We start from the raw sequence: 57,671 nt of genomic DNA, 5'->3' as shown, positions 1-57,671 counted from the left end.
AAAACGATAGAGCCTAAAATAAATGCATGATAAAAACCCATCATGACAACCACCTTCTCAGTAAATAATCTCTCGACCACTTTTGCTTTTCTACAACTAAGAACATATACCTTGTAAGGGTATGCATTTCCTACATTCTACATGAATGATGTCCGGTAAAAATCTGCAACAACGAAAAAAGCATGAACGGTGAAATCATCCGTCCATACTTCCAAATGGTTGTAAACCACTCACCCAAATGCAACATCCAATAGCATCATGACTGCAAATCCAATCATTAAGCACATGGATGCCAAGTCTTTATTGCCATTTTCCTGTGATCCCGGTATAACCTCTTCCACCACGACAAATATCATAGCGCCCGCAGCAAAGCTTAGGGCGAATGGGAGAAGGGGCTGCATCGTTGTGACAGCAATTACGCCGATTACAGCTGAAATCGGTTCAACCGCTCCTGAGAACTGTCCATAGAAGAAGCTTTTCCTGCGGGACATTCCGTCCCTGCGAAGTGGCATTGAAACAGCTGTCCCCTCAGGAAAGTTCTGTATCCCTATTCCGATAGCCAATGCGATCGCGGCTGCCATTGTTGCAGATGGCATACCTGCAGCCACTGCACCGAAAGCGACACCGATCGCAAGCCCTTCAGGTATGTTATGCAATGTTATCGCAAAGACAAGAAGGGTGCTCCGCCTCTTGCCCGCGGGATTGATGCCCTCCGCGTCTTTCATTGACGAGCTCGGATGCAAGTGAGGAATGATTTTATCCGCCGCCCAAAGAAAAATACCTCCTAATAAAAAGCCGACAACTGCTGGAAACCAGGATGGAAATGAACTATTCTGCTCAGCCATTTCAATGGAAGGTGCAAGAAGCGACCAAAAACTTGCGGCAATCATGACCCCACCCGCAAAACCGAGCATGCCATCCATTAACTTCTGGTTAACTTTCTTCGTTGTAAAGACCAAAGCCGCCCCGGCAGCAGTCATCCCCCAAGTGAACAATGTAGCGATCAGGGCTTGTGCAATCGGGTTCAGCCCTATAAAAGTATCGATCATAACGATTCTCCTCATGTGTAGTAATTCTATAGATTATGGCTATTATATGCGCCTAGTTTCCTTTGCGCAACATTTGAAGTATCTACAAATTGAAAATAATATTCTTCACAAAACGTTGCATGTTATGATTACCTAATGTGCGAATATATTATGCTACAATTACATAACGATGCTAAGGAGTGACGCATATTGGATAAAAAAGAACGACAACTACTTGATGCCTATTACAATCAGTTTGCAGAAAGAAAGTTTGATGAAAAAGATCTATTAAGCTTTCTACTATTTGTGAGGGAAGATGTGGAAGACAATAAAGTGCTGAAGGAACTTGGAGATTTTATTGTACATAGGAAGAATTACCAAGGATATGTTAAAGTATTTTTCGATGATTGCCAAGAAATTATTAATAATCTCGGCAAAGGGAAAAAGAAGAAAATCGAGAACCTATTTTCCTTTAAAGAAATTCGTAACGGCTTCAATGCATTCTTTATCGAACAAGGCTTGGAAAAACTGCCACCCGAAGTCATCAATGATTTCATATTATGTCTTATCTCATTGTTGCAAAACGTTACATTGGTATCGGGAATTTCAAATAAAGAAGTCGGCCACTTAAGCTTCGCAGCATCCAGCAAAGAATTATTTCTGATGGGCAATATGAAAGTCTTACATAAAGGGCGTTTCATACCGGTGACATTCCCAGTCCTATCAGTTAGAAATATGTATGAAACAATCAAACCACAAGATGCGAATGATACTCCATATTTATTTGATAATGAGATTATCGAGGTGATCAACAGCAATGGCGAAATAATGATTACGTTTCCTACATTAGTTTAAGGTGCCTTTTAAGGTGCCTGTGCAAGACACTATTCAGACAATGCACTACATTTGTATAAAGAAAAAGGGAAGCCTTCCATATCAATCTTTGGTCGGCTTCCCACTGTATTTTTATTACTTTTATTGAATTGTCATAATTGCACCTTGCACAGGCACCGAAATTATTTCAACTCAATCACACGGTCGCAAAGTCTTTGTATGAGCATCTCTTCATGGCTGACAATAATGATGCCCATCCCTCTCGCTTTGGCGACTTCCAAAACTGCATGCCATATTTGGGCTTGGGTGATTGCGTCGAGCATTGTTGTCATTTCATCTGCAATTAAAAAACGAGTATTAGTGTTCAAAGCTCTCACTACACAAAATCGTTGCAGTTCCCCGCCTGACAACTCATTCGGCCAACGAGTCAGCCATTCCTTCTCAATTCCTAATAAGCTTAGCAGTTCGGAATCAGGCTTTCCGCCTTCACTCAATACTTTTTCCATTTTCCAGCGTGGATTGACCGCTTTTTCCGGATGTTGTAGAACTAATTGTACAGGATGGAACCCTTTTGAAGATACCGGAATACCATCGATCGTGACACTTCCCTCCAACGGCTTTTCAAAACCCGCTAAAATCCGGCAAAGTGTTGTTTTCCCACGACCACTCGGCGCCGTGAGCCCTACGATTTCCCCTTGTTCAACCGTTACATTGACGCCTCTGAATAGATAAGGGCCATTGCCATAGCGAAAACTGATATTTCTAGCTTCAAGTTGCATGGATACACCTCACCATCCCGTCCCGAAGAGTACGCATTTCAGGTTGTCCTCTATCACATTCTGGCGTAGCGAGAGGACAACGGGGCGCAAACAAACAACCGGGCGGCAAATCACCCGGATGGGGCTGCGCACCGGGAATCGGGATAAAGTCATTTTGAGGCAGCGCTCTCCATAACGCTTTGCTATAAGGATGCCGCAATGCTTCGCCATCACCTGCGAAATTCTCTACAGGAGCGATTTCGACAGTCGTCCCTGCATAAAACACAGCAATTTTGTCGGCAATGGATAACGCGGATACAATATCATGTGTGATCAGCATGACTGCGCACCCACTATCCGCAAGTTCCCTGAAGCTCTCCATGGCCTCTTTAATCACAACCGGATCGAGCCCCGGTGTTGGTTCATCAGCAATGATCACCTTCGCCCCACTGACAATAGCGGTAGATAAAAGCGTCCTTCTCGCCATGCCTCCAGATAGCTGAAAAGGATACATCTTTTCAACGTTTTCGTGTAAATGCAGCCGTTCAAAAACCTTTCTCTGCGCTGTCACTGGATTTTCGACTCTTGCAGAAGTCCGGACTTGATTTCCTACGCGCATAAGCGGATCCAAATAATTGACCGATTGCGGAATCAGCGCAATTTCTGAGCCCCGTAATGATGCTTGCTTTGCAGGTGTCAGTACTTCTCCATCATAGCGCAATGTTCCGCTGACATTCGCATTGCTTGGCAAAATTCCGAGAATCGCATGCGCTAATAAGCTCTTCCCGGAACCACTCGCACCCACCACTGCAAGTATTTCACCTTTTTCAAGAGTAATCGTCAAATTGGAAATAACATTCAATTGCTGTTGTTTTAATCCACTTGTATATTGATTGAAAGAGATCAATAAATCTTTCACTTCAAGTACCGACATTCGTTACCTCCTTCCCAAACGACTAGGATGACATATTTTTGCTTACTTCTCATTGGCTCTAACAGGGTCGATGAGCAAACGAAGATTTCCCCCGACCGTCTCAAACATCCGCACGATCATCAACAGGCAAAGGCCCGGGAAGAATGCAAGCCACCACATGCCCGAAGATAGATACTTCATCGATTCCGATAGAATAATGCCAATAGCTGGCTCGTGAGGCGATAACCCCAACCCTAAAAATGTGACGGCAGCTTCATGAAGGATCACATGAGGGAACATGAGCATGAAACCAATTAACAGCTGTGGAATCAAATGCGGAAAAATATGATGTGTTGCAATCCACCAACGGGATTTCCCCATCTGCCGCGAAATTTGAACATATTCGGCGGAGCGGATTTGCATGACCTCCGCTCTGATTACCCGTGCAAGGCTTGGCCAGTGGGTTACTGCCAGTCCTATGACAATCCCTTTAAACCCTCCGCCTAACGTAAATGCGATCAAAATCAATGTGACAAGATGCGGCACACTAAGAAATAGATCGATGAGCCATGAGATGAGACGGTCTGCCATTTTCCCCATGGTGGCGGCAGCCATACCGAGGATAAGGGCTATCGACGTACTGCCTATCGCTCCGATCAACCCTACCCCCATACTTAAGGAAAGCCCCATAATCGTTCTGTTAAACATATCCCTTCCTAACCAATCCGTACCGAAAAGATGTTGGAGAGAGGGTGCTAGATTTCGCTCAGTAAGATTCGTAGCGATTTGATCTTGGTCAAGCAATGCACCGCCCACTACAACGCAAAGTAGAATGATCGCTGCAACGACAATCGTCAAAAGCGTCTTTTGTCTTCGGTTCATATAAAATCGCTTCAACTTTTGATCTGTTTTGAGGTTTGGAATCATATCGTTCGACTCTCCCTCGTCCGAGGATCTACAACGTAGTAGATGATATCGGCAATTAAATTTCCTGCAAAAACAAAAATCGTGCTAAAAAGGACCAGTCCCAATAAAAGAGGGACGTCCCCCCTTAACCCCGCCTCCACTGTCGCTTGTCCAAGACCCGGATATGAAAATACTTGCTCGGCAAGCACTGCTCCGCCAAACAATTCGCTAAAGGCGGCAAATTGCAAAGTAATGGCAGGCAATGCAATATTCCGTAATCCATGTCTCCAAAACAGCAGAAAGCCTTTTTCTCCTCTTGCCCGGGCGAACATTACATAGTCACTCGCTAGGACATCGATCAGTTTCTCTCGCGTATGCAATGCGACATTCGCGACGCCAAGCACACTTAATGTGAGAGCTGGAAGGATAAGGTGCTGTAAGCGATCTGCAATTGTCACGTCTTCGGCAAGGACGCCAGCCGGCACTCCCAACCCGATCGGGAACCAGCCAAGCCAAACTGCAAAAACGATCAGCATAAGAAGCCCCATCCAAAACGTCGGTGTCGATGCCAATGTGTAGCAATATAATTTGATGATCCGATCGATCCACGTGTCTTTTTTCATTGCTGACACTACGCCCATAACAAAACCAATGACGCCTGACAAAACCCATGCGGTCAGCATGAGCACTACTGAATTTACAAAACGTTCCCCGATGATTTCAGATACCGGACGACGGAAAATCATCGAGGTACCTAAATCGCCTTTCAGCAAAGCCGATCCCCAATTCAAAAACTGCACTATGACGGGTTGATCAAGCCCCCAATATTCAGCGATTCTTTCACGCTGTTCAGGGCCAACCTTCAACATATCAGCGCCGATATACGCTTGAACTGGGTCAATCGGGGAATTTTTGATAAGTAAAAATGAAATTAAACAAATCGCAAACAGTAATGTAAGCATGCGTATACATTTCATCAGTATGAATGAACCAATCTTTACCCCTGCATTTTTACGCACATTACTTGCTCCATTTCCAATCGACGATATTATCTGTAGCTGGCCAGCCATGTCCGTGTACATGGATTCTCTGCTCTCCGATATCAAGCCCGTCTTTCACTAAGTACAAATGGTCGATGTTCACTAACCACGTCCAAGCGGCGTCGCCTTTGCCACTTAAGCCTGTCGTCCCATCCCATTGTGCTTTTTTCCAATACTCGATCGCTTCTTCTTCACTGCCCGCACGAAGAGCTTTCTCGAAGTACGCGTCTACTTTGTCGTTTTTATAGTAGCCGGTATTATTGTACTCCACGCCGGCATTATCGCTGCTGTAGATATTGTAAAGCTCGTGCGGATCATGGCTTCCCCAGCCCATGAGCACAGCCTCTGAATGCATCTTCTTGCCGATGACATCCCAACTTCCGCCTTCCACTTTTATATTAATGCCAAGCGGCTTCATCATATCGGCAACTGCAATGGCTAAAGACTGTCGAACCTCGTCATTTGCCAAGTAGTAAAGGCTGAACTCAGCTTTCAAAGAGCCTTTTTCAAGAATTCCGTCTCCATCTGCATCTTTCCATCCGGCTTCTTCCAATAATTTTCGTGCACCATCCATATCGCCATCTTCAATGACCGTCTCGGGGTTCCACCAAGGAAGTCCGTCAACAGACGTATAGGCTGGTGTTCCGTGCCCTTCCAACACACCGTCAATCAACGCTTGTCGATCGACTGCAATATCGATTGCATGGCGAATGGCCGGATCAGCCGTTACATCATTTCCGATCGGTAAACCATCATCTGTCACATTGCCCGACTTTACGAACGGAAATACAATTCCCCGGTTGTCGACAGTTTTAATCGCTTCCATTTTCATGCCTGGCACTTTCTTATTACTAAACGCTGCCGGGATATAGGCAAGGTCGACTGTGCCTGCTTGGGCAGCGGCAAATGCAGCATCCTCATTTAAGAAAACAAAAGTGATTTTATTGAAAAACGGCTTTTTATCATAGTATTCCGGATTCGACTTCACAATCATCTGTTGTCCCTTATCCCACTGCACAAGCTGATATGGACCGGAACCAACAGGGTTTTCAGCATAATCTCCACTATAGGCATGCTCCGGTACAATTCCGGTTGCGACCAAGTTATTTACAAACGTTGATTGGACTTCTTTCAATGTGAATATCACTGTCGTCTCATTGACCGCTTCAACTTTATCCAACACGTTCAAATCCACAACCGACCCACTGCCAGCTGCTGTTTCAAACGTGAATTTCACGTCTTTCGCTGTTAACGGCTCGCCATCTGAGAACTTGACGTCATCACGTATTGAAACCGTCCAAACTTTGCCGTCTTCACTTACTTCATAACCTGTTGCAAGGTCGTTGACAATATTGAGTTCATCGTCTCTTTTTAACAATGTGCTTTGGAAAAGCGGTGAGCCATAACGTCCCCAGCCCGTCGTCGGATCAAATCCGGTTGCCGGTTCAGCCCCAAATGCCAAGACGAGCTCATCCATTGGTCTCTCTACTTTGTTTTTATCACTGCTTTTGGATGATGAACATCCTGCTAACATCATCGATATAGCTAAAGAAGCTATTACGATAAGTCCTAACAACTTTCTTGTCATATAATGCACTCCTTATCTAGTCTCAAATTTGTTCCACCGGCGCTACTGTGAAACTCCCATAGGATACGCCTTTCAAGCTTGTCAGTTTATTGCTTAGCTCCCGAATGTCTTTCGCCTTCCCTTTTACGACAATGAGTTCAAGGCAACTGTCATGATTCAAATGGAAGTGTGTTGTTGCAAGAATGACATCGTGCACACTATGTTGGATTCTTGTCATTTCTTCCAATAAATTGCGTTGATGATGGTCATAAAATAAAAGAATGCTTCCTGCGATAATCTGTTCTCCATCTTCCCATGTTTGCTGAATAATTGCCTCGCGTACAAGATCCCTGATCGCCTCGGAACGATTTTCATATCCCCTTTGCTGGACTAAGGAATCAAACTTTCGAAGCAAGCCACCTTCCATAGAAATTCCAAATCTTTTCAGCGTTGAATCCGACATTAATTAACCACCCCTTTTCCAAAATAGGTAGCACGTTTTCGCACATTCGTAACACGAATGCGCGCAATGAATGACAAATAACAGCGGTTTTCTACTTGTCTATTTTGCATACTTCAAGTAATCAAGACTTGTCGTATGCTACAAAGGTGTTGATTCTACATATAATGACTTTTTGTGCCAACTAAAGAAGCGATAGAGAAGTTGGTCTACATTTGGTTGTTAGAGAGTTGGAGGGGTCTGCGTGGAGTAGTAACAACCATTGAGAGCGGCTATAAAGGGGATTACATCAACTTGTACATACCCCTATTCGATTATAAGGTTATTCGTACGAGTAATCAATACAGACACTCGACCTCAAAGCTGCCCCCTAAAGATGCCCATTCAGGTGCCTGCGCGGGAAACTATTCGGACAATACACTATAATTGCATAAAACGGAAATAGGAATCCTACGGAATCAAAATTCTATTCGTTTCCCGTTGTATTTTTATCACTTTTATCGAATTGTCATAATTGCGCCTTGCACAGGCACCGAAACAATTTTATCGTCCTGACGTAGGGTCACGTTCATTTTTTACGTTGCGATGGTTAAAGCAGTTGAAAGTGACCTTACGTCATCTTTTATACTGGTAGTAGATCCATTATTACGAGTGTAAAGGGAGAATCCTATTTTGAAAAAAGAAGATATCATTATTTATGCATGCGTTATTATCGGAGCAGGAGTAGGTTTACTTTTTGATAATGCTTTTCCTGGGGTACTAATTGGTTTGGGCATCGGATACGTACTTAAAACCATGTTTGTTGCGAATACGAAGGAATAAGAAAGAGGGGGTTCGATTGTTTCACATTAACGAATTTAAAAAGCTGAGCGGTGTATCGGTTAGAACCTTACGATACTATGACAAAATCGGGCTGTTGAAACCTGTGTCGAAAACGGAAGGAGGTCATAGAGTATACTCGAATACTGAATTGAAGAAACTTCAGCAAATACAATTTTTAAAAACGATAGGGTTTACATTAAATGAGATTCTAACTATGTTAGAGTCCGAAGAATGGGATTGGTCTAATAGTTTACTGAAACAACTTACTTACGTTGCTGGTGAGAAGGACCGTCTATCAAAAATAGAATCTAGTGTAAGGGAACTCATAAACGGAATAGCAATTGAAGGAGAAGAATTCAGGATTAAAAAGATCATGGATTTATATAATAGGGATTCTAAAGAGATCATACATTTCAATCTAAATGAATTAGATATTAAAAATACGGAAGTCCTAGAAAAACTTCCGAATATGGCTAGTAGCGATCCAGACTCATTAGAGTGGATTGCTTTAGTAGGTCAATTAAAAAAGTATATGCACCTTGGTTATTCTCACTCACGCATACAAAATATCATTGAAAGAATGGATGTAAAAAAAGGTGAAGATTTCAAGGACGAAGATGCATTTTTAGATAAACTTTGGGATATTAGAATGTCAGCTGAGGAGTCAAAAAATTATAGCCTCTATCCAATTGATCAGGATGTGCTTACCTTTATGGAAGAGGCTTATCTATATTACCTCGATCATCAATCATAATTGTTCATCTGGAGGAAATGATGGGTATAGATCTATTAATTTATTTGGGCGGCTTAGCTCTATTAGATACTTTAAGCCCTACGATAATTGGTGTTTCTTTGTTTCTGCTATTAACAAATACTACAAAAAAAACATCAAAATTATTTGCATATTTATGTACAGTTGTCCTATTGTATTTTTCATTAGGAATACTCATGATGGCAGGCTTACATTATATTACTGAATCATTCTCTACTCTATTTCAAAATAAAATGGTCAGCTGGGTTGTCTTCATAATAGGGGCAATCTTATTCACCGCTAGCTTTTTTATCCCTACAAATAAAAAAAGCAATATTCCAAAGCCTAAAACTCAAAGTATCTTCTCGATAATTGTTATTGGTGTGACTACTTTTTTCATCGAGGCAGGCATGGCTTTACCGTATTTTGCAGCCATTGGTTTATTAATTTCAAATGATATACCTTTTTATCAATCGGTTCCTATCATAGCCACGTACAATATGATTATGATTTTACCAGCTTTGCTTCTCTTCTTAGGGTACAAATTGTTTGGAAGGTGGATAAACCCTTCCTTAGTTAACCTGCGAAACAGACTAGCAAACAGCTCCAATTCAGCATTATCTTGGATCATATGTATTGTTGGGTTGATATTAATTTTTTACACCTTAGATTATTTATAAGTAGAAAGGCAGTATGCAACGTAAATATAGGAAACAAGTTATCCATAACGCATAGAAAGGGATAAAGCATTCAATCAAGCGGTGGATACTTCATCCCTTTTTCGATTGGCGTCACTGGTTCATCGTTAAATTCGTCACTTTGAGAAACGACTAATTTAATCGAGCGTTTCATAAATTTGTTGTGGCGATAATCATAGCGAAGGCCCGGATCTTCCTTATAATGAACCATCACAGTGTAACTCTTTCGCCGATCATCCCATTTCATCTCTTTGCGTTCGATGTTACTGACAGAAATCCCTTGCTCTGCAATATACTTCTCAAATGCTTTTTCAGCAAAATGCTTCTGTATATGTACACGATTAATTCCAAAAGCACTAAACAACAGGAGTGTGATGATTGTGAGTAGTATTGTAAACCTCATGCTATCCAATAGCCCCCTTCGTCTTTTCTTACGACAGAGGTCACTAAAAGTTTCATTACCTATTAGAAATTCTTTTTCATAAAAACTTGCGAGACTGGTGTATTTTCAAAACCGCTTGCAAACAAAGATAAAACGACACGACCATTCCCTTTTAGGAAGTTATAAGTTGTACGATTGATCGGTTGATCGTATTCCAATGCAAAGGCAAGGAGTGTGTGGAGAGCATCTTCATTCCCATTTTCCTTCACTTGAAACAGCGTAATGCTGTCCGTCTCGTTGCCAAACACACATTTTTTCCGAACCAGACAAGCAGCCTGCACTTCCCCATTCTTTGTAATCAGCACAGCTTCCCCACCTAGTTTTGGCGTGTTACTAGCATCCGTTTGCCAAGGGACGATACTTGGAAATAATTTCGAGCCAATCGATTGTGCAGCTGGAATTCTTATGATTTCATATCCGTCAAGGTCCGGCAATTGACTGTTTAAAACCCCGTTTGCACGTAAAAACAGCAAATCGTCCTCTACTTTGTAACCACACTTTTCATATAGGGAGATAGCCGCCTTATTTTCGGAAAGCGCCTCTAATGTCGCTACAGAAACATTATGTTCCATAATGCGTTTTTCCGCTTCTTCCATCAAAGGAACCCCTAGCTTCCTCCCCCTGTATTCTGGAATAATACCTGTTCCGCCATTCCATGAAATCATTTGACCGTCCACTTCTCTTATCCCTTGGAGCACAAAGCCGATTGGGACTACACCATCATAGGCAACGATTGATAATGACGGAGATAATCCATCATTGCCAAAACGGCCTATAAATGCATCAAAAGATAAATTCATCGGCATCAAATAGCCTTCAAACCCGCGATTAAACAAAAGATGCGCTTCTTCAAAGCTTAACGAAGACATCAATTTATACGAAATGTTCATGGCTTGCCCTCACTTTTTAAATGAATTACGAATCATAATTAAAACGAAGTTAAGCAAACAGGTTTCGTGTTAGGCATAAACCAGTGATCCAACTGTTTTGTTCACTTCCACTTTTCCAAATTGGACTAGATTCTCCAAGCTGACACAGCCCGTCCACTAGGAACATAAATCTGAAACCAAAATGCTCAAATTAACCCAATTTCAGAATATTGGTCAGCGAATAAATGCCATTTCCTTTTTTGAAAGTGCATCCTCTAACCATTGAGGGTGCATTGTTAACAAATCTTCCGGTAAATTGTCCTGACTAAAAAATTTAATCTCTAGCGATTCATCTGAATTACATGTAAGTTCCCCACCTATAATTTCCGCAAGAAAACAAGTCGTTATAAAATGCACTACCTTGCCATTTGGATAATTGAAAACTTGTGAATCTGGATCGGAATAAACACCAATCAGCTTCTCAATTCTTATATCTAAATTAGTCTCTTCTTTTACTTCTCTAATGACTGCTTCAGACACTGTTTCACCAATTTCCACATGTCCTGAAGGGATTCCCCACAAACCTACATCTGCTCTTTTTTGCAATAGAACTTGATTCTCTTCATTTAAAATAATTACAGCAACTCCAGCTTTTAAATCATCAATTTTTTTCAAATCAAAAACTCCTTTCTTCATAAAAATCGCCAAATTAGTTTCTGTTTGCTTCATCAATTTCGTAGTTTAAAGAACTCTCCCACCAAACATCTTCATTACCTGATAAGTAATTTTTAATTAAATTTCTGAATAGGAAAGGTTGTAAAGCGCTATCATCCAAGTCTTCTCCTTTACACCAGAAAAAGTCGAGATGGGATTCAATCGATTTCGGATTCGTATTGTTAGCTAATTCATTACTTGTCACTTCAAAAACTTGGTTTATCTCACAATGCAAAACTCCATCCTTCTCCCATTTATGCTCTACGACACCTAGAAATCTTCCCACCGTGCAATTTATGCCTAACTCTTCTCCCACTTCTCGCTTCAATGCATCTTTCGCACTTTCTCCAAATTCAATATGACCGCCTGGTAAAAAGGAGTTTGTATACCCCTTTGCTTTTGCTAGTAATACTTTCTTATCTGCTATAAAAACTCCTCTCGCCAAATGATGGAATGGTTGTTGCAAAATAGTTCCCCCTATAGACACCCATAATGAAATGGTGCAGATTCTTTTTCCATAGTGTTACAAATCCCTTTCATTACCATCGACTTTCAATCTTATCAGTTAAAATATTCCCCTAATAGTTTGGTAAAGCAAGTATACCATTTTCAACTCTGTACGCATGAAGAAAAAGAGCAACTTCCCATTGTCTTGGGAGTTACTCTTCTCTTTTCAAATGCAAGAACTCACTAACCATCTGTACATATTCATTTTTCGGATATCTCTTATATAGATCACTCGCCAATCGAATCGGGTCGCCAAAAAAGTATCGCTCATATTGGGTCGATCTTGTTCCAAATGCGCTCATTGTTAGATCCCAAGCTAAACGAAATATTTTTACCCGTTCCTCCGCGGTCTTCGTTGCTCCTTTAAGATAATGATCCAAGTCATTTCGAATACTAGAATGAAATGCATTTTCGGTTGGTAATGCTATCATTCCACTTGCTCCGATCAGCTGGATGATTTCAGTGAATCTAGGGTAGATTTTAGGAAAGATGTTCCCTGCTACTTGTAGCGAAAATATTTCTGGCCGCATATATCCCCATTCATCTACTTCCGCGTTATTCTCCGATTTCTCCAATAAAGCTTTCATCGTTTCGAGTCCTATGATGATTTCTGATATCTTTCCCTGTATATGTTGGTATCCGCCAATATTAATCGTTTCGACCAAAAGCTCAGCAATCCCTAATACGAACTCCGTTTTCACAATTTGTCTCGTCACTACTTGGTGTTTAGCAAAGGGATGGAACGAACTATGAATAGGGAATTCTTCGGCTACCTCCGCATTATTGTAATAAAACACTCTATTCCAAGGCACTACGACATTGTCAAAGACAATAATCGAATCCATCTCTTCGAACCGAGAGCTTAATGGATGATTAAAAGAAGATTCACTTCCCATAAATGTATCCCTACAAATGAATTTTATTCCTTTTGTATTGGAAGGAATGGAAAAAGCAAAAGCTTCATCTTCATTCAATACAAACTTACCAACACTAAATACTAACACTTCATCAGTTAAGCCCCCTTGCGTTGCAAGAAGACGGGCACCTTTAATGACCATTCCTTCTTCATTTGTCGCAACAACCTTTGCTGCGATCGGCTCATCGCTATTTTCAATGTAAATTTGGGAACGGTTCACTTGCGGAGAAATAAAAGTATGTGTAAACGACAAATCATTTTCCCTGGCAAATTCATAAAATGCTTGTAGATTATGCGGGAAACAGTTCTCTTTATTTGTTAAAAAGTTAACTGAAGAAGCAAAACTCATCAAAACCGTATTCAAATAATCAGGGCTTCTTCCCATGATCCCCCCTGAATACCTCGCCCAATGTTGCATCATCTTTCTTCTTCGTACCAAGTCCTCTTTCGTTTTCGGTTGTAAATAGGAAAGACCAATCGGCTCTCCCGATGAGGGTGAAATAAAAGTCATTTCATCTTTTATTTTCGGATCATGCTGCAAATCATAAAGAGCCGCTTTTGACTGAATAATCCCTTGAAAGGCTGGATGTTCAGAAATCAGCCCTTCAATTATTTCACCGTCATACCAGATTTCATTATGTAGCTGATTTAATCGGTTAATATAATCTTTTCCATTACTAGCGCCCATAGTTCACTCTCCAATTTCATCCCTATGTAGTCACTCACCTACATTCAATTTATGTGAAAAGAGCAAGTGAATAGTACTTCCTTGCCTAGAATTAGAATTGACGCATGCCAAGTTTAGCAAGGAACTTTGCTTTCTCATTTTCCTATGTCTATAGTTAGATAGGAACTTCGTAAACTGCTCACTTATCTGCTGAAAGGAAACAACTTTCATGTTTACTCGAGAAAAATTAGAAAATAACCAAGTTTGGCTATATGTCATTGTCTTAGCGATAGCAGCCGGGTTCGGTTTACTAACCTCTGATTTCGCAGGACGATTAGATGGGTCAATTTCTATTATAATCGCCATTTTAATGTACAGTATGTTTTCACAAATTCCATTTGTAGCGTTTAAAGAAGCATTTGGAAACCGCCGCTTCATATTCGCTATATTGACTGTTAACTATATTGCAGTCCCGATTGTCGTATGGTTTCTGTCCAACCTGCTGCCGGACCACCCGCCGGTGCTGCTAGGGGTATATTTGGTATTACTGACGCCTTGTATTGACTATGTCATCGTTTTTACAGCGCTTGGCCGTGGCAATGAAAAGATTATCCTTTTTTCAACACCGCTTCTATTCATTTCACAAATGCTTCTTTTGCCTCTCTATTTATGGTTGTTTATGGGAGAAAAAGCAGCGGACATCGTGGAACCCGGGCCTTTCCTGGAAGCATTTATCGGCCTCATTGTCATACCGCTCATCATCGCAATTGGTATACAGCTAGTTGCAAGAAAAGCACCGATTGGCAATAGAATCATTGACTTATCAGCATGGCTGCCTGTTCCATTCATGGCGTTGACACTTTTTGTTGTCGTTGCCTCTCAAATCGGCAAATTATCTGCCTATTCGGGTCAAATCATTAAAGTCATTCCAATCTATATTGCATTTATGATCATCATGCCTCTTATTTCTCGTTTTATCGCTAAGTGGTTTGCTCTCGATACCGGAGCGAGTCGTTCCCTTGTCTTTAGTGGATCGACGCGTAACTCGCTTGTCGTTCTTCCACTTGCATTAGCTTTGCCGGATACCATAAGTACATTGGTAGCCGCGGTGATCGTAACGCAGACTATCATTGAGCTGGCTTTTGAATTAGTTTACATCCGGTTAGTTCCAAATCTACTCGTTCGGGAAAAAAGTTGAAAGTCGACAATACTTAAGACGAAGTAGTAAAAGAGTAAGAACCCTCTCTTGAAAAAGGATAAATAATGGCAGCTTTCAGTATCACACCGAAAGCTGCCATTTACTATATCTTACTTTTCTTTTAGTCAAATTGAATCCATCCAGGTATTTGCAACAAATTTTAACAATCTCACTAATTATTCACCTTTTTCATTTGATGCATTGTTCTGCGAGCAATTGATAGGATCGATGCTTATCTTTTGGAGAATAAGTAATGGTAACAATCATAATTTCATCTACTACTGTACGGGATTGAATCTCCATAAGTTTACTTTTCACCTCATGTGGATTCCCGATAATCATTTTATTTTTCATTCTTTCAATTGACTCTTGATGATATTGGTTTAGTTGAAATTCTTTTGCTTCCTCGACAGAAGGCACACCTCGGTTCCCTTCCCCATTCTCTTTTTGCAGTTCCCATACAATAACGCTTAAAGCAATGTCTTCTGCTTCTTGTGTAGTTTCTGCGCAAATTACTGATAAGGTTAAGATGACATAAGGTTTTTGGCCATTTTTTCTAGGTTGAAATGAATGACGGTAGTGTTGAATGATTTCTTCACCGTTATCATCACTCATAAATTGTCCGAAACAATAAGCTAAACCATTTTCCGCTGCAAAACTTGCACTTTTTCTACTAGTCCCTAACATCCAAAGTTCAGGACTCACTTGCGGCAACGGAGAAGCCTGTAATATGGCATCCTTATTATCTACGTATTTAATTAATTCGTTTACTAAACCCGGCATTTTATAAACATGTTGCAAATAGTTGTCGGATAATGCATTTGAAGCTTCTGCTGGGCCACCCGGTGCCCTTCCAATCCCCACATCAATCCGATTAGGAAAAAGAGTGGCTAACAAGTTATAGGTTTCAGCAACTTTATACGGCTTATAATAGGGCAATAAAACAGCTCCAGAGCCAATTCGAATATTTTTTGTATTGGCCCCTATATAACCTAACATCACCTCGGGTGCAGAGCATGCAAGCCCTGGCAGTGCATGATGTTCAGCAATCCAATAACGCGAATATCCTAATGACTCCCCTAAACGTGCTAAGTTCATAGATTCTTGTAGTGCCTCTTGTGCATTTTGATTTGTTGAAATAGGAGATTGATCTAACATGCTTAATTTCATAAAATGAAACTCTCCTTTTCTATTTGTCCACTTCTTTTAACGTCAGTTTATATTCACCCACTTGTCCTTTTTTGTATAAATTGGTAATGGATGTTGAATATTGTTGGATTGTTCCCCGGAATTCAATCTGTTTCTCCGGCACCTTCACATCAAATGCTCCTTTGTAAAGAAGTGTTGTTATATCATGATATTCCTCACTTGTAACATTAAAAGTTACTGAAATCCAAATTCCGTTTTTGTTCTCTTTCTCTTCAAAATGTGTGATGTTGATTTTCGTATCATTTAATTGAATTTCCCGAACCACTTTACCACCCTCCCTTCATGATTCCATTTGGCTTCACCTTATCTTATCCTTCTATAATACGTAATATCCGTTCTTCATCTTTTCTATTATGATTTGATCAGTTACATTAGATTGGAAAATGAAGGACTACTCCTCGACCAATACTTGTATATCTCTTCTACAGGCCGACGACTAAATCTGTTATTTACATATACATGGTTCACGCCGGCAATGGTACTTGCAGTAATTGGTTGTACACCCCGCAATACTTTTTAAATCAGTCATTTTTCCACATGGAATAATTATAAAATAGCTTTTGTTCCGTTTCTTGTTCGGATAAAAAGCTAATAAATAAAAAGCATCCGGGAATGCCACTAATCCCCAGATGCCTCTTATTGTTACGTTTCTACCCTCTTCCTCCGTGCAAGTCCGTAATAAGATAGTAGTGCAATGATAGATGTACCGAAAATGATGATCCCCATCGGAATTGCTGTTTCCTCTCCTGCGATGCCGACGAGCGGCGCAGATATCGAACCTAACACAAATGGCAATAATCCAAGCAGTGCAGAGGCACTTCCTGCAATATGCCCTTGTGATTCCATTGCCAATGAAAACGAGGATGTAGAAATGATGCCAATCGACGCAACGAAAAAGAAGATGGGCACAACGATTGTGAGAAGTGGTCCGTGCAAAAGTACCGCAATAAGTAATAACACGCCTGAAGTGACGGAGATGAATAATCCGGTCTGTAAAAATCTCTGTTCAGACACAATACCTGTTAAGCGTCCGACAACTTGCGACCCGATGATGAGCCCTATTCCATTCATGCCAAATAACACACTAAACAGTTGCGGAGAAACGCCGTAAATCGTTTGATACACAAATGGGGTTCCCGCAACATAAGCGAATATACCAGCCATGATGAACCCTTGTGCAAGTGCGTACCCCATAAAACTACGATCTTTCAGTAAGGATTGGAAGTTTTTTAATGTCTGGGTGAGATTGTTGGGCATTCGCATATCGTGCGATAATGATTCTTCCATCCTCAATACCACAATAACTACCAACAAAAATCCAATAATACTTAATGTGATAAATATGCCTTTCCAATCCGAAAACGCGAGAATTCCTCCTCCTAGAAGAGGTGCGATGATCGGAGCCAAGTTATTGATCAGCATAAGGAGTGCGAAAAACTTCGTTAACTCCCTTCCCGTGTACACATCCCGGACGACTGCTCTGGAGATGACAATTCCCGCAGATGCCGCAAATCCTTGCAAGAAACGAGCGGCAATGAACAATCCAATATTGGGCGCAAAAGCACAAAGGATGGATGCTGCCAAGTAGATGATCAGTGCAGCGACCAACGGCTTCTTCCGTCCATGAACATCACTCATCGGACCGAGCACTAACTGTCCTAATCCGATTCCGACTAACGTCGCCGTCAGACTCACTTGTACCAAGGAAGGAGTTGTTCCAAAAGCAGTGACAATCGTCGGAAATGACGGTAAATACATATCAATGGTTAAAGGGCCCATTGCTGCCAGCGTTCCTAAAAGCAGTGCCAGCTTTAATCGCTTAGTTCCTGTTAATGATTGCATAAATATATTCACCTTTCTAAGCTTAAAGGCGGCAAATTCGTTACCTACCTATGTAAACATAAGTTTCTACTTTATCACCAAAACATCTAAAACGAAAGAATAAAGCTTCTTCAATAATGGTAATACACATATGTTACCGGGGCGGGAAAGCGGTTGATGAAAAGCAAAAAAGAGCAACTCCCCAGTAAAACTTGGGAAGTTGCTCTTTTCATTTCTTCAAATATTAATGCGGCAAAAATGCCAATTGATAAAAGAACAGAACTGCGAATACATACACAAGAGGATGGACCACACGCCATTTCCCTGTAACGACTTTCAAGATCGGATACGAAATGAAACCTAGCGCAATCCCTGTTGCAATGCTTGACGTGAGCGGCATGCTTAAGATGATAAGGAAAGCAGGAAATGCTTCGTCAATTTCATCCCATTTGATCTTGGCTATGGCACCCATCATTAAACTTCCGACAATGATCAAGGCCGGTGCTGTAATGGAAGATAAGCCCGAAACCGCACTAACGAGCGGTCCGAAAAACGCAGCTACGATAAATAAAATAGCGACCGTTACCGTAGTAAGCCCAGTTCTTCCTCCTGCGGCGACACCTGCTGATGATTCGATATAAGCGCTTGTCGGAGTTGTTCCGAACATAGAGCCTGCAGTAGCTGCAACAGAGTCCGCGAGTAGAGCTTGGCGGGCACGAGGCATTTTATTATCCTTCATTAACCCAGCCTGCTGCGCCACACCAATCATCGTTCCTGTCGTATCAAAAATCGTCACCATGAGAAATGAAAAGACGACCGGGAACAGCATATGTTGCCATACATCTGTGAAAGCAGTGAACGGATTGGAAATGATGATGCCATCCGGAAGCGACGGCATTTGAACGAAACCTTGGTCAAAGGAAAGATGCCCTGTGAAAAAGGCAACAACCGCTGTAACAATCATGCCGAGGAACAATGCCCCGTGCACTCTCAACGCCATCAGAATAAGCGTAACAGTGAGTCCAAGTAAGGCAAAAAGTACAGTAGGTGAATGAAGATCACCAAGTGCGACAAGATTCGATGGATGAGAGACAATCATCCCGGCTTGTCTCATTCCAATAAAAGCGATAAACAAGCCTATCCCCGCAGTGATTCCATGCTTCAAGTTGTCAGGTATTGCCTCGATCAACACTTTCCTGAATGAAGTCAAAGACAAAATAACAAAAATGAGTCCAGCAACGAAAACAGCCGAGAATGCCGTTTCATACGTAATGCCATTTGTCCCTACGACAGAATAGGCGAAATACGCATTCATGCCCATCCCTGGAGCAATCGCAATCGGATAATTAGCCGCGAGCGCCATCCACAACGTCCCGATAACTGTTGCAATAATCGTAGCGGTAAACACCTGATCGAATGGCACACCCGCATCTTTCAAAATGATCGGGTTGACAATTACTATATAGACCATCGTAAAAAAGGTCGTGAACCCTGCAAGGACTTCCGTTTTTACAGTCGTATTGTTTTCTTGTAATTTAAACAAAGAGAAACTCCTCCAAAGGCGAACATTATTTAATCCATTTCATATAATATTCGTTTATAAAGTAATTAGCAAGTGTTAACTACAATAATTAGTGAAGTTTCTTCAGCAAGAGTCCCTTTTACCTTAATTCTTTTTTAAATACATAGCTCACTTTATCATAGCCATCTTTTCCTCGTAAAACCGATGCGCATCGACTCGTTGTAATCCCGATGATAAGGCGACACGTTCATAGCCATTTTCATCAGCCCACTCATGAACGAAAGAAAGAAGCTTTTCACCATATCCATTTGAACGCTTGCTATTGTCAGTGACTAAATCACACACCCAGACAAAACGCCCATAATACAAAGTTATCATTGGTTTAAAACCAGTAACCGCAACAATTTCCCCTTGATCATACAAGGCGAATAATCGATACATGTCCTTTTCTTTGGCCTCCATCACCAGCTCAAGATACGTTTTTTCATCAAGATGAGTACGTAGTTGATGCATTACTGAAAAGGCTTCAAGAATTTCTTCTTGGGAATGAAGTTCTTTACTAGTTACTGTGTTCATTACAATCTCCTTCCTCAATTTCTTCTTTACTATTCCTTTAAACATAAGCTGAACAACACATTACCCCTGCTCCCCTTAAATCATGCTCATATAATGTAATGAAAGGAGGTTAGCTAAATGGATCGATTAATTCTATTGATGTTGGCTAGTATTTTGGCTGGTTTTGCTTTAATAAAGGTTCCCTTATCAGGTACCTTTTTAGCAGGTTTAGAGCCAATCACTGACATAATAGGTATTTTGGCTGTTTTACTTTTCTCCCTGTTCCTTATATTTAAAGGTTTAATGGGACTATTAGGGAAATAGTAAAAGAAGCGTAGACTCAGATATTAGTAGTCTGAGTCTTTTTTTGTCGCTTACTTTCACTCTTTTTCAGCACGTCTGCATTAAGCTTAGCCTTGTCTAGTGGGAGTTTTCATTCACTACTTCCAAAGAAAACTGTTTGGTATGGGGAACAATATAGAAATATAAATAGATCGCTAGTGATAGAGCTACCGCTGAAAAAATAACTGCTACCAGTTGTAAAGAAAACCACTCAGCAAAAACACCTAATACAAACGTCAAAATGATTTGCGCCACGCTTTGCAGAAGGTCAAGTGAACTTCCAAAGCGTCCCATCAGTACAGGAGGGATCGTTGTTTGGTACATCGTTGCGTATCCCGTATTGCTAAATGCCATAAAAAATCCAAGCGCTATAAAGCTTATGATTGCCAACCATAGGACAGTAGAGGAATAAAAGAGTAAATAGCTTAGCATTGTCAAAGAAAACCCCGCACCGATATACGTTTGTAGCGAGAGTTTTTTTACCATTGCTGTCGCACATAATCCGCCAAAAATCGCTCCGAGCCCAGCTACACTTACAACGATTCCATACGTCGTGTCCGTTGTATGGAAGACATCCTTTAAAAAGGTCATCTCCTGGGAATCAAGTGCAAAGGCAAACATTAATGCAGTTAAATACACCGCAAAAAAAATAAGTAATTTCGGCTTTCCCCGTATATAAGCCCAAACTTGTGAGAAATCATCACGGATGACGTTGAATGTCAAACGACTACTTTTTTCCGTTACTTCATTCTTGATGTTCGGTAATGAGGCAATCGCCCACGCGCAGACGAAGAATGTGAAAGCATTTGCCCACATGGCAACACTTGTATTACTTATCGCAATAATTCCACCAGCAAGTGCCGGCCCAATCATAAAAGAACCATAACTCAGTGTACTGTTCAACGCATTAAATCGTAATTTATCCTCATCCTTCACGAGCTTTGTAATGACATAAATGCTGCTTGGACCAAAGAAACTACTTGCAATATTTGCAAGGAAGATGAAACTATAGATGAGCCAAATCGATGATGAAAACGGCATGATGCAAACAATGATTCCTCTAATAATATCGCTATACACCATCAAACGTTTTTTATCATAGCGATCAATAATAGAGCCTGCGAAAAAATTACTACATATGCGAGCAATCGGACCAGCAATATATATCCCAGCCACCGCTGCAGGTGAATGTGTTAAATGCCAAACGGCCAAGTTCAAGGCGATTAGATAAATCCAATTTCCTAAATTTGAAAAGCCTAATCCTCCCAATAACAAACCATATTGTTTAAAAAACTGCATCCTGCCCCCCCCTTTAGCTGCTCATACGCTGAAGTACCTTCTCACTCGCGAAAAATGCATATTTGAAGCAAATGCTAGCTTGCTTATATGCATGAAAATCCTCATAAAACGCGGCCCATAATGGTGCATAATACAATGTTAATGAATAATATTCTTGTTGTTCAAAATAGGAAAAGACCATTTCTTCTATCTCTTTCAATTTAGTAAGCTCAAGGTTGCGCCCACTTGCATATTTTAGTAAATCCCATTGATACTGATGATGGAGCACAGTGAAACGTTCCCTTGGGTAGTTACAAAAAAGCGTATTTAACACTTCTTCGTTCCCTTGTTGATAACTAGCCCTCATCCAATTTATAACTGTATGTAAATCTTCTTCAAAATGATTTGCTTCCTCATAAAATGACACAGCTTCCGAGAATAAACCCTGACATTCATAGCAGTAGGCAATGTTATTATAAAGCGAACTCCACTGAAGCGGTGTCTGTATTGTGAAAACATTTCTCAATAAATCTTGTCCTGCTTCAAATTCCACTAATGCCTCTTGGTATCTATGTAAATCATTCAAAATAACTCCCCTCATCGAATAAAGCTTCAATTGGAACAAAGGTATATATTGATGGGAGAATGCTTGTGTCGCAATATTGATGTAATATAATGCTTGTTGGAATGAATAGTAGCGATGGTGGGCAAAAGCTACATGATAATAATAATTCGCTTGCTCAAAACGATTAGCAGTATTCATATAGTTGCTAACCCGCAACTGTTCTTCTCGTAAGATAATTTCCCGAAACTCTAAGAAGGATAAATGAACATTCGTTGAAACCCCGATATACATTTGGGTTGCCCTATCTTGATGCCAATTGATAAACGGTTCGATTTTTAGTAGTAGCTCTCTAGCGCCAATTAGCTTATCAATCGAAAATAAATACCGACTATAAACCAGTCCAGCTAGCAAATCGATTTCTTGTTGAAAAGACTCCGTTTGAAGAGTCGTTAACCTCGTTAATTCGTTTTGTGTAAGAATTTCATTTGAAAGCAGTTTTGCGTATATCCTTTCAAGAAGATCATGTTTCATTCCCACATCAGCTTTTTCTTGAGCCAAATCAATGCCTAAACGCGATAACAGCATTCCATAAACAGTTTCTTCAGCGATAACAACGCCATTTTCAATTCGACTCAAATAAGAAGGCGTACAAATCCCCACTGCTACATCATCTTGCTTTAACCCTTGCTGCTGACGATGAAATTTAATAAGCCGTCCCCAATTCTTCATTTTATAATCAGTCACAGCTTTCACCTCCAATTTCATTTTATCAAACTCTTTGAATTATTTATTGTGTATATCGTGACATCCGCTAGTATTCATCTATTTATTTTTATAGAACTTACACAAATGGAACTCCATTTCATCATTAGCCTGAACAATAGGAATTTCTGATATTGTATAGTAGATGAGAAGTTCCTATAGTCCTGTAGTAACGGACAGAAGTAAATCTAAAATTGAAAGTTGGTTTGTCATGAAAAATCATTGGAAATTAATCATAGGAATGGTATTGATAGTTGTTGTATTAGCAGCTTGCAGCAACTCATCTGACGAGTCACAAAATGGCGATTCCTATTCAACAGAAGATACTTCAAACACCGACAATTACATTGACAGAACCAGTAATGATGAAAATGAGACTATGAAGGAAGAGTATCTACAGAAACTTGCTGATATTAATGAAGAAGTCGAAGAAATACGGAGAACGTATTCCAATGATTCCTCAACTTATGCGATGAAAAAAGTTGAAGGCGATCGATATGATCTGTGGGATGGTTTATTAAATGAAGTGTATGGAGTCCTACAAGAACAACTTTCTTCAGATGAAATGAAGCAATTGAGAGATGAACAACGAAACTGGGTAACCTATAGGGATGATACTGCCAAGGAAGCTTCCCTACAATACCAAGGCGGTACACAGGAGCATTTGGAATATGTGGTTTTACTAGCAGATCTCACAGAAGAGAGATGCTATGAATTGGTTGAGGATTATATGAAATAATGATTCGATGCCCGTGGGCAATAAACAGGAAACACCATAAAAAAACAGAGTTAACTCCATACATTTTGGGAGTCAACTCTGTTTTGTTTACGTTAGTCTACTATATTTTCTACGGGTTTTGAATTAACTGGTTGCCGAAAATGAATGCAGGATTATGAACAGTGCGATCGGTAACCCTGCAATCCGTTAAATTTGATCTTGTTCGAGCCGTTTAATTAACTCCTCGAGCCAATAAATTGTATGCTCTACCCGATTTGAAATATAGGAGCTTAAAAACTCTATAAACTTCTCATTTTCATTGTCGATTTGAACCCGTTCTTCAAATCCATCGATTTTCCTCTGGTGGCCTTTAATTTTTTGTAATTTCTTTTTCATTATCTCAATAACATCATCACGATTTACATACTTAAGATTAGCTAAACCAACTACCATTTCTTTAACATCATCCGCATTTTCAAAAAGCTTATAGATTAATTTTGGCAGCGCTTCACGACCTTTGTCCGTAATTTCAAATATTTGCTTATCAGGTCGGTGCTCTTCCTTAATAATTTCAACTACCTCGACCAACCCTTTTTTCGCCAATGATTCGAAATGATAGTACAGTTTACTTTCTGTAAGTCCGCCTAGTTGATCGAACGGGATTGGCTCTGAAAGTTGTTTTTTTAACTTATAAGGATAACTATTATCCTCCATCAGTTTGCTCAAGATGAAAATTTGAATGGACATTCTGTATGCTCCTTCAAAATGACTTTTCTCTTCATTTTAGCAAAACTAAACTGTAACTTCAGCCTCATTTTCAACACTTTCTATCTTTCCCCTTGCCACCATCTCCTCAGTCGCAAATGGGACATGCAGAAATTTCACAATTAAAATGTTAACCGACATGGAAATTACACCAATAAGAACCAATGACCAAATGAAGGGACTTGGACTTATACTGCCATATAAGCCGGCGAAATATGCTTGCACCGAGTAATACATTGGCGATATATAACTAATCCATTCATATGGTAAATACATCATTTCACGTGTAACCGTTGCGCCATTTGCAATTGTTTGGATCAATAAAATTGGTAAGTTTAAAATCATACCACTATCACCAATTAAAAAGATGAAAATCGCTGTAAAGTTGAAGGACACCATATAATTTAAAATTTGCTGCCCAAGTATGCTGAAGAATAGGTTACCGCTTGGCTCATTTACTAAAAAGGTAACCCCTGTTCCCGCTAAAGATGATACGACAGCAATCAAGAGGGCGGTCAATTGTACGTATATGAATAAACGTTTTTTACTTGCTTTTCCAAGGTTGTTTTTAAATGCACCTACTAGTTGTAGTGCTCCAATCATCGCCCCGATGTAAACAGACATCGTTAGAAACATAGGAAGCATATTATGGTGCATGCCGTCAGGTATTTCATTGATTTTCACTACGTTTCCGGCATACGCTGTTTCAATTTTGTTTGACAGTTCAGCAGCTTGCTCCTCTGGCACATTAAAGTTCATTAATATATTTTGTGCAGTTTGTTGTGAAAACTGTGTGCTTATCTGGTTATTAATTTCCGCAACAACAGAATCCATTGTTGAAGAAACGACCGTTGCTCCTGCTTCATTAATTGTAAAGTCGATATTTGCCGCTGTGTCACCCATTTGTAAATTCTCGGAGAAAGTTTTAGGTATGTGGACAACTAACGCTACATCATTTTTTTCTAATTCTTTTATCGCTTCCTTATTCGACAAGCCTGTTTCAATATTTTTAAAAGGTAAACTCTTTTGCAATTGGTTTGCAATCTCTGCTCCATAATCGCCAGCGTCGTCATTGACAATTGCGATCGGCAATTTGTCTATGCTGCCTGGAATTGCTGAATAGCCAGGCAAGAAAATACTTAACATTACAATCGCATAGAAAATCCCCATGAAGATGGCTCCAATTGCGCCTTTCGTTTTTAAGAACTGCGTAAATTTCATTTGCTTTATCCTTTCTCAAATCAAAATTTGACTAGCAACACACTTCAATTTCACCACTCTAATTATAGTACTCAAAACAAAGTACTTTTATATTCTATTTTATTCTTTTTACAAAGTCAATCAGAAGGTTATTTAATCAAAAAAATAGACCTGTTTAGGCCCCTTCGTTCAGAGCAAAATTCCCAATGGAACGGTTAAAGTTCCAATAAAACGCAGAGAGTTTTTAGTTGTGCCTGCCCAGGCTACTAAATAAACAGGTTCATTTTTCTTCAAAGTAATCTTTGTAAATAAATGAATAACGAAGTTTATTTTCGGCTGATCTACGGGAGTTCAAGAACTGTTGTTTCCCACTACAAAGTTCAGAAATATCCTAGTAAATCAAAAAAGTTCACTGCTTGTAAACAGTGAACTTTCATTACTTGATTTATTCATTAAGATAGTCGAAAAGCTTACTAATTAGATCTTCGCCAATATCTACCGCATAAAGAGTACAAAGCGTTTCATTCAATACTTTAACTATACTCAACGCATTCTTATAAGCAGTTTTTAACTCATTTTCATTTAATTTAGAGGTTAATGATGCATAGTCCTTATACGACTCTGCACTTATATCACCTTCTAAATTTTTTGTACTGTTTAACCAACGTTCAACCGATTGCTCCTTTACCCTTATCAATTGTAATATATACTTTTGTACATGGGATAAAGTTTCCAAAGACCGAGCTAATTCTCCTCTTCTCATAACATTAACGCCCATCAACCAAGCATTCACGAAGTTATTAAAAGCGAAATTAACATTTTCATCAGTCATTCGGTTTGGTCCAGCTCCGCCTAATTCATAAAGTAAAGGCTTTAATTGCTCTGTAGAATCGTAAATATACATAGACTCTGGATCGGGAAAAACCCCAGTAGGCTTAAAACTTTTTATAATTTCCATTTTAGATACTGGAAGGAATGAAATTCTCCACGGATCATATTTGAAAAAATCACTACCTCAGTTCCATACTCATTGTAAAAGATCAAATCAATCGGATAAATTTCAGAAACCCAATGTCTCGAACTAAAATTCTCTATTTTATCATCTTGAATGAATATATAGAACTCAACATCAGAATATTGATCTCCTTCACCTTTCGTGAAAGATCCATACATCATACACGCTGAAACCAACTCATCTTTAATACATTTATCTTTAACACTTTGAATAATTTTGTTTTGGATTAGCATTTCCCAATCTCCTTATCGACTAATTTCTTTTTTAGATAAGGGATTTTTCAACGACCGGACAGCATGAGCAACACATAAACAATACTCCTTCCATTTCTAAATTATTTTATTTATTATCTCGAATTTCTTTCTGGATTTTACGAAGTGCTTTTTTCGATCCTCGCTCTATATCATGATTTAGTTTTCTAGTATTATAATCAATGAATAAAGTGTCTAAGTCATAACCCTCTGGATATAACTCTTCAGCTTTTAACTCTAGTGCCAAGCGTTTTTCGTTTACTTCAATAAATTGTTTTTGATAATACACAGTAACGTTATGATAGTTGTCCTTTTCTTTATACACTATTCCAAAGTCATCGTGGTCAAGCAGTTTTACACGGTCTCCTTTTTGATAGTCGATATTTTTATTGACTTTTTCAACCACTGTTTTTGGTCTTAGGATTTTGCTCTCATTTAACCGTTCCAAGCGATACTCTTTATTTTCCATATACTCTTCTGCTCTTTTTAAAACATTTTCCGGTACATTCATTTTTCTAGAGATCCATAGAGCATTACTGTCCCCAGACTGCCCGATGAGAAGTTTAAATAACGGTTCTAAAGTTTCATGATTAAATTGCATGGCAGCGTTCATAAAGTCACTATGCATTTCGGAAAAACGTTTTATTTCTCCATAATGCGTTGTTGCAACGGTAATACATCCTTTAAGATAAAACTCTTCTAAGAGGGAGATTGCTAATGCTGCTCCTTCATTTGGTTCTGTCCCACTGCCGATCTCGTCAAATAGTAACAGGGTATTGTTGTTTACTGATCGAAGTATCTCCGATAAGTTCTTCATGTGAGAAGAGAACGTGCTAAGTGCATTTTCTAAACTCTGATTGTCACCAATATCTACAAACACGCGCTCAAATACTGCAATTTCAGTTTCTTTCGAAGCAGTAATATGAAACCCAGACATAGTTGCCAAAGTAACAAGGCCAATAGTCTTCAGCACAATCGTTTTTCCCCCGGCATTAGGTCCGGTTATGATTAAGCTACGATAAGTGCTCCCAATCTGAAACTGAAGTGGTATAACATGACCCGATAGTAATGGATGCTTGCAATTTATTAATTTTATATTCCCATAATCATTTACGTTTGGCTCAATTCCATCCACATGTTTGCTATATTTAGCTTTAGCAAAAATCATATCGTACTGGGATATAAGCTCAATATTAATAGTAATGGCTTGAAGATTTTCAGTCACTAGACCTGTTAAAGTAGCTAGTATTTGATATTCCAACATTGCCTCTTCGGATCTTAATGTTGCGAGTTCAACACTTAGTTTTTGCACTATACTAGGTTCCATAAAGACTGTCGAACCTTTAGATGATATTTCAATGATTGTTCCCTGTACTTGATTTTTGTATGAGGATTTTATTGGTATTGTATAGCGATCATTCTTGATACTAATTATGAATTCCTGAATATAATTTCTATTCGCACTACTGTTCAGAAATTTATTTAATCGTTCTTTTATTTTTTGTTCAGATGTTTGAATATGATGACGAACACGTTTGAGTTCTTTACTGGCGTCCGAGTCAATCTGATTATTTTTTATAGAAAAGTTAATTTCCTCTTCTACCTCCATGAATTCTGTCATGGAATTGGCATAGGACGATAATGTCGGAGCAAAAAATTCTTTACCGGACATGAAAACTTTTATTTTTCGGCAACCTCTCAAAAAATCGGAAATACTTAAAAGCTCTGATGGGGCTAAAATTACGCCTTTTTCCAATTTGTCAATTGTATGTTCAATGTTGGAAACACCCATGAAAGGTACGTTTCCTCCTGCATCCAGAATGGCACGTGCTTCAGATGTTTCGGTTAATCGATGTTTGACTACTTTTAAGTTAGAACTGGGAATTAATTTATCAAATAGTTGTTTGCCTAGTCCGCTCACGCAATAAGATTTTACAATCTCTTTTAGTTCGTTGTACTGTAATTTTTCAAAAGTACTTTTATTCATGTTTTCATTCTCCTCCATGTGATTAGTAGATCAGCAATGAAGAAACCTAACGGCGATTTCAATGAGTTGGATATAAATATAAAAAAGCTGCGGCATCCACCGCAGCTTACGTTTACAATGCAAAAGTAAAATACATAAATAAAACCATCAATAACGATAGTTTTAATCATGAAGTGATGCACTTAATTGTAAAGTATGGTAGGTGTCTTCATAAGTGGAAATAAGTCCACAACAAAATAAGGGGGTGAAAATAACTGAAATCCCCTGTTGTTAAAACTTCCTTATTTCCTATAATGTTTTCTTATTTAGAAACTACCGCACTCACAAAATTCACCACTTATAATTTATTTGATATGCTCATTGAAATCGACTTTACAGGTCTATTATACGTAGTGATTAGGGATATGTAAAGAATGTCAAATATCCCGTAAACGTTTTACACAAACGGGCACACACATCTTTTTCATTAACGGTACAACTTTATTCAAAAAGTATTCCGCAAATACTCATTCTGCGCAAATAAAAAGAATCCATTTTGACAAAAGATTGATCAAAATGGATTCTTACCCAGCACATTAAAATTTATTTTTTATTAAGTAAAGGTAAGCTTATTAAAAGCATAACAATCCCTAGTGCTACAAAATATAGCGGCATCGCAAGGATTGTTCCATTATGAAAAACGCTCATACCATAGATTGTTGCGCTGACGAGTAAATAATAACCTAAGCTAAATATTGCACCCGCAGAACCAATGACGTCTTGAAAGTCAATGAGCGCTAAGCTTAAACAATTTGGTAAAGCGGTACCTGTACCAAATAAAATAATAAACACACTAACAATCATGATTGGCATTTGTATTGAAGTTGGTAAATAATGTACCGTTGTAGCGAGCATTGTACCGATGAGCATAATGGCTAACCCGCGTACGATAATCTTCTCAGGTTTTGTGTGGCTAACGAGTCGTTTAGATAGCATCGCACCCGCAATAGATGAGAGAGCAACGATAATGCCTAAAAAACCATACATCGCACTTGTTAGTGTAAAGTATTGCGTAAAAATAAACGGTGCTTCGGTATAATAGCTAAATAATACACCGTTAATACCGCCAATTAATACGCCGTAGCGCCATAGACGAGCATTTGTAACCATGCGCTTTACTATTGTTAGTAGAGGCTTCATTTCGATTGTAGCAAGCATTGTTTCAGGTAAGCGTAAAAACGCATAGCAAAATACGATAACGCTCATAGCAACTAACACCAAAAATACGACTTTAAAGCCAAAATAATAATCGGTAAAGCCACCGATTAACGGGCCAATGGCAGGTGTGAAGGCAAGGGCAGCTGAAATATGAGCGAATATTTTATGTCGCTCAACGCCAGAAAAGCTTTCACGTAAAATCGTTTGTGTCACGACAGAGCCAACACTTGCACCAAACGCTTGAATAAAACGCGCTACTAATAAAACCGCCATTTCGTTTGCTACTAAACAAAGTACGTTACCAACAAAATATAAAAACAGCCCATAAAGCATTGCCTTGCGACGACCGATTTTATCGGATAAACGCCCAAAGAAAAATACCCCGAAGGCAAAAGCGATAAAGTACACACTCATTGTAAGCTGTGCATCACTCATGGAAGTTTCAAACGCTTCCGCGATAGAAGGTAATGAAGGGCTAAAAATGGTTTCACTAATTTGTGGGAAGCCTACTAATACAATCAGTAATAATAAGCTAGTTGTTTTGTTTTCGATGTTTTTCTTCAAAATAATTCTCTCCTAGATAATTATAGGTTTGAAAGAAAAACATCGTAGCTTGGGAAATGGTGGCTTCACGAGTTTAATTTTTTCTAGATCACTCATGAATTCACTTCCTTTCATTAAAAATACGTAGGAAACTATACTATTGTATACTTATAATAACGGTAAGGAAAGGAGAATCTTTTATGAATCAAAGACGAAATTTGGTATTGTTCATTGCTTCGAGTTTGGATGGATATATTGCTACTAAAGATGAATCCCTTGAGTGGCTATTTAAAGTTGAAGGTGAAGGAGATAATGGTTTTTCTGAGTTTTATGAAACAGTTGATACAATTTTAATGGGAAAAAGAACCTACGATTGGGTAATGAAACAAGAAACAGAGAAGTTCCCGTATAAAAATAAGGAATGCTATGTGTTTACGAGATCTCCTTATAAGGAAACCGAGTATGTAAAATTTGTTAATGATGACATAAATAATTTCGTTAACAAGCTAAAAAACAAGGACGGTAAAAACATTTGGGTGGTCGGTGGAGGTGAACTGTTAAATTCTTTTATTCAGGAGGATTTAGTTGATGAATTCATTATAACCATTGCACCAACTATAATAGGTAACGGTATCCCTTTGTTTAAAGAAGGAAATCAAGAATTAGAACTTTCTCTGAAAGGAACGAAGAGATTTAATCAATTTATTGAATTGCATTATGAAATTAAAAAGTAAATTATATAACTAAGCGCGATTAAACAGCCTTTTTTAAAAGAGCTGTTCAGATTGAAGACAAACACATTGTTCAATTAAATATTGTGTTTATTTTTTATTCTCACTCAATATTTTCTACATGTAAACACTTAGTTTCACAGTAATAGCCTTTGCCGCCAACATAAACTTTTTCTATTTCATTTTTGCTGTTGGTTGCTAATTTAACTAATATTTCGGAAGGCGAGTGTAGAGAATAACCTTGTTCAAATACATAGACTTCTTTTTGCAAGTAGTGCTGTTTATAAAGGAAGCAAGCTAATGCACCGTTTGAAGTTCCAGTCGCTGCTTCTTCATTGATGTCGTATAGTGGAGCAAAATTTCTGCATATAATTCGATTATCATTGAAAGTATATAGATGCATCCCGACAACATTATAATACTTGCTGATTTCTTTAATTTTTTCAAAATTAGGTTGCAGTGCATGTAATCGCGTTTCGCTTTTTATAGGAATTAAAATATCTTTTAAGCCCGTGGAGACAATTTGAATTGGGTATTTATTGTCTATAGCTTTAATGTCAAAACAGTCGATGAACTCGTTTGGAGATACAACATCATAGAATATCGGTTTGTTTTGTTCCATGAATATGATGTCATCTTTTATGGTAATAGTAAGAACACCGCTATTCGTTTCAATCGTATAGTGATTCCTGAAAAGTTTATTTAAATGCATCAGTATCGCAAAAGAGCCAATTGTGGCATGACCACATAAATCAATTTCTTCTTTTGGTGTAAAATACTCAAATTTATAATCAGCAATTTCAGATCCTGATATAAATGCGGTTTCCGCATAGCCCAGTTGTTTGGCTATTGTCATTTTTAGAGTAGTGGTCAATGTATTCTCAATAAATACCACACCTGTTTTATTTCCGCCTTTATGATCCTTGCTAAATGCACTTGCAACATAAACGGATATTTTCATAAGACACCTTCTTCCCTCGCTTATAGTAAATAGTTTGCTCATCTGTTAATTCTTTTTTTATAATAAAACCAATCTTTTCGTAAAAACGTACTGCCGATAAGTTTTCTTTATATACTTTCAACTGAATTATAGTTCTTTGTCTTTTTTCAAAGTTCAATAACTCTTTCCCAGCCCCATTATTTTGATATGCCACATCAATAAAAAGCGCTGCCAAATAGTCGTCTACCATTGAAATAAATCCTACAATTTTGTTTGACTAGTTATGACGTGCGTTTCTGACATCGGAATATACTTTTCCTTCATCTCTTCAATTTGGGATTTCCAATAACTAGAATCAATAAAATCGTGTGCCTGCAATGAACCCTTGTACCAAATGCCAACCAAAGTATCAATATCTTTACCTTTATATGCTCTTATCATAATATCCCTCTTTTTCCGATTAACCCACACTTACACAAAATGGTCCTATTCTGGAACAATGCTTCTTCGACAACTGCGCCCGTTTGCATAGGATTAAAGCGAATACAGTTCTATTATTTTTTCTATAGGTAATTTACTCGGATCACTCATATCAACAAAATAAGGCAACTGCCATTTTTGGGTTTTCATCGCTTGTTTACTACTCGGACTATCCCAGCTAGGATAAACTCTTATTGCCATTTTACCCTTTGTTGAAGTAGACCTAAGAATGTTCTGTTTTAAAAGAATTTCTTTTGGGAAAATAAATTGACCAAACTCATTTTCATTTTTAAAGGTAGTTATAACTAATAAATCAGGGGCTTCCTCATATAAGTAGGGTTGATTTTTATTATTTTCGTCCTTTTCCCAAAAAACAACAAACTGCCCTGCTTTGGCAGGGGTTATATTTGCAACTCTAAATCTAACTGTTTTAGAAGACAATTGAAATGTACCAGCACCATACTTAGAATTTTGCTTCTCTTCTTGAACTGACTTTACAGTTAAGTGATTCGACTTATAAATCATTTTATTTACATAAGTTAATGCTATAAAAAAGTCATTCATTTATTCACTCCTAAATTTCAAACAAAATGGCCTGTTTATGGTATAACCTTAATTACTACTTTTACCACAAGGAACCCCTTTAGACAAACGGGGAGGTAAAACGGTACATCTTTTTTATAGACGGTATAACTTTTTTTAAAATGGTACGACTTTTTTACAAACGGTACAACTTTATTTTAAAGCTACATCTTAAATCCTTATAAAGTTAAGGAAGATAGCGACGGATTGGATTGACTATTGATTGAAATTGGGATTGGATTACAGTTGATTTACATCGAATTATACATAAAAAAATCCGAAGGTCTACCGGGAAAAATACCAGAAAAACCCTCAGATTGGGAACCATAATTTTATATGGAGAAAATAACTACTGATCCATCAACCTAGTCTCACTCCACCGTAACACTCTTCGCCAAATTCCGGGGCTTATCCACGTCGCATCCACGATGAAGTGATGCATAATACGCAATCAGCTGCAACGGAACAACCGAAACAATCGGTGTCAGTAACTCATGCACAGGTGGCAAGACAAAACGATCGCCTTCTTCTTCGGTACCTTCCATGGAGATGATGCATGGATGCGCGCCACGAGCGACGACTTCTTTGACGTTGCCCCGGATATTGAGGCTGACGGATTTTTGAGTCGCTAGGGCAAAAACTGGTGTGCCTTCTTCAATAATAGCAATTGTTCCATGCTTCAGTTCTCCACCGGCAAAGCCTTCCGCCTGAATGTAGGAGATTTCTTTTAGTTTTAGTGCGCCTTCCAGGCTAACATAGAAATCTAGGTTCCGGCCTAGGAAGAAGGCGTTGCGTGTTGTTTCAAGGTACTCCTTCGCAATCTGTTCCATGTCATCCTTCGAGTCGACGAGGGTTTGGATGGCGTTGGCGACGATGGAGAGTTCCTGTCTCAAATCGAAATCGATTTCCTTGTTCAACTGTTTTGCGACGACGTATGCAGTGATGGCGAGTACGGCGACTTGGGCTGTGTACGCTTTCGTCGATGCAACCGCGATTTCTGGACCTGCGTGAAGAAGCAATGTATGGTCTGCTTCCCGCGACAACGTGGAGCCTGGAACGTTTGTCATTGTGATCGTCGGGTAGCCGAGCGCTTTGATTTTCACGAGCACTTGGCGGCTATCCGCTGTTTCGCCGGATTGGGTGATGAATAAAAACAACGGTTTCTTCGAAAGCAATGGCATGTTGTAGCCGAATTCGCTTGAAATATGCACTTCGACTGGGATGCCAGCGAGCTTTTCAAAGTATTGCTTGCCGATTAAACCTGCATGGTAGCTTGTACCGGCCGCAATGATGTAGAGTCGATCCGCTTCGTTAATTGCTTGGATGATCGCCGGATCGCTGGTGAGTTCCTCGCGATCATTTGTGTAAGCCGTCAAAATTTTGCGCATTACGCCTGGCTGCTCATCGATTTCTTTGAGCATATAGTGCTGGTATGTTCCTTTTTCGATATCGCTCATGTCGAGTTTCGCCGTATATGGCGCACGCTTGATTTCCGTTCCGTTGAGCGTCATGATGCGGATGACTTCTTTTGTGACGAGGACGACTTCTTCATCATGAAGCTCAATGAACTGGTCTGTCAGTTGCAGCATCGCCATCGCATCGGATGCGACAACGTTAAAGCCTTCCCCGACGCCGACGAGTAACGGACTGCGATTTTTTGCTACATAGATTGTTCCTTGGTCTTCCGTATCCAGCATGGCAATAGCATAAGATCCGTGCAATAACGATAATGTATGACGAAAAGCCTCTTCGGTTGTCATGCCATTTATTACGAACACTTCAACCAATTGTACGATTACTTCAGTATCGGTTTCCGAATTCATGTTCACGTCTTGCAAGTATTGCTTTTGCAATTGTACATAGTTTTCAATGACACCGTTATGCACAAGCGTAAAGCGTCCGGATTCGCTTTGATGCGGGTGGGAATTCTTCCGATCTGGAATCCCATGTGTCGCCCATCTCGTATGGCCAATCCCTATTTTGGACTCGATGGACGGATCAACAGCTTTTCGTAAATCCGCGATTCGTCCTTTTTCTTTGATGACTTCCACACCGCTCTTTGTCAGAAGTCCAAGTCCCGCTGAATCGTACCCACGATATTCAAGTTTTTCGAGCCCTTTAAGTAAGATCTCTTTCGTGTCCTGCTCTCCAATATAACCGACAATTCCACACATATTAATTTCCTCCTCATGAAGAAATGACAAAGTCCACCTCGGAATTTCCGAAGTGTTTGCCGTTTACTTGTTAGAATAGCCTTTTTGCCTTGTTGTCCATACGATTGCTCGGATGTTTTGTAGGCAAAAGTTACAATCGGGCATTTTCGATCGGGAGGCATCCGCCGAATGTTTCGATACTCCTCCACCTCGTCTGCTGGAAATGTGGGTCATCCGATTTTCCCAGCACTGGCGCTTTCATTGATTTCCGATTTTCCGTATAATTCCCCTCCTTGTCACGGGTCGGTTGATAACCGATTCGTTAATCATACAAAACTCGCTATTTTTTTGTCAATCCATAGTGTCATGATTACAGTTTAAGCCTACTATTAAGGATAAAAAAACAAAGTTAACTCCATACATTTTTGAAGTTAACTCTGGTTTTAACGTTAGTCTAATATATTTTCCACAGGTTTTGAATTTCGTTTTTGGATTAGCCAATTTCCGAATATGAATGCAGTAACGACGAACAGTACTAACGGTAACTGAAAGACCGTCCACGTAGTTGGTCCATAATATTTATTTTGATGTGCTTTTTCAATCGTTTCAAGATATGAATCCTGATACTCAAATTGTACAATCCATTGATCATCAGCCATTGCTACTGTACCTATATCATAATCATTTGGAATAATTGACTCTGTAATCTTCCCATTCTTCCCAACTACAAGCGCTGCGTGCGCATAATTAATCGGATAAATTGTCGTCGGCCCTTTCTCTAAACGCGTGTAATCAATCGGATAAGGCTCTGTTTTCCCATCCTGTAAAAGCGTGAAGTCTTCTACATCGTCAATAGAAAAAACGGCCAAATACTGTAACTCTTCATTGTATTTTTGGAAAACCGATTGAAGTGTTGTTTCATCCGGTTCTTTTTGTGTCTCTAATACCTCGAATGTATCTTCCAGAATACTTCCCTTTTGCTCTTCAATCTCTCGTGCTTCTTGTCGGTCGTGGTTTATATCAATAAACATAATTAAAGAGTGAATAAAAAAACCAACCGTCACGATGATCGAAATCCATAACGATCTTCTTAAAAAAGTCATAAAACCCTTCTGAACATCAATATAATGTGCAACCTTTTGAAATGGCTTTTTTTGTTCAATCCTCGCTTGAACGTCTGGCTGCTCATTAACATCAAATTTTTCACGCATTTGGTGCAGATGCTCCGCACATTGTTCGCAAGTAGCGATATGCTTCTCTATAAATTTCGACGTTTCCTCACTGCATAAATGATCTATGTACGATGGTAATAAATCGCGTACAATATAACATTCAGTCTTCATCCAAGCTCCCTCGCTCTCTTAATTTTAATTTGGCTCGGTAAAAGGTTACCCTAGCCCAATTTTCATTTTTCAGGTGGATTTCTCCGATTTCTTTGAAGCTTAAGCCGCCCAGTATACGAAGTAACACAATTTCTTTATACGGTTCCTCTAACAAATGAATTGACCGATAAAGCGCGATTTTATCTTCACCTTCGATTAGTTTGTTTTCTACTGAAGGTACTTGATTCAGCAGTTGCGGTGATTGCGGTTGTTTAACTTGCTTATCGACGAACTTATAATAGGTATGCTTTGCTATTTGACAGAGCCAAACAGACATTTTGCATTCCCCATTGTATGTATCGATTGAACGAACTGCCTGATAAAAAGTCTCTTGCGTTAGTTCCTCTGCAATATCGGCATTCCGACAGAGAACCATTAAATATTTGAAAACTTGTTCGGCATATTGTTCATATATTTCCGTTAGCTCCCCCAACGTCCTACCTCCTTTCCACCTATATATCTAAAAAAACATCGTTTCGTTACAAACTTTCTTGTTATTTTTTTCATTTGGCATCTTGTATCATTTTTATGTATGACTATTAGAAAAGCAATAGCGTCTTAATGAGTAAATAACGAGCAAGCTAAAAAGACTGTAGCCAACATAAAATGTTATGTTGGCTACAGTCTACCAATTGGTCCGATTGCTGAACAATATACTCATTAGTTATAGCTTGACGGTTTTTCGTAAGGTTACAGAAGGAAAAGGTATAGATTTAATACACTAAGGAGAGATTACCAATGGACCCCTTAACGGTATTGAAACATCAAAATTAGGAGAGTATCAAATGGACAAAACTGTATATCTCGTTAGGCATTGCAAAGCTGCAGGACAAGAGTTGCAAGCAGAATTAACTGAACAAGGAAAAGAGCAAGCGATAGAACTGAGGCACTTTTTTAAAGAGCGGAATATTAAACAAATCATTTCAAGCCCTTTCACGAGGGCAATTCAATCCATCCAGCCGACAGCAGACATCCTAGACCTGGAGGTGGAAATTGACAGACGCCTTGCTGAGCACAAGCTGATTTCAAAGAACCTAAAAGACTGGCTAGAACGCCTCGAAGAATCCATTCGGGAAAAGGATTTGAAAATGGCAGGCGGAGAATCGAGCAGCGAAGTAGCAAAAAGAGGAATGGAAGTGCTTGAAGCAGCAACCGACGGTACCGTGCTGGTAACTCACCGCAATACGATGGGACTTTTATTGATGCAAATTGATGGCATGAAGGGGCTTAAAGAATGGACAGGACTGTCGCACCCGGATGTCTACGAAGTAAAAGTTCAAAAGGATACCTATTTCGTAAGGAGAATCTGGGGCTAAAACCCCCACCTACTATCGGAGGTGTAAGGCGTTGCCTGTAATAAATATAAATGGGATAGACCTGTATTATCACGTTAAAGGCCAAGGGATTCCGATCGTGTTCATCCATCCTCCCCTGCTCACAAGCATGAATTTTTTTTACCAAGTAAATGAATTATCAAATCACTTCAAAATTATTGTCTTTGACATTCGTGGCCATGGACATAGCTCTTTTTCAGAAAGAGCATTGACCTATCCATTAATTTCACAAGATATCAAACAACTATTGGACCATTTAAGTATAGATAAAGCTTTCATATGCGGCTACTCAACTGGAGGTTCAATTGCTCTTGACTTTTTGTTGACACATCCCGAGCGCTCTTTAGGAGGCATTCTTATCGGAGCACTGTCAGAAGTAAAAGATCAATCACTGAAAAATAAAATTACGTTAGGAGTAAAGTTAGCGAAATGGAACGCACTTGAAGCTCTTGCTTTATCCGTTTGCTTTACTAACTCCGATACTCGACAATTGTTTAAAGACTTATATAGCAACGCCAAAAAAGGAAAAGCCCAAAATATTGAACAATATTATCGGTACAGTTTGCACTATAACTGTACCGATCGTTTGAATCAAATTAAATACCCTATTTTGTTGCTGTATGGGGAAAAAGATAAGGCATTTCATCCCTATGCCCATTTATTACACGAAAAGCTACCGGTCAACGAGTGTATACTCATAGGAGACATGAAACATCAGCTTCCTACGAAGGCGGCCGTGGCAGTGAACAAATTTATTAAGCAGTTTGTATCTACTCATAGAACTCAGAACGGAGAAAATTGAATGGTTACACACTTCTATTGTTGTTCCTTGTCCTTACTAGTCCATACAACTTTATACAATAATGCAGTTTCATATTCACCAATTCCTTCGGGCAATTCGCCATTTATACTTCCAATAGAACGTAGTTCGTTTTTTGTAGTGCCTGCCCAGACTGCTAAATAAACAGGTTCATTTTTCTTCATAGTAATCTTATCGCCAATTAAGTTACCAAAAGAATAAGCTGTCATGTTAGTTGAATAATTCGTTGTCGATAGCCCGGAAGGTATGCCAGATATCAATTTTAAGGATTTTACAGAATCATCTTCTCCTTGGAATTCACTCATTCCAAAAGAAATAAGGCTGTCCTTATATTTTTTATCAAGTGCGCCCCAAGTCTTCAGCAACTCCTCCTTAAACTTGCCGTTTTCATACACCTCCACCGACATTTCCAAATCTTCCTCTTCACCTAAAGTGCCGTTCAGCTTAAAATATTCAATATGGCCCACTCCTGTTTTACTAACAAGCAGACTTTCTTGTTCATTCATGGTATATGGTTCAATGGTGATTTTAGATATGGCATCACCTGGCTTTTCGCCACTACAACCAGCAAGTATAAATGTAAGCAATAAGACGCCTATAACTATAGCTTTTTTCACTTTAATAATCTCCTTTTCCTTTAGTCGAAGAAAGCAAAATAGAGTACGCTAGCAATAAGCAGCAAAAGAATAAGTATGCCTGTACCCTTCCATCCTAATCCCCCAACTAGATCTTGAAGTCCCCCACCGTGAACACTTCCTGCCGGGTTCCTTTTCAATTCTTCTTGTCTCAATCTTTCCCGCTTTTCTTCAGGTCTTTCTTTTTCTTTGTTCAACAGAGACATCCCCTTTATGTTTCTCGATTCAGACAATAATAATCGACCATCTGTCTTGAATATTTTTCTCCATTTCATCGGATTCACTTAGGTTTCCTGTATACAAATGATGATTCAACATATGGCTTCTCCTACTTGATGAACTTTTTTATTAGTACCACTACAACAAAATGAATAATTCCGCCGACCGCTCCAAAGATAAACATGAAGATCATTGAGAAGAGATCATATAGAATAACGCTCGCAACAATACCCGCCAAACCGCCTGAACCTGCATATAATAATGCCTTTACCCTGTTCGGATAATTTTTCATTCGCGCCGAAAAATCGATGTACAAGGAAACAGGAAAGGCTCCAAACCCAAAGAACGGCCACGAATATAGAGCCACAACCAAGACGGTCGGACCAAAGCTCCAAGAATCTTGAAAAGCGATCATCGAGTAGAGTGCCATGAAAGCTCCAAAGAGTACGGGAGAAACAAAAATCGCTAATAAATAGATAGAGAATCGGTCAAATGTCGTTTTGTAGCTTGTTGTCATATTGCATTGCCCTCCTTTCCTTCAATAAACTTTTACTTCAAAAAACGACTACGTGTCTAAATCACTTGATATAAAAGCCGTCCCGAAGGTACACTAAAATTATGATTGAGGAGGAAGAATAACAATGTCCTATCTATATTTAGCACTTTCTATATCTTTGGAGCTTATCGGCACTTCTTTATTAAAAGCCTCTGAAGGATTTTCAAAACTGTTCCCTACAATCGGGGTCATCGTTGCTTTCATTAGTTGCTTTTTCTTTTTATCGTTGTCCTTGAAGACGATTCCTTTGAATACAGCCTATGCCATTTGGTCAGGCATTGGGATTGTTGCTACTGTCATTATTTCAGTTAGCATATGGAAGGAAAAAATCAATATGGCTAGTATTGTAGGAATCACCCTCATACTTGCTGGCGTGGTGATCCTGAATTTATTTGGACCGGGGCATAACGAATCTAGCAGTGACAAGGAAAGAAGTGAATCGTCCGTAGCGATAAATGATAGTATGAATAAATGATGAATTGGTGCTTTCTTCGGGAAAGCACTATTATAATTACCCCTAATAGATTTCTGAGATCACATGTTGTCTTTAGATTTTAATCAGAACTTTTCCTTCATAGTTACGACTCTCAATTAATTTATGTGCTTCAGCCGCATCCTTCAAATCGAACACTCGAGCAATCGGGAGTGTAAGTTTATTTGCAGAAAACAATTCCGTAACTTTTGCGGCGACCGGAGCCAATCGTGCTGGATTATGCTTTCGAGTTGTCCCTAAACTAAAACCTTTTACATTCCTACAACTACTATGCACATCACTAGTATTAAAATTACCGACTTTCCCACTGCTGTTCCCAAATTGGACAAGTGTGCCATATAACGCTAAACAATCTAAACTCCTGCCAGTAACGTCTCCGGCAACTGAGTCGAAGATCACATCGGCACCTTGATTATTCGTTTGCTTTAAGACTTCAACTGCAAAACTATCATACGTGCAAACCATATCGGCTCCTAAATTCATAACATATTCTTCTTTAATAGGGTTTCCAACAGTTCCAATAATTTTTTCAACACCGGCTAATTTCGCCAATTGTACGAGCATAGAGCCCACCCCACCAGCAGCGCTATGTATAACAATCGTATCGGTTTTTTTCACTTGTCCAATTTCGTGAATTAGTATGTAAGACAAAATAGATACTGTTGGAATTGTTGCGGCCTTATCAAAGGAAAGACTATCTGGAATTTTAAAGACTAATTGTTCATTCGCGACTACGTATTCTGCATATGAACCGTCTTTTGGAAAAGCTATTACACGGTCTCCTTTTGAAAAACTTGAATGGATGGAAGTCTCTTCAACGATCCCCGAAACATCCAAACCAAGAATTAACGGGAAGTTACCTTTACCTTTGCTTCCAATGCGATTTTTAATATCGGCGTAATTTACACTTGTATACTTGGCCTTAATTAATACTTCATTCTCTCCTATTTTTGGTATTTCTAGATCAGCGTACGAAAGTACATCCGCATTACCAAATTCATTTTGAATTATAGCTTTCATTTCCATTTCTCCTTTTTAAAAGAATAGCAACCGAACGATTGAAGGCTTCATACACTATCACTTCTGTACTTTTTGTCTCCAAAATCTTTCCTTAGGGACCTATTACTGAAAATTAATACAGTTCACATACCGAGTATAACACTTTTAATACATGTATTCTTTTGGAAAGGAGAAATGAGTTCTGAAATATCCTTCCAGCCATACGCTACATCTTCTAAATGAACCCTGATTTGGGCCTGTAAATTAAAAAGTTCACCGCTTGTAAACAGTGAACTTTCATTACTTGATTTATTCCATGAGATAGCAGTAAAGCTTACTAATTCGATCTTCGTCTATATCCACCACATAAGAAACCAGCGTTTCATTCAATACTTCAACTACATTCAACGCATTCTTGTATGAAATATTTCATCATTGCCCAGGTAATACTATCCAAAAAGTATTACTCGTACTCGTCGTACTAACTCCGATCTCGCCTTGATGATGACGCTCGATAATCTCCTTTGAAATCGCAAGTCCTAATCCTGAACCTCCAGTCATACGGCTTCGGGAAGAATCAAGACGGTAAAATCGTTTAAATATATTTTCTCTCTCTACTTCTGGTATTGGCATACTTGGACCAGTAACCGAAATACGGTAATCCTTTCCTTCCTTCTTCCCTGCCACTACAATGGGGCCTTTTCCCTCATAATAGAGAATAGAATTTTCCAACAAATTACTAATTACTTGTTGTATGCCCGTGCCGTGAAGATCAATGTTGCATGATTCAATCTCTACTAGTAAAGGAATATTCTTTTGTTCCAAAGTCCTCGCAAACATGGCAGCACATTGATGCAGTAAAGGCTCGATTTCACATGCTTCTTTTTCGACCATTGATTGAGTCGATAGGTAATCCCATTCCTTTAATTGCTCAAGTTGTTCAATCATTTGCGTCAATCGATTTGATTCCTGATATAGGGATGCAAAAATTGCTTTATCCCCTGCTATATCTCCATCTTTCAATGCTTGTAAATAACCGTTTAAATTCGATAACGGCGTTCTTATTTCATGCGATATGTCAGAAACGAGCCTATTCCGATGTTGTTCATTCATTTGCAGCTGTGTAATAAGCCCATTATAATGTAATGCCAATTGACCAATCTCGTCATTTTTATATACTTTTACTGGTTCCGGATAACGACCCAGCTTCAACTCTTTAGTAGATTGAATTAACCCTCGGATCGGTTTAATAAAGCGTTTGATAATATAGAAGTGAATAGCGCTTCCAATAATGGCAGCTACAATCATTAAAATCCATAAGTAATTAAGAAGGATACTATTAAATTGTTGTTGCCGCGGTGTATCCAAGCCTCCTACATCCGCTGCTAAAAAGCAGGCAGCGCTATAAATAGCCCAACCACTTATGGCAGTTACCATCACAATGACCGAAACATTTAAAAAACTTAAACGCCATAAAAATCCAGTTGGTACAATTCGGTTCAAAAAATTATAGACGCGAGACAAACTTATACCCCATTCCCCTAACCGTTTGGACACGTTTTGGTTTCGATGGATGCTCTTCAATCTTTTCACGAAGTTTTTTAATATGAGCATCAATGGTGCGATCCATCACATCACTCTCCATATTAGGGTGAATCTTACAAATAAGCTGCTCACGTGATAGTACGATGTCTGGATTTTGCATAAAGTAATGCAGTAGGTTAAATTCAAATTTAGTTAGCTTTACATTTTCACCGTGAAGTAAGACTTCCCCTTTTCTTGGCATGATACATAACCCATCATAAACAATTTTTTGACAAAACTGTCCAGTACGCCGAAGCACAGCTTCAACTTGGGCAATAAGTTCATTAGGATCAAACGGCTTTGTTACGTAGGCATCTGCCCCTAACTTCAAACCGGATATCCGATCTTCAATTCGTGCTTTTGCTGAAAGCATAATCACTGAAACTTCATTATGCTTTCGCTCGCGAATCCAAGTATAAAACTCTTCACCGCTAACCTTTGGAAGCATGAGGTCCAATATGATTAAACAAGGACTACGTTCTATGAAAACCGATTTCGCTTCTTCTCCATCACTCGCCTCCACAGCTTCATATCCACTTTTCTTTAAATAGAGGAGGATGAGATTTCGGATCATTCGATCATCTTCAACAACCATAATTGTTGTTTTCATATGAATCACCTCAATTCTTGTTTTACACAGGGGGCCTATTCCATCATTTCAAACTGCTGCACCATAAAATCATAATTCATCGCACCCAACATGATAAATTGAATTCGGCCATTCGAGTCAATCATATAGGTCGTAGGATAAGCCATAACCTGGTATTCGTTTGACACAGCAGAATCGGCATCCAAAGGTATTGTCAATGTCAGCCCCAATTCATCCACAAAGTTTTGAACACTCTCTGGGTTTGATTCGGTTTCGGATAAATTCACAGCTAAAATTTGCACATCCTTCTTTTCCTGAAACTTTTGCATATCAGGCATTTCAGCACGGCATGGCGGGCACCAAGTTGCCCAGAAATTCAGCATGACTCGCTGCCCTTTGTAATCTGACAACTTTATTGTCTTACCATCTAATGTCTTAAGTTCAAAATCCGGTGCTAATTGGCCTTTACGAATTCCCACTTCATCGGATTCAACCGATTTTTCTCCGATATTACCATTTTCATATTCGGAGGTTTTTATTCCTCCCTCAGATGAAATGACAAACTCATATACACTCCAACCAAGCATTCCTACTACAAGTAAAATAAGTATTGCTTTTTTCAAGTATCTTCCCCCCGTTTTCATCCTAATTTTTCGAACCAAGTGCCTTGAACTAATTTGAGTAGAAATTCTGTGATACGAGGCATTTGACCAGTAAGCAGAATAATGCCCATAAGAATCATAATAATAGCGCCTGTTTTCATAATCACTTGACTATGACGACCAATCCATTTGGTTGAACCGAGGAAAAATGTCAAAATGAGGAATGGCAAGGAAAATCCAATTACATACATAACTGTATACAATATACCTTGACCTGGATTACTTGCTGCCAAAAATAATATCGAGGCGAATATTGGGCCAATGCAAGGCGTCCATCCAGCAGCGAATCCCATTCCGACAAAGAAAGTACCTAAGTACCCGACAGGTCGTTTAGAGGATTGGAAACGCTTTTCTTTCATTAACATTGTGATATTGATCCAACCACCAACAAAAAGCCCCATGAAAATAATAAAAATCCCGGCTAACCGTTGGATTAGCAATCCTGAATCACCGATTAATAATGTTTGAATCCATTGCCCCAAAAACGAAGCACCGATACCTAAACTTATAAAAACAAGTGAGATGCCTAACAAAAAGAACACAGAATGGCTTACTAACTTTCTACGGATTGTAACACCATGGTTTCCCTGCAGTTCTTTTACACTGATGCCCGTGATGTACGATAAATACGCAGGAAAAATAGGCAATACACAAGGTGATAAAAAAGATAAAGCACCCGCCCCTACCGCCAGAAGCATCCCCACGATTAACATCGTATCTGTTTCAATTCCTCCCAATTACGACACCTTCCTTCGTTTATATAAAACAAGTAGTAAACAAGCGACTAAAAAGAAAACCAAAAACCCTGGAGATATTGTATAGCCGAATACCATCGTAAATGGCATCCTAAAAGCCACTCCTAACGTACCTAACGACCAACTTACGAACATGAGTATGTTTAATCGATAGACCGTTATTCGATCACGTACGACGACGAAAAGAATAATAAGCACAGCAAGTAAAGCTGTGTAATTCAACGAGTATGTATTGCCGTTCCAAACAATTTGAATGAATTCATACACAAACGAAGCAATTAAAAAGACAAAGATAAAGACGTGAAGAAATGGGATACTATCAATTTTTCCCATTTCGGACTTTATCGTAACCGTTATGATGCTAGCGATAACCGCTACGTAAAATGCAGTTGAATTACTTGGATAGGATAATATTGACAAGGGATCCTTGAGAAAAACGGAAAGATTGAAAACGATTTTTCCAACCCACATATAAATAACGAAATTCATCAGTTGTCCCAATAGTTCGCCCATATAATCCTTCTTTTTTTCTTTCGCTGCATCACTTAGGAAGTAGTAAGTAAGAAATCCCGCACCCAAGCTGATAATGATAATACCCACGGACAATTGTGCACTTGTCATTGCTGCTGGCCCCCTTAACAAGAACGCTCAATGATCAGCATATACATGGTTTATGAAAGTTTCATGAACGTGGCTAATCTTAATTAGCAGCATCACAAAAGACGACTCAAATTCTTTTTTCAGAGTCGTCTATTATGGATGGGATTTATCACAACGTGGGACATGGCTCGGCTTGAATACCGGATTGGGATTTAATTAATTCGTAAGAAGAGATGATTTCGGGGATTATATATGTGTCACAAATTAAAATAAATGGTACAATCTTATGATGAGCAAAGGATTTTGCATGCAACAGGAGGATACAAAATGAGTAACGAAGATAATTTTTGGCTTGATCTTCCGAAGCCGTTTTTTATATTGGCACCGATGGAAGATGTCACAGATGTCGTATTCCGTCATGTCATCGCCGAAGCAGCGCCACCCGACGTATATTTCACGGAGTTCACGAATACGGAAAGCTATTGCCATCCGAATGGAAGAGAAAGTGTTCGTGGCCGTTTAATGTTCACTGAAGACGAACAGCCGATTGTCGCTCATATTTGGGGCGACAAGCCTGAGTATTTTAAACAGATGAGCATCGACATGAAAAAAATGGGCTTCGGTGGCATTGATCTCAATATGGGGTGCCCGGTGCAAAACGTGGCGGCAAACGGAAAAGGCGCAGGATTGATACGGCGTCCGGAAGTCGCAGCGCAAATCATTCAAGCCGCAAAAGCCGGTGGATTGCCAGTCAGCGTGAAAACAAGACTAGGCTATATTGAAATTGACGAATGGCATGATTGGTTACGACATGTCCTGGAGCAAGACATTGCAAATCTGTCCATTCACCTGCGCACAAGAAAAGAAATGAGCAAAGTGGATGCACACTGGGAACTGATTCCGGAAATTAAAAAGCTGCGGGATGAAATAGCCCCTAACACATTGTTAACAATCAACGGCGATATCCCTGACCGCGCTACAGGACTAAAATTAGTGGAACAATACGGCGTTGATGGCGTCATGATCGGGCGTGGTGTTTTCACAAATCCATTCGCGTTCGAGAAAGAACCGAAAGAACATAGCGTGAAAGAGTATCTGGATTTATTATTATTGCAATTGGATTTGCATGATAAATATTCAACTGAAGAAGAACCACGTCCCTTTAAACCGCTTCTCCGCTTTTTCAAAATCTACATTCGTGGATTCAGAGGCGCTGCTGAATTGAGAAACGAATTGATGAATACAAAAACGACGGATGAAGTACGGCGCTTGGTGAAAGAAGTTATGGAGAAGGAATTGAATCTGAGATAACTATAATGAAAAGCCTCCAAGCAGAACGAATCTGCCTGGAGGCTTTTGTACAATTTAGTATGCTGTCCATCCTGCATCGGCAGCAATGACTTGTCCATTGATGAAACTTGCATCATCCGATCCTAGGAAAATGGCCAATTTCGCAATTTCCTCCGGTTTTCCCGTACGCGGGTTAATGCCCATGCCTAACTGTTGTCGTGAAAATCCGAATTGGCTCATATTGGTCATCGAAGTACCGATATTTGTTTCAACTCCGCCTGGAGCAATCCCGTTACAGCGAATGTTTTGGTCTGCATACATGAATGCAGTATTTTTGGTCAGTCCGACGACCGCATGTTTGGATGCTGTATATGCTGCGCCAGCGCGAGCTCCATAGAGTCCGCCCGCTGAAATATTATTTACGATGACGCCATGTCCTTGCTTTTGGAATTCTTCAACGGCTAAACGCATCGATTGCATGACAGCAGTCGTATTAATGGAGAAAACTCGGTCCCACCGTTCATTTGAAACTTCGCCAACCGGCTCCATTCCATCCATAATGCCTGCATTGTTGACAACGATATCGATTTTGCCGTATTTCGCTTTTGTTTCTTCAAATAAGTGTTGGAGATCTTCTTCTGATGCTACATTCGTTTGAATCGCTACCGCTTCCCCACCCGACTCAATGATTGCTTGAGCGACTGTCTGAGCACCTTCAAAATTCAAGTCCGAAACGACAACTTTTGCACCTTCTTGAGCGTACCCTTCAGCGATTGCTTTCCCCATCCCTGATGCTGCACCCGTAATGATTGCCACTTTGTCTTGTAACTTCATTCTCACAACCTCCTTAGTTATTGAACATCTGTTCATTAACAAGTATACTCATAGAAATGAGCGTATTCAATAATCAAAAAACAAGTAACTGTTCAATAAGCATCAGTTTCACAAAAAGTGTTCATTGAAGAGGAGAATTGAATTGAATAAACAAGATTTGAGAGTACTAAAGACGAAAAACAGCTTACAACAGGCGTTGTTGGAATTATTGAAGACCATTCCTTTGGAAAAAATAAAAGTTACGGAAATATGTAAAGCAGCGAATATAAACAGGGGGACGTTCTACTTGCATTACGGCACGGTTGAAGACGTTTTTCATGACTTTTTCCAAGAAGTGATCCATGATTTACAAAGCTCGTATGACGAACCCTATAAAAATACGATTCCTTTTGAGATCTCAAAAATCAATCCAAACTCGATTCAGATCTTCCATCATATTAAGAGACATCAAAGTTTCTATGAAATCGTCTTCTCAAAAAATACGAACAAATCCTATTACTATATGCTTTTTGACCAAATCCGATTAAACATGGAACGCGACTATCAATCGGATCAAATCCCTGACGTCCCGATGGACTACATCATCGGCTACCAGGCAAACGCCATCATAGGTTTGATCATCGTTTGGTACGAACATGGCTTCAAAGAGACCCCTGAAGAAATGAGCAAGAAGCTCCACCACATACTAAAAATTTCTCGTTAAATGATGGTGGCTAAATGATGGTGCCTGTGTAAGAAACATTCATGATAATTCAACCAATTTGTATAAGTATACAGATATTTTCCACGCATCTATAATAAATGTATTTTTATACAATTGTAGTGAATTAACTGAATTGCACCTTACACAGGCACCCAACATTTAGTTAGCTGAAAGTTCTTCTTCTGTTACCCATTTATGGTTTGTTACTTTTTCACCGCCGGTAGTTGGCGTATAGTCAATCATGTAAACTGTCGTTTTTTCAGCTGAATCAATTTCTGCTGTTGCCCCTTTCATCCCTTTCATATGGTCTGCTTCTACGGTGACTTCCGTGCCTGGCTCCAATTGTTGTTCACCAGCGTCCTTTATTTCTTCTTGGATTACCCATTTATGATTTTCCACTCTTTCACTGCCAGTTACCGGAGTATATGAAATAGCGTAGGCTGTCGTATCATAAGCACCCACAATGGTCGCAACAGCACCCTTCATCCCTTTCATATGATCAGTTTCAATGATGGCTTTACTTCCGACCTCATAGGTTGGATTTTCAGCCACTTTCAAGTTTGCAGGAACTTCACCTGAGCCGGAATGGTTCATCTCCATTTCCATATCTTCTTGTTGCGGTTCATTATTGACGTCTGTACGATTTTCGTTGGTCGTTTTGTCCCCACATCCACTTAAACCGACAACCATCGCGAGACCTAGAAAAAATACATGCTTCTTCATTTGTCTACTACACCTCTGTTTTTTCTAAATTAGTTATAAATGAAACTATCCCAAGAAACCGTCTTACATTTCTCGGGATAGCTCCTCCAATGAAGTTTTATCAGTATCGTTTACGCTATTGCTTGACGGCATGCTTCCGCGCATTTGCGGCAAGCATCAGCGCAGCGTTTGCAATGATCCATGTCATGCTTATCACACTCTTCAGCGCAACGGTCGCAGATTTCAGCACAGAGTTCTAAAATCTGATTCGTGAATGGGCTATTACGCGTTATCGCTTGCGCAGCGAATGCACAAGCATCGGCACATTCCCGGTCCAACCGAATACATTCAGCCATCATCTTAACATCTTCTTCTTTCAAACATGCATCGAAACATGTATTGCATTCCTTCAGGCATTCTAGAATCACCTTAAACGTTTCTTCGTATTTCGTATTCATAAACGCACCTCCTGAGATTTTCATTCGGTGTATTTTTTCCCCGAGGGAATTAATTTAAACGGAAATTGCATATCTCCTTATAAAATCCTTATTTATCGTTTCATTTTTGAAGCATCTTGAAAAACAAAAAAAGAACCGTGAAAAGTATGATGAATACTTCACGATTCCAATGGGTGATGAGTAAGTGACTAGGTTAGTTGCATCGTTGTAATACAAGTATTGTCGCCTTCAAAGGTGGATATGTTAGCGTCAACCGTTTTCCCGTCATGTGTAATTTTCACTTGAAAATTCTTATCACGCGGCAGCCATAAATCGATAAATCCATTTTCTAAAGAGGTCATCGTTTCATCGACCACAACGTTGCCCTCTTCATCTTGAATAAACACGTCGAAATCCTTTTGAACTAATTCACCTTGGCATCCTGTTAAACTGTGGATTCCACAAGGATGCGTAGTTGTAATGAATGGTGCAATGGAAACGAAGAATTCATCATTCGGCAAGTCATATGTCGATTCTTTACCTTTGTCTTTAACAATGAGTTCATGAGATGTAATGGACGCTGTTACATCATCGGCAAAACTTCCAACGCTATACTCATGTACCTTTCCTTTAATATCTTCGATTTCACTTCCAGCGGACGAATCATTGCCGCAAGCGACTAACACAACGCTTAGCAATAAACCGAATACAATGAGTACACTTTTTTTCATCATTGATGTCTCTCCTTTTTATTCTACATTTATTGTGATTTTATCTTTACACCCTACACTTATTTCTTTATCATACCAAAAATATATGAAAAAAATATGCATGCGACAGTTGTACCTTAAATTCGTCATAATTGCCGATTAAAATTTGCATTTTTTCCACGTCAAATCTCTTCCTTCTCTTTTCTTTTTCTTAGTTTTGACCTACCCTCAAAATCGGTGACAATATCAATTTTACTTATTATTATAATTGCTGATTGTAAAACAGTCAGCGTGAAAACACACTGACTGTTTTTTAGGCTTGCGGTTTATTCGACTTTCACCTGCCCCATCATGCCATTGTCTTCATGTTCAAGAATGTGGCAATGGAACATATACACACCCTTATGCTTAAATTGTATAGCTATCTTTACTCGCTCATCCGGTTCGACAGAGATACTGTCTTTCCATCCATGTTCATTTTCCGGTGGCGCTTCTCCGTTTCTAGAAATGATTTTAAATTGTGCGCCGTGAATGTGGAACGGATGAATCATTCCGCCCATCATGTCGGGTTTATTGTAAATTTCCCACACTTCGGTGACCCCTTGCTGTTGGGTAAAATCAATTCGTTCTGGGTCAAATTTCTTCCCATTTATCGTTACCATGTCCATCATTCCAAAGAGTTCCACTTTCTTTGTGACCGGCAGGTTCATCTCTTCGTCTGTCAATGAAAAATCATTCATCTCTCCAGGAAGCCTGCTTACCGCTCCGCTTTGATCAGAAACTTCAAATGGTAAAAGAATAGACCCATCCTCATTTATTATTGCCAAGCCATCTTCTGTATTCAACTGGGCAAAATCAACAACAATTTCCGCCCGCTCGGAAGGAGTTAGCGTCACCTCATTTAACACAACCGGTTCATTCAACAAACCACCATCCGTTGCAATTTGAACAAAGGGATCTCCTGTATTCAATTTAAATGTGAAATTCCTTGCATTCGATCCATTTAATAAACGGAGACGAACTTTCTCTTTGTTCACAGTCAATTTCGGATTGAGCGTCCCATTGATCAGCAAAGTATCCCCAATTGTTCCGTCATCGTTCATTACCGCACTGTAGTTCAATTGTTTTTTATCATCAAATAATCTATCCTGAAAAATTAAAGGAATATCATTCTTCCCATAATTACTTGGCAATCCAAGGATTTTTGCATTTTCATCTTCGATATACATCAATCCTGCAAGACCATTATATACCTGTTCGGCGGTTTTTCCTTCTGGATGAGGATGGAACCATAATGTTGCGGCTTCTTGTCCAACTTTAAATTCAATGATCCTTTCTTCCCCCGGCTTAATTACATCATGCGGTCCACCATCTGCATCTGCCGCAACTTCCAATCCATGCCAATGGAATGTTGTATTCTCGTCAAGTTCATTTATTGTTCGAATCTTCACCGTTTCGCCTTCTTCAAGACGAAGCATGGGTCCTAAAAACGATCCATTGTACCCATACGTAGTCGTTTCAATTCCATCAAATATTTCAGTTTGTCCTTTTTGTGCCCGAACAGTGTAGACGATTCCTTCTTCATCGTCACGTTCAAGCATGGACGGGATTTTCAATTCGTTTTCACCGGTTGAGTCGTTTAAACTGACAACCTCGTCATGGCTCATATGAGCTTCCATCATACCTTCATCCATTTCCATCATTGAATGATCCATCTCTTCATCATTCATCTTGGAATGATCCATTTCCTCATCTGGTTGTGAATTCGAATTACTACAACCGCTGATCACCAATATACTCATCGCCAATATGATCATCTTCATTTTTATTCCCATTACATATTTCTCCTCTTCTCTTGATTATTTCTTATGTAGCATAACAAAGAAAAATGAAAAAAATATGCAAACGAATGGTGTGTTTGAAAATCGACATAATAGGTGCATAAGTTTTGCACACTTAATGGGAAGGGGGCAGAAAAAAACTAAAAGAGCCGATGATATACTCTTTAATGAGTTATCATAGACTCTTCTTTGTACTTTTATATTCGCTACATTCACTTCGGTTTTACCTGTACAGGTTCAAAAGCCACTGTAACATTCGCTACTCGTTTTGCTCCTGCATACTTAGGTGCCCAATAAGGATCCGTCTTTAAATTCGCTTTCAAGACCCCACGGCTTTTTGCTGATATGAACTCGTCATCGCCTAAATAAATTCCAGTATGGGAAATGCCTTTTTTGTATGTGTTCGCGAAGAACACTAAATCTCCAGGTTGCAAATCTTCTTTACTAACTTCAGTTCCAACTTTAAACTGATCTGCTGAAGTTCTTGGTAAGCTAATGTCGAATTTAGTAAAGACGTGCCTGATATACCCCGAACAGTCAAACCCGGCAGTAGTCGTCCCTCCGAATTTATAAGGTGTTCCATAAAACTTCTCCGCAAAAGTTGCAATATCATCCGAACTTGCTGCCGCACTCACTTGCGTCGATGATACGAAAGGTATCGTAATAACAAAAAATGTAGCCATTAGTCCTTGGACAATTCGTTTTCTCATTTTCCACCCCAGCTGTTTTATTGATGTCTTTTTTCTTCGTTCGACATCTTTATTTATCTATTCCTGTATAACTTTAGCATAATCACTAGCATTTTCATTTTACAATCTCAAGACATTCACATGACAAAACTAAGGATTTTTCATGGATAATTCATGCAGTGTTTAAGCAATCCTATATGCTCTTTGACCCTCAAACAGAAAAAACCGCCTAGATTCATCATCTAAGCGATTTTTCTATAAAGCTGCTGTTTCCAATAGATTCGAAAATTTTTATGTCAATTAACTTACAATGAGCTTCCCTGCCATCCCAAATTCTTTATGTCCAGGAACTGTACAATAAAATTCATAAACTCCTGCTTCAGTTGGAGTAAATATTAGTGTTTCTGTACTTTTGGGCGAGGCATGAAGATGTATCACATTATTTTCTTTTCCATGGTCATGCTGGGATGCATTTTCAATAGACCGAAATGGGAGCTTGATTTCAATGTCATGCTCGACCTGATCCAAGTTTGTAAGAGTCAATTTGATTGCCTTGTCTTTATCCACTAATATTTCATTGGTGGAATACTTCATTTCAGCTGTTTCCAGAACAACCAGTCGGGTCTTCTGATTGCGCTTTTCAGTATTCTTAGCGGAAACTGAGTGATGATTTTCTGACGAATCAGGTTTTGCTCGTTTTACATACTTTTCTGCAAATGAATAGCCCCATATTATATAAACGGCAATGATACTTGAAAGTAAAACAGGCTTTACTAACCACTTTTTATTATGTATTCTCGCGTTTCGCGGTGTTTTTAAAATAGCCATGATAAAAATTGTGCAAATGGATAAAAATGGGAATATCTGGATTAATTGGATCGATTGTTCTGCACGGATCATTTCCCCTACCATCGCGCCCATCATGCCTCCCATTACCCCGGACATCACTCCATCCAATACCGGAAGAATGCCTAAAGATAATCCGCATAATATGCCAGCAATCATGCCAATAGCCATCGAGAGAATGGTTGAGAAAAATAGGTTCCCTTGATAAGTTACACCTAATAGAACGCCAGCGGTCAATCCGACATTCATCCCGAAAAACATTGCAATCATCATTCCTTGCATCGTTCTATATGTTTTTTTCAAAATTACTGCCAAGATAACGACTACAACTGTTAACAATCCCAGTGAACCTAATACAAATGATTGGTAGTTGCCCATTTACCCCCCCGCCTTTCCTGAATAACGCTTACGTTTCGAAATTTGATGTTAAGGATATATACCTCATAAGGGTATGCGATTTGAATAATCTTCATGTACCTTGCGCATGATTGTCGCCCCCTTTTACGAATCGATACACAGGAGTTTTTGCATAATTCCTGCATACTTGAAGGGTATACTCTAGATATACCTATAACTGGGAGGAAAGGAGTCAAGTAATGTCAAACCATTCACATCATCACCATCAACCGGAAAAACCTACTGCCGCTGACGATTATCATCAACATCATCATGAGGAAGTACATGAGTCTCACGGTGAGCATCATGGGCATCACGGACATCATGCACATATGGTTGAGGATTTCAAAAAGCGATTTTATATTTCATTAATTGTTACAATCCCTATTTTGATCCTATCACCGATGATTCAAATGTTCCTTGGCGTTGACTGGCGTTTCAATGGAGACTTGTACATTTTATTCACATTGTCAACATTTGTATTTTTTTATGGAGGGTGGCCATTTCTTACGGGGGCTAAGGATGAACTAAAAGATAGAAATCCCGGTATGATGACACTGATTTCATTGGCCATCACCGTTGCCTATGTGTATAGTACAGCTGCCGTATTCGGCTTTGCAGAAAATGACTTCTTCTGGGAATTAGCTACCCTCGTCGATATTATGCTCTTGGGACATTGGATTGAAATGCGTTCTGTCATGGGGGCTTCAAAGGCATTGGAAGAGTTAGCAAAACTGATGCCTTCAGAAGCACACCTAATTGATGCCGATGGAAATATTAAAGAGGTTGATGTAACGGAATTGAAACAAGGGAATCATGTACTCGTCAAGCCTGGTGAGAAGGTACCGGTTGACGGAACGATACTTGAAGGTAAATCGACTATTGATGAGTCGATGCTCACGGGTGAATCGGTTCCTGTGGAAAAAGAAGCCGGATTAGAGGCGATTGGCGGCTCCATTAACGGGGAAGGATCCCTCGTCATCTCCGTCATGAAAACCGGAAGTGAAACCTATCTTTCACAAGTCATCACATTAGTCAAAGAAGCACAAGAATCCAAATCTCGGGCACAAGATCTTGCCAACCGAGCTGCGAAATGGTTGTTTTATGGTGCACTTGCAGCAGGTCTGATCACGTTCATCATCTGGATTTCACTTGGCTATCCTGTATCATTCGCAATGGAAAGAATGGTGACCGTTCTCATCATCGCATGTCCGCATGCTTTAGGACTGGCAGCTCCATTAGTTGTCGCGGTCTCAACGTCCATTGCAGCTAAAAATGGACTGCTCATCCGAAACCGGGCTGCTTTTGAAGGCGCCCGAAACATTGAAGCCATCGTTTTCGATAAAACAGGTACACTAACAAAAGGTGAATTCGGTGTAACGAACATCAATACATTTGAGGAGTTTAGTGAAGAAAATGTCATTTCTTATGCAGCTGCAGTAGAAGCACAATCCCAACATCCCCTTGCGAAAGGTGTCACTAGGAAAGCAGAAGAGATGAATCTCCCTCTTCAACGAGTGGAAAATTTTCAATCGTTGACCGGAAAAGGGTTGGAAGGGACAGTAGATGGAAAACAGGTTATGGTTGTCAGTCCTGGTTATGTAAGAGAGTTGAACCTTAAATTCGATAAAGCCCAATTTGATCAGTGGTCTTCGGAAGGAAAAACAGTGGTATTCACGCTGATTGACAATAAACTTGCCGGTATGATTGCACTTGCGGATATCGTCCGCGAAACTGCTATAGACGCAGTCAATCAGTTAAAAGAAATGAATGTAAAATCAATCATGCTTACGGGTGATAATGAAAAGGTAGCGCATTACGTAGGTGCGCAACTCGGAATGGAGGAAATTTTTGCTGAAGTCCTTCCACACCAGAAATCCGAAAAGATAGAGCATATCCAAAAAGTTGAAGGTCTTCGAACTGCGATGACTGGAGATGGCGTAAACGACGCACCCGCTCTTGCCAAAGCAGATCTAGGCATTGCTGTTGGCGCGGGTACAGATGTAGCCATCGAAACTGCTGATGTCGTTCTTGTGAAAAGTAATCCGCTTGATGTAGTTAATATTATCAAGCTTTCAAGGGCTACCTATCGTAAAATGACACAAAACTTGTGGTGGGCTGCAGGATATAATATCGCTGCAATACCATTAGCAGCAGGTGTTCTTTATCCTATCGGTATTGTTCTAAGCCCGGCAGTTGGTGCAATCTTGATGTCACTTAGCACAGTAATCGTGGCAATCAATGCCCGTTTGTTAAAACTCTAATTCGAACAAATATAATATGATATGATATGATTATAAAATTTTACACAATCAAAATTGTGTATAGTCCATTTAGCGGAGACCTTAAAAATACAGTTTATATTTGATTCGAAAGGGAATCCTTAAAACAGTATATATTGTTCGAAGGAGATAGTTATATGTTTGATTATACTGTTGAAACATCAAAAAATGTGGAAGAAGCTGTTACAGCCGTAGAAGAAAGATTAAAAGAGGAAAATTTCGGTGTCCTGTGGAAACTTGATTTAACTGCAAAGTTACAGGAAAAAGGAATGGATTTTGATACACCATATACCGTATTGGAAGTGTGTAATCCTAAGGAAGCACAACGCGTGCTTTATGAGAATTTACTTGTCGGATATTTTCTACCATGTAAGATTGTCATCTATGAAGACAATGGAACAACGAAAATTGGTTTACCAAAACCAACGTCTTTAATCCAGATGATCCAGAATGATGAGATCCAAACAATGGCTGAAGATATAGAACGACGGCTCATTTCATCTATTGATAAGGTAATTTAAATATAAAAGATGTCCATACGAAAAATCGTATGGACATCTTTTATGATTCAATAGTATAAGCACTGCAACATGTCATGCGTACGAAT

Annotated in this window: 61 protein-coding genes and 3 pseudogenes (2 of these 64 only partly in view); 15 read left to right on the top strand and 49 right to left on the bottom strand. The window is 39.4% G+C overall.

What is annotated here, in order from left to right:
• Together AWV70_RS18585 and AWV70_RS18580 are read right to left on the bottom strand one after the other, a co-directional pair.
• On the bottom strand, positions 1–44 hold the 5' end (the start) of the coding sequence (locus AWV70_RS18585; protein ID WP_153010048.1) for a hypothetical protein. The gene continues 559 nt to the left of window position 1, outside the view; 44 of the gene's 603 nt are visible here — the first part of the coding sequence; it begins with the start codon at positions 42–44; the stop codon falls past the left edge of the window.
• Positions 45–230: 186 nt separating this feature from the next.
• Positions 231–1,049 carry a ZIP family metal transporter gene (locus AWV70_RS18580; RefSeq protein ID WP_060210022.1) on the bottom strand — a complete coding sequence of 273 codons (819 nt, stop codon included), beginning with the start codon at positions 1,047–1,049 and terminating at the stop codon, positions 231–233.
• 189 nt (positions 1,050–1,238) lie between these two features.
• Between AWV70_RS18580 and AWV70_RS18575 the strand changes: the two genes are divergently transcribed.
• The gene (locus AWV70_RS18575) at positions 1,239–1,883 is read left to right on the top strand and encodes a hypothetical protein (protein ID WP_060210021.1); all 645 of its coding nucleotides are present in this window, start codon (positions 1,239–1,241) and stop codon (positions 1,881–1,883) included.
• A 161-nt stretch (positions 1,884–2,044) separates the two neighbouring features.
• Here the strand turns inward: AWV70_RS18575 and AWV70_RS18570 are convergent, their stop codons facing one another.
• Genes AWV70_RS18570 through nikR form a run of 6 tightly spaced genes read right to left on the bottom strand, consistent with a single transcriptional unit; the run spans position 2,045 to position 7,509 of the window.
• On the bottom strand, positions 2,045–2,641 hold the full coding sequence (locus AWV70_RS18570; protein ID WP_060210020.1) for an ABC transporter ATP-binding protein: 597 nt from the start codon (positions 2,639–2,641) through the stop codon (positions 2,045–2,047).
• Positions 2,631–3,554, bottom strand: a complete 924-nt coding sequence (locus AWV70_RS18565; RefSeq protein WP_060210019.1) for an ABC transporter ATP-binding protein — start codon at positions 3,552–3,554, stop codon at positions 2,631–2,633. Before AWV70_RS18565 ends, AWV70_RS18570 begins: the two co-directional genes overlap by 11 nt.
• Positions 3,555–3,596: 42 nt before the next feature.
• Entirely contained in the window at positions 3,597–4,460 is an 864-nt protein-coding gene (locus tag AWV70_RS18560; protein ID WP_060210018.1) for an ABC transporter permease, read from the bottom strand.
• Entirely contained in the window at positions 4,457–5,416 is a 960-nt protein-coding gene (locus tag AWV70_RS18555) for an ABC transporter permease (protein WP_235588754.1), read from the bottom strand. Before AWV70_RS18555 ends, AWV70_RS18560 begins: the two co-directional genes overlap by 4 nt.
• A gap of 43 nt (positions 5,417–5,459) precedes the next feature.
• The gene (locus tag AWV70_RS18550; RefSeq protein ID WP_060210017.1) at positions 5,460–7,067 is read right to left on the bottom strand and encodes an ABC transporter substrate-binding protein; all 1,608 of its coding nucleotides are present in this window, start codon (positions 7,065–7,067) and stop codon (positions 5,460–5,462) included.
• 22 nt (positions 7,068–7,089) lie between these two features.
• On the bottom strand, positions 7,090–7,509 hold the full coding sequence (gene nikR, locus AWV70_RS18545; protein ID WP_060210016.1) for a nickel-responsive transcriptional regulator NikR: 420 nt from the start codon (positions 7,507–7,509) through the stop codon (positions 7,090–7,092).
• Between the two features lie 669 nt (positions 7,510–8,178).
• Between nikR and AWV70_RS24205 the strand changes: the two genes are divergently transcribed.
• The 3 genes from AWV70_RS24205 to AWV70_RS18530 are packed head-to-tail and all read left to right on the top strand — an operon-like array spanning position 8,179 to position 9,759.
• A complete protein-coding gene (locus AWV70_RS24205; RefSeq protein ID WP_060210015.1) occupies positions 8,179–8,328 on the top strand; it encodes a hypothetical protein in 150 nt (49 codons plus the stop codon).
• A gap of 16 nt (positions 8,329–8,344) precedes the next feature.
• Entirely contained in the window at positions 8,345–9,082 is a 738-nt protein-coding gene (locus AWV70_RS18535) for a MerR family transcriptional regulator (RefSeq protein ID WP_060210014.1), read from the top strand.
• A gap of 20 nt (positions 9,083–9,102) precedes the next feature.
• Complete coding sequence (locus tag AWV70_RS18530; protein WP_060210013.1) at positions 9,103–9,759, top strand: GAP family protein; 657 nt, start codon at positions 9,103–9,105, stop codon at positions 9,757–9,759.
• Positions 9,760–9,829: 70 nt separating this feature from the next.
• Here AWV70_RS18530 and AWV70_RS18525 read toward each other — a convergent pair whose 3' ends face one another.
• The 5 genes from AWV70_RS18525 to hpaB form a co-directional block, all read right to left on the bottom strand.
• The gene (locus tag AWV70_RS18525; RefSeq protein ID WP_060210012.1) at positions 9,830–10,180 is read right to left on the bottom strand and encodes a DUF3139 domain-containing protein; all 351 of its coding nucleotides are present in this window, start codon (positions 10,178–10,180) and stop codon (positions 9,830–9,832) included.
• Between the two features lie 62 nt (positions 10,181–10,242).
• Positions 10,243–11,109, bottom strand: a complete 867-nt coding sequence (locus AWV70_RS18520) for a GNAT family N-acetyltransferase (RefSeq protein WP_060210011.1) — start codon at positions 11,107–11,109, stop codon at positions 10,243–10,245.
• A gap of 213 nt (positions 11,110–11,322) precedes the next feature.
• A complete protein-coding gene (locus tag AWV70_RS18515; RefSeq protein ID WP_060210052.1) occupies positions 11,323–11,763 on the bottom strand; it encodes an NUDIX domain-containing protein in 441 nt (146 codons plus the stop codon).
• 34 nt (positions 11,764–11,797) lie between these two features.
• The gene (locus AWV70_RS23060) at positions 11,798–12,268 is read right to left on the bottom strand and encodes an NUDIX domain-containing protein (protein ID WP_082713702.1); all 471 of its coding nucleotides are present in this window, start codon (positions 12,266–12,268) and stop codon (positions 11,798–11,800) included.
• A 193-nt stretch (positions 12,269–12,461) separates the two neighbouring features.
• Complete coding sequence (hpaB, locus tag AWV70_RS18505; protein WP_060210010.1) at positions 12,462–13,913, bottom strand: 4-hydroxyphenylacetate 3-monooxygenase, oxygenase component; 1,452 nt, start codon at positions 13,911–13,913, stop codon at positions 12,462–12,464.
• A gap of 208 nt (positions 13,914–14,121) precedes the next feature.
• Here hpaB and AWV70_RS18500 point away from each other — a divergent pair, with 208 nt between their 5' ends.
• A complete protein-coding gene (locus AWV70_RS18500; RefSeq protein WP_060210009.1) occupies positions 14,122–15,090 on the top strand; it encodes an arsenic resistance protein in 969 nt (322 codons plus the stop codon).
• 189 nt (positions 15,091–15,279) lie between these two features.
• On the opposite strand, the gene AWV70_RS18495 is transcribed toward AWV70_RS18500, so the two are convergent.
• From AWV70_RS18495 to AWV70_RS18475, 5 genes and pseudogenes are all read right to left on the bottom strand, one after another.
• Positions 15,280–16,260 (bottom strand): LLM class flavin-dependent oxidoreductase, encoded by a 981-nt coding sequence (locus AWV70_RS18495; RefSeq protein WP_060210008.1) that lies wholly within the window; start codon positions 16,258–16,260, stop codon positions 15,280–15,282.
• 19 nt (positions 16,261–16,279) lie between these two features.
• On the bottom strand, positions 16,280–16,564 hold the full coding sequence (locus AWV70_RS18490; RefSeq protein WP_060210007.1) for a DUF3219 family protein: 285 nt from the start codon (positions 16,562–16,564) through the stop codon (positions 16,280–16,282).
• 377 nt (positions 16,565–16,941) lie between these two features.
• Positions 16,942–18,141 carry a Bcr/CflA family multidrug efflux MFS transporter gene (locus AWV70_RS18485; protein ID WP_060210006.1) on the bottom strand — a complete coding sequence of 400 codons (1,200 nt, stop codon included), beginning with the start codon at positions 18,139–18,141 and terminating at the stop codon, positions 16,942–16,944.
• A 223-nt stretch (positions 18,142–18,364) separates the two neighbouring features.
• Complete coding sequence (locus AWV70_RS18480; protein WP_060210005.1) at positions 18,365–19,663, bottom strand: NCS2 family permease; 1,299 nt, start codon at positions 19,661–19,663, stop codon at positions 18,365–18,367.
• A 118-nt stretch (positions 19,664–19,781) separates the two neighbouring features.
• A pseudogene (locus AWV70_RS18475) lies at positions 19,782–20,218 on the bottom strand (GNAT family N-acetyltransferase).
• A 117-nt stretch (positions 20,219–20,335) separates the two neighbouring features.
• On the opposite strand from AWV70_RS18475, the gene AWV70_RS18470 reads away from it, so the two are divergent.
• Positions 20,336–20,521 (top strand): hypothetical protein, encoded by a 186-nt coding sequence (locus AWV70_RS18470; protein ID WP_060210004.1) that lies wholly within the window; start codon positions 20,336–20,338, stop codon positions 20,519–20,521.
• 96 nt (positions 20,522–20,617) lie between these two features.
• Here AWV70_RS18470 and AWV70_RS18465 read toward each other — a convergent pair whose 3' ends face one another.
• Together AWV70_RS18465 and AWV70_RS18460 are read right to left on the bottom strand one after the other, a co-directional pair.
• Positions 20,618–21,838, bottom strand: a complete 1,221-nt coding sequence (locus AWV70_RS18465) for an MFS transporter (RefSeq protein WP_060210003.1) — start codon at positions 21,836–21,838, stop codon at positions 20,618–20,620.
• Between the two features lie 13 nt (positions 21,839–21,851).
• Complete coding sequence (locus AWV70_RS18460) at positions 21,852–23,126, bottom strand: helix-turn-helix domain-containing protein (protein WP_235588745.1); 1,275 nt, start codon at positions 23,124–23,126, stop codon at positions 21,852–21,854.
• Positions 23,127–23,355: 229 nt separating this feature from the next.
• On the opposite strand from AWV70_RS18460, the gene AWV70_RS18455 reads away from it, so the two are divergent.
• Positions 23,356–23,883, top strand: coding sequence for a lysozyme inhibitor LprI family protein (locus AWV70_RS18455; protein WP_060210002.1), 528 nt, complete (start codon positions 23,356–23,358; stop codon positions 23,881–23,883).
• 186 nt (positions 23,884–24,069) lie between these two features.
• On the opposite strand, the gene AWV70_RS18450 is transcribed toward AWV70_RS18455, so the two are convergent.
• From AWV70_RS18450 to AWV70_RS18430, 5 genes and pseudogenes are all read right to left on the bottom strand, one after another.
• On the bottom strand, positions 24,070–24,609 hold the full coding sequence (locus AWV70_RS18450; RefSeq protein ID WP_060210001.1) for a PadR family transcriptional regulator: 540 nt from the start codon (positions 24,607–24,609) through the stop codon (positions 24,070–24,072).
• Between the two features lie 45 nt (positions 24,610–24,654).
• Positions 24,655–25,797 carry a YhgE/Pip domain-containing protein gene (locus tag AWV70_RS18445; RefSeq protein ID WP_235588744.1) on the bottom strand — a complete coding sequence of 381 codons (1,143 nt, stop codon included), beginning with the start codon at positions 25,795–25,797 and terminating at the stop codon, positions 24,655–24,657.
• A 475-nt stretch (positions 25,798–26,272) separates the two neighbouring features.
• Positions 26,273–27,075 (bottom strand): annotated as a pseudogene (locus AWV70_RS18440) (nucleotidyltransferase).
• Positions 27,076–27,181: 106 nt separating this feature from the next.
• Positions 27,182–29,080: an endonuclease MutS2 gene (locus AWV70_RS18435; protein ID WP_060209999.1), complete on the bottom strand. Its 1,899-nt coding sequence runs from the start codon at positions 29,078–29,080 to the stop codon at positions 27,182–27,184.
• 582 nt (positions 29,081–29,662) lie between these two features.
• Positions 29,663–30,841 carry a multidrug effflux MFS transporter gene (locus AWV70_RS18430; protein ID WP_060209998.1) on the bottom strand — a complete coding sequence of 393 codons (1,179 nt, stop codon included), beginning with the start codon at positions 30,839–30,841 and terminating at the stop codon, positions 29,663–29,665.
• 179 nt (positions 30,842–31,020) lie between these two features.
• Between AWV70_RS18430 and AWV70_RS18425 the strand changes: the two genes are divergently transcribed.
• Positions 31,021–31,554, top strand: coding sequence for a dihydrofolate reductase family protein (locus AWV70_RS18425; RefSeq protein WP_060209997.1), 534 nt, complete (start codon positions 31,021–31,023; stop codon positions 31,552–31,554).
• Between the two features lie 100 nt (positions 31,555–31,654).
• Here the strand turns inward: AWV70_RS18425 and AWV70_RS18420 are convergent, their stop codons facing one another.
• The 7 genes and pseudogenes from AWV70_RS18420 to AWV70_RS18395 all read right to left on the bottom strand — a co-directional run bounded on the left by AWV70_RS18420 (position 31,655) and on the right by AWV70_RS18395 (position 37,521).
• Positions 31,655–32,512, bottom strand: coding sequence for a PhzF family phenazine biosynthesis protein (locus tag AWV70_RS18420; protein WP_060209996.1), 858 nt, complete (start codon positions 32,510–32,512; stop codon positions 31,655–31,657).
• Positions 32,478–32,741: a GNAT family N-acetyltransferase gene (locus AWV70_RS24855; RefSeq protein WP_235588743.1), complete on the bottom strand. Its 264-nt coding sequence runs from the start codon at positions 32,739–32,741 to the stop codon at positions 32,478–32,480. Before AWV70_RS24855 ends, AWV70_RS18420 begins: the two co-directional genes overlap by 35 nt.
• A 284-nt stretch (positions 32,742–33,025) precedes the next feature.
• Positions 33,026–33,535: a MepB family protein gene (locus tag AWV70_RS18410; RefSeq protein WP_060209995.1), complete on the bottom strand. Its 510-nt coding sequence runs from the start codon at positions 33,533–33,535 to the stop codon at positions 33,026–33,028.
• 389 nt (positions 33,536–33,924) lie between these two features.
• Positions 33,925–35,727 carry a glutamine--fructose-6-phosphate transaminase (isomerizing) gene (glmS, locus tag AWV70_RS18405; protein WP_060209994.1) on the bottom strand — a complete coding sequence of 601 codons (1,803 nt, stop codon included), beginning with the start codon at positions 35,725–35,727 and terminating at the stop codon, positions 33,925–33,927.
• A gap of 428 nt (positions 35,728–36,155) precedes the next feature.
• Positions 36,156–36,917, bottom strand: coding sequence for a hypothetical protein (locus tag AWV70_RS18400; RefSeq protein ID WP_235588742.1), 762 nt, complete (start codon positions 36,915–36,917; stop codon positions 36,156–36,158).
• A gap of 27 nt (positions 36,918–36,944) precedes the next feature.
• Positions 36,945–37,049: pseudogene (locus AWV70_RS25520) on the bottom strand (zf-HC2 domain-containing protein); the annotation flags it as partial.
• Entirely contained in the window at positions 37,039–37,521 is a 483-nt protein-coding gene (locus AWV70_RS18395; RefSeq protein ID WP_060209992.1) for an RNA polymerase sigma factor, read from the bottom strand. The pseudogene AWV70_RS25520 and the gene AWV70_RS18395, both read right to left, overlap by 11 nt.
• A gap of 352 nt (positions 37,522–37,873) precedes the next feature.
• Here AWV70_RS18395 and AWV70_RS18390 point away from each other — a divergent pair, with 352 nt between their 5' ends.
• Together AWV70_RS18390 and AWV70_RS18385 are read left to right on the top strand one after the other, a co-directional pair.
• Positions 37,874–38,404: a histidine phosphatase family protein gene (locus AWV70_RS18390; RefSeq protein ID WP_060209991.1), complete on the top strand. Its 531-nt coding sequence runs from the start codon at positions 37,874–37,876 to the stop codon at positions 38,402–38,404.
• Positions 38,405–38,435: 31 nt separating this feature from the next.
• Positions 38,436–39,224: an alpha/beta fold hydrolase gene (locus tag AWV70_RS18385; protein WP_060209990.1), complete on the top strand. Its 789-nt coding sequence runs from the start codon at positions 38,436–38,438 to the stop codon at positions 39,222–39,224.
• 14 nt (positions 39,225–39,238) lie between these two features.
• On the opposite strand, the gene AWV70_RS18380 is transcribed toward AWV70_RS18385, so the two are convergent.
• The 3 genes from AWV70_RS18380 to AWV70_RS18370 all read right to left on the bottom strand — a co-directional run bounded on the left by AWV70_RS18380 (position 39,239) and on the right by AWV70_RS18370 (position 40,613).
• The gene (locus AWV70_RS18380; protein WP_201024397.1) at positions 39,239–39,859 is read right to left on the bottom strand and encodes a hypothetical protein; all 621 of its coding nucleotides are present in this window, start codon (positions 39,857–39,859) and stop codon (positions 39,239–39,241) included.
• 20 nt (positions 39,860–39,879) lie between these two features.
• Positions 39,880–40,074: a DUF6366 family protein gene (locus AWV70_RS18375; RefSeq protein WP_060209988.1), complete on the bottom strand. Its 195-nt coding sequence runs from the start codon at positions 40,072–40,074 to the stop codon at positions 39,880–39,882.
• A 131-nt stretch (positions 40,075–40,205) separates the two neighbouring features.
• Positions 40,206–40,613 (bottom strand): hypothetical protein, encoded by a 408-nt coding sequence (locus AWV70_RS18370; protein WP_060209987.1) that lies wholly within the window; start codon positions 40,611–40,613, stop codon positions 40,206–40,208.
• Between the two features lie 124 nt (positions 40,614–40,737).
• On the opposite strand from AWV70_RS18370, the gene AWV70_RS18365 reads away from it, so the two are divergent.
• Complete coding sequence (locus AWV70_RS18365; protein WP_060209986.1) at positions 40,738–41,127, top strand: DMT family transporter; 390 nt, start codon at positions 40,738–40,740, stop codon at positions 41,125–41,127.
• A gap of 72 nt (positions 41,128–41,199) precedes the next feature.
• On the opposite strand, the gene AWV70_RS18360 is transcribed toward AWV70_RS18365, so the two are convergent.
• From AWV70_RS18360 to AWV70_RS18335, 6 genes are all read right to left on the bottom strand, one after another.
• Positions 41,200–42,165: a quinone oxidoreductase family protein gene (locus AWV70_RS18360; RefSeq protein ID WP_060209985.1), complete on the bottom strand. Its 966-nt coding sequence runs from the start codon at positions 42,163–42,165 to the stop codon at positions 41,200–41,202.
• 411 nt (positions 42,166–42,576) lie between these two features.
• The gene (locus AWV70_RS18355; RefSeq protein ID WP_060209984.1) at positions 42,577–43,668 is read right to left on the bottom strand and encodes a sensor histidine kinase; all 1,092 of its coding nucleotides are present in this window, start codon (positions 43,666–43,668) and stop codon (positions 42,577–42,579) included.
• Positions 43,652–44,338 carry a response regulator transcription factor gene (locus tag AWV70_RS18350; protein ID WP_060209983.1) on the bottom strand — a complete coding sequence of 229 codons (687 nt, stop codon included), beginning with the start codon at positions 44,336–44,338 and terminating at the stop codon, positions 43,652–43,654. Before AWV70_RS18350 ends, AWV70_RS18355 begins: the two co-directional genes overlap by 17 nt.
• 35 nt (positions 44,339–44,373) lie before the next feature.
• On the bottom strand, positions 44,374–44,940 hold the full coding sequence (locus AWV70_RS18345) for a peroxiredoxin family protein (protein ID WP_060209982.1): 567 nt from the start codon (positions 44,938–44,940) through the stop codon (positions 44,374–44,376).
• A gap of 17 nt (positions 44,941–44,957) precedes the next feature.
• Positions 44,958–45,716, bottom strand: a complete 759-nt coding sequence (locus AWV70_RS18340) for a cytochrome c biogenesis CcdA family protein (protein WP_060209981.1) — start codon at positions 45,714–45,716, stop codon at positions 44,958–44,960.
• Positions 45,717–46,355, bottom strand: coding sequence for a hypothetical protein (locus AWV70_RS18335; protein ID WP_060209980.1), 639 nt, complete (start codon positions 46,353–46,355; stop codon positions 45,717–45,719).
• Positions 46,356–46,661: 306 nt separating this feature from the next.
• Between AWV70_RS18335 and AWV70_RS18330 the strand changes: the two genes are divergently transcribed.
• A complete protein-coding gene (locus tag AWV70_RS18330; protein WP_060209979.1) occupies positions 46,662–47,645 on the top strand; it encodes a tRNA dihydrouridine synthase in 984 nt (327 codons plus the stop codon).
• Positions 47,646–47,699: 54 nt separating this feature from the next.
• Here the strand turns inward: AWV70_RS18330 and AWV70_RS18325 are convergent, their stop codons facing one another.
• Positions 47,700–48,458, bottom strand: coding sequence for an SDR family oxidoreductase (locus tag AWV70_RS18325; protein WP_060209978.1), 759 nt, complete (start codon positions 48,456–48,458; stop codon positions 47,700–47,702).
• A gap of 142 nt (positions 48,459–48,600) precedes the next feature.
• Between AWV70_RS18325 and AWV70_RS18320 the strand changes: the two genes are divergently transcribed.
• Complete coding sequence (locus AWV70_RS18320; protein ID WP_060209977.1) at positions 48,601–49,161, top strand: TetR/AcrR family transcriptional regulator; 561 nt, start codon at positions 48,601–48,603, stop codon at positions 49,159–49,161.
• 159 nt (positions 49,162–49,320) lie between these two features.
• Here AWV70_RS18320 and AWV70_RS18315 read toward each other — a convergent pair whose 3' ends face one another.
• The 6 genes from AWV70_RS18315 to AWV70_RS18290 all read right to left on the bottom strand — a co-directional run bounded on the left by AWV70_RS18315 (position 49,321) and on the right by AWV70_RS18290 (position 54,764).
• Positions 49,321–49,884: a YdhK family protein gene (locus AWV70_RS18315; RefSeq protein ID WP_060209976.1), complete on the bottom strand. Its 564-nt coding sequence runs from the start codon at positions 49,882–49,884 to the stop codon at positions 49,321–49,323.
• Positions 49,885–49,994: 110 nt separating this feature from the next.
• Positions 49,995–50,321, bottom strand: a complete 327-nt coding sequence (locus AWV70_RS18310) for a four-helix bundle copper-binding protein (RefSeq protein WP_060209975.1) — start codon at positions 50,319–50,321, stop codon at positions 49,995–49,997.
• Between the two features lie 188 nt (positions 50,322–50,509).
• Positions 50,510–51,031 carry a CueP family metal-binding protein gene (locus AWV70_RS18305; RefSeq protein ID WP_060210050.1) on the bottom strand — a complete coding sequence of 174 codons (522 nt, stop codon included), beginning with the start codon at positions 51,029–51,031 and terminating at the stop codon, positions 50,510–50,512.
• 305 nt (positions 51,032–51,336) lie between these two features.
• Positions 51,337–52,845, bottom strand: a complete 1,509-nt coding sequence (locus tag AWV70_RS18300) for a multicopper oxidase family protein (protein WP_060209974.1) — start codon at positions 52,843–52,845, stop codon at positions 51,337–51,339.
• A 218-nt stretch (positions 52,846–53,063) separates the two neighbouring features.
• The gene (locus tag AWV70_RS18295; protein ID WP_060209973.1) at positions 53,064–53,561 is read right to left on the bottom strand and encodes a C40 family peptidase; all 498 of its coding nucleotides are present in this window, start codon (positions 53,559–53,561) and stop codon (positions 53,064–53,066) included.
• Positions 53,562–53,840: 279 nt separating this feature from the next.
• Positions 53,841–54,764, bottom strand: coding sequence for a plastocyanin/azurin family copper-binding protein (locus AWV70_RS18290; RefSeq protein ID WP_060209972.1), 924 nt, complete (start codon positions 54,762–54,764; stop codon positions 53,841–53,843).
• 218 nt (positions 54,765–54,982) lie between these two features.
• Between AWV70_RS18290 and AWV70_RS18285 the strand changes: the two genes are divergently transcribed.
• Together AWV70_RS18285 and AWV70_RS18280 are read left to right on the top strand one after the other, a co-directional pair.
• The gene (locus tag AWV70_RS18285; protein WP_060209971.1) at positions 54,983–57,046 is read left to right on the top strand and encodes a heavy metal translocating P-type ATPase; all 2,064 of its coding nucleotides are present in this window, start codon (positions 54,983–54,985) and stop codon (positions 57,044–57,046) included.
• Between the two features lie 155 nt (positions 57,047–57,201).
• Complete coding sequence (locus AWV70_RS18280) at positions 57,202–57,585, top strand: DUF302 domain-containing protein (protein WP_060209970.1); 384 nt, start codon at positions 57,202–57,204, stop codon at positions 57,583–57,585.
• A 72-nt stretch (positions 57,586–57,657) separates the two neighbouring features.
• Here AWV70_RS18280 and ccsB read toward each other — a convergent pair whose 3' ends face one another.
• Positions 57,658–57,671 carry the 3' portion of a c-type cytochrome biogenesis protein CcsB gene (ccsB, locus tag AWV70_RS18275; protein ID WP_060209969.1) on the bottom strand. Its footprint extends 1,171 nt past the window's final position, so the window shows 14 of its 1,185 coding nt (coding positions 1,172–1,185); its start codon lies off the right edge, out of view — the gene reads right to left on this strand; it ends in the stop codon at positions 57,658–57,660.

This window comes from Sporosarcina koreensis (genome assembly GCF_001531445.1).
Taxonomy (GTDB): Bacteria; Bacillota; Bacilli; order Bacillales_A; family Planococcaceae; genus Sporosarcina; species Sporosarcina koreensis_C.
Note: the sequence above shows the minus strand (reverse complement) of the source record. Positions and strands in the feature narration are given on the sequence as shown.

Excerpts from the sequence above, each read along its gene's own strand:
- AWV70_RS18470 (WP_060210004.1), top strand. The coding sequence starts at position 20,336 with ATGGATCGATTAATTCTATTGATGTTGGCTAGTATTTTGGCTGGTTTT.
- AWV70_RS18280 (WP_060209970.1), top strand. The coding sequence starts at position 57,202 with ATGTTTGATTATACTGTTGAAACATCAAAAAATGTGGAAGAAGCTGTT.
- nikR (WP_060210016.1), bottom strand. The coding sequence starts at position 7,509 with ATGTCGGATTCAACGCTGAAAAGATTTGGAATTTCTATGGAAGGTGGC.
- AWV70_RS18560 (WP_060210018.1), bottom strand. The coding sequence starts at position 4,460 with ATGATTCCAAACCTCAAAACAGATCAAAAGTTGAAGCGATTTTATATG.
- AWV70_RS18580 (WP_060210022.1), bottom strand. The coding sequence starts at position 1,049 with ATGATCGATACTTTTATAGGGCTGAACCCGATTGCACAAGCCCTGATC.
- AWV70_RS18325 (WP_060209978.1), bottom strand. The coding sequence starts at position 48,458 with ATGAAGTTACAAGACAAAGTGGCAATCATTACGGGTGCAGCATCAGGG.
- AWV70_RS18410 (WP_060209995.1), bottom strand. The coding sequence starts at position 33,535 with ATGAATGACTTTTTTATAGCATTAACTTATGTAAATAAAATGATTTAT.
- AWV70_RS18500 (WP_060210009.1), top strand. The coding sequence starts at position 14,122 with ATGTTTACTCGAGAAAAATTAGAAAATAACCAAGTTTGGCTATATGTC.
- AWV70_RS18520 (WP_060210011.1), bottom strand. The coding sequence starts at position 11,109 with ATGAACATTTCGTATAAATTGATGTCTTCGTTAAGCTTTGAAGAAGCG.
- AWV70_RS18425 (WP_060209997.1), top strand. The coding sequence starts at position 31,021 with ATGAATCAAAGACGAAATTTGGTATTGTTCATTGCTTCGAGTTTGGAT.
- AWV70_RS18485 (WP_060210006.1), bottom strand. The coding sequence starts at position 18,141 with ATGCAATCATTAACAGGAACTAAGCGATTAAAGCTGGCACTGCTTTTA.
- AWV70_RS18420 (WP_060209996.1), bottom strand. The coding sequence starts at position 32,512 with ATGAAAATATCCGTTTATGTTGCAAGTGCATTTAGCAAGGATCATAAA.
- AWV70_RS18370 (WP_060209987.1), bottom strand. The coding sequence starts at position 40,613 with ATGACAACAAGCTACAAAACGACATTTGACCGATTCTCTATCTATTTA.
- AWV70_RS18435 (WP_060209999.1), bottom strand. The coding sequence starts at position 29,080 with ATGAATAAAAGTACTTTTGAAAAATTACAGTACAACGAACTAAAAGAG.
- AWV70_RS18315 (WP_060209976.1), bottom strand. The coding sequence starts at position 49,884 with ATGAAGAAGCATGTATTTTTTCTAGGTCTCGCGATGGTTGTCGGTTTA.
- AWV70_RS18400 (WP_235588742.1), bottom strand. The coding sequence starts at position 36,917 with ATGCGTGAAAAATTTGATGTTAATGAGCAGCCAGACGTTCAAGCGAGG.
- AWV70_RS18555 (WP_235588754.1), bottom strand. The coding sequence starts at position 5,416 with ATGAAATGTATACGCATGCTTACATTACTGTTTGCGATTTGTTTAATT.
- AWV70_RS18290 (WP_060209972.1), bottom strand. The coding sequence starts at position 54,764 with ATGGGCAACTACCAATCATTTGTATTAGGTTCACTGGGATTGTTAACA.
- AWV70_RS18360 (WP_060209985.1), bottom strand. The coding sequence starts at position 42,165 with ATGAAAGCTATAATTCAAAATGAATTTGGTAATGCGGATGTACTTTCG.
- AWV70_RS18525 (WP_060210012.1), bottom strand. The coding sequence starts at position 10,180 with ATGAGGTTTACAATACTACTCACAATCATCACACTCCTGTTGTTTAGT.
- hpaB (WP_060210010.1), bottom strand. The coding sequence starts at position 13,913 with ATGGGCGCTAGTAATGGAAAAGATTATATTAACCGATTAAATCAGCTA.
- AWV70_RS18455 (WP_060210002.1), top strand. The coding sequence starts at position 23,356 with ATGAAAAATCATTGGAAATTAATCATAGGAATGGTATTGATAGTTGTT.
- AWV70_RS18390 (WP_060209991.1), top strand. The coding sequence starts at position 37,874 with ATGGACAAAACTGTATATCTCGTTAGGCATTGCAAAGCTGCAGGACAA.
- AWV70_RS18305 (WP_060210050.1), bottom strand. The coding sequence starts at position 51,031 with ATGAAAAAAAGTGTACTCATTGTATTCGGTTTATTGCTAAGCGTTGTG.
- AWV70_RS18450 (WP_060210001.1), bottom strand. The coding sequence starts at position 24,609 with ATGTCCATTCAAATTTTCATCTTGAGCAAACTGATGGAGGATAATAGT.
- AWV70_RS18350 (WP_060209983.1), bottom strand. The coding sequence starts at position 44,338 with ATGAAAACAACAATTATGGTTGTTGAAGATGATCGAATGATCCGAAAT.
- AWV70_RS18365 (WP_060209986.1), top strand. The coding sequence starts at position 40,738 with ATGTCCTATCTATATTTAGCACTTTCTATATCTTTGGAGCTTATCGGC.
- AWV70_RS18465 (WP_060210003.1), bottom strand. The coding sequence starts at position 21,838 with ATGCAGTTTTTTAAACAATATGGTTTGTTATTGGGAGGATTAGGCTTT.
- AWV70_RS18285 (WP_060209971.1), top strand. The coding sequence starts at position 54,983 with ATGTCAAACCATTCACATCATCACCATCAACCGGAAAAACCTACTGCC.
- AWV70_RS18330 (WP_060209979.1), top strand. The coding sequence starts at position 46,662 with ATGAGTAACGAAGATAATTTTTGGCTTGATCTTCCGAAGCCGTTTTTT.
- AWV70_RS18295 (WP_060209973.1), bottom strand. The coding sequence starts at position 53,561 with ATGAGAAAACGAATTGTCCAAGGACTAATGGCTACATTTTTTGTTATT.
- AWV70_RS18335 (WP_060209980.1), bottom strand. The coding sequence starts at position 46,355 with ATGACAAGTGCACAATTGTCCGTGGGTATTATCATTATCAGCTTGGGT.
- AWV70_RS18310 (WP_060209975.1), bottom strand. The coding sequence starts at position 50,321 with ATGAATACGAAATACGAAGAAACGTTTAAGGTGATTCTAGAATGCCTG.
- AWV70_RS18565 (WP_060210019.1), bottom strand. The coding sequence starts at position 3,554 with ATGTCGGTACTTGAAGTGAAAGATTTATTGATCTCTTTCAATCAATAT.
- AWV70_RS18495 (WP_060210008.1), bottom strand. The coding sequence starts at position 16,260 with ATGAAATTAAGCATGTTAGATCAATCTCCTATTTCAACAAATCAAAAT.
- AWV70_RS18530 (WP_060210013.1), top strand. The coding sequence starts at position 9,103 with ATGGGTATAGATCTATTAATTTATTTGGGCGGCTTAGCTCTATTAGAT.
- glmS (WP_060209994.1), bottom strand. The coding sequence starts at position 35,727 with ATGTGTGGAATTGTCGGTTATATTGGAGAGCAGGACACGAAAGAGATC.
- AWV70_RS18550 (WP_060210017.1), bottom strand. The coding sequence starts at position 7,067 with ATGACAAGAAAGTTGTTAGGACTTATCGTAATAGCTTCTTTAGCTATA.
- AWV70_RS24855 (WP_235588743.1), bottom strand. The coding sequence starts at position 32,741 with ATGGTAGACGACTATTTGGCAGCGCTTTTTATTGATGTGGCATATCAA.
- AWV70_RS18300 (WP_060209974.1), bottom strand. The coding sequence starts at position 52,845 with ATGGGAATAAAAATGAAGATGATCATATTGGCGATGAGTATATTGGTG.
- AWV70_RS18445 (WP_235588744.1), bottom strand. The coding sequence starts at position 25,797 with ATGGGGATTTTCTATGCGATTGTAATGTTAAGTATTTTCTTGCCTGGC.
- AWV70_RS18570 (WP_060210020.1), bottom strand. The coding sequence starts at position 2,641 with ATGCAACTTGAAGCTAGAAATATCAGTTTTCGCTATGGCAATGGCCCT.